The organism is Microtetraspora malaysiensis (assembly GCF_001528665.1).
Taxonomy (GTDB): domain Bacteria; phylum Actinomycetota; class Actinomycetes; order Streptosporangiales; family Streptosporangiaceae; genus Microtetraspora_A; species Microtetraspora_A malaysiensis.
On sequence record NZ_BBYJ01000017.1, the window covers coordinates 151,258 to 208,114 of the forward strand.

A 56,857-nucleotide genomic window follows, 5' to 3' on the forward strand; every position below is an offset into this window, starting at 1 on the left:
GGCCGACGCGGCCAAGGCCCGCAAGCTCGGGTACAAGGGCGTCAAGCAGCCCAACGGCTGCCAGGAGAGCCGCTACCCGTACTTCTGCGAGTACGTCCGGCATGAGCTGCTGTCCAACCCCGCCTTCGGCAGGACGCGGCGGCAGCGCGAGCTGGCCTTCAGCCAGGGCGGCCTCAAGGTCCACACGACGCTGGACCCCAAGGCGCAGAAGGCGGCCGAGGCGGCCATCAAGAAGCACGTCTTCGCCTCGGACCGCGCGCTGGCCGCCGAGGCGCTGGTGAAGCCGGGCACGGGTGAGATCAAGGCGATGGCGGCCAGTCGCCCCTTCGGTGACTCCGCCCGCAGGAACGAGATCTCCTACAACGCGGTGGCCGACAAGGAGCATGGTGGGCTGATCGGCTTCCAGCCGGGCTCGACGTACAAGACGTTCACGCTGATCACCGCGCTGAAGCAGGGCATGAAGATCGACGACGGCATCACCGCCGGCGCCGGCTACACAGCGCCCGGCTACGCCACGTTCAAGAACTGCGCGGGCGAAAACGTGGGCGATCCGTCCTGGACGGTCACCAACGACGAGGGCGCGCCCGGTTTCAAGACACTGGCCACCGGAACCTGGGGCTCGGTCAACACCTTCTTCATGGCTCTGCAGGAGCGGGTGGGCCTGTGCCCGACCGTCGAGACCGCCAAGTCGCTGGGGATCAAGCGGGCCGACGGCGCCAAGCTGCGCGAGTTCGAGACGTTCACGCTCGGCATCAACGAGAGCGACCCGGTGACCGTGGCCACCGCCTACGCCGCCATCGCCGCGCGCGGCACCTACTGCCCGCCCATGGCCATCACCAGGATCACCGGCCGTGACGGCAGGACCACCGACTACCGGCCGCGGTGCAAGCAGGCACTGGACCCACAGGTCGCCGACGCGACCGCCCATGTCCTGTCCGGGGTGTTCACCCGCGGCACCATGCGCGGCGTCGGCGGCATCGGCCGCCCGGCGGCCGGCAAGACCGGCACCACCGACGGATACGCCAGCGCCTGGTTCGCCGGGTTCACCCCCGATCTGGCCGGGGCGGTCAGCATCGGCGACCCGCGCGGCTCGCAGCGCTACAAGCTCACCGGCGTCACCATCGGTGGCCGCTACTACGGCGCGGTCCAGGGTGCCTCGCTGCCCGGCCCCATCTGGAATGACACGATGGCGTCCGCGCTGCGGGGCGTGGCGCCGGCCCGGTTCACGCCGGTGGACGCGACCCGCTTCGGCGGATGTGGCCAGGACTGCGCCCCGGCCCGCCAGGACCGGGAAGACCCGACGATGAACCAGCCCGTGGACGAGGACGTTCAGCAGCCGGACGAGGACCTGCCCGGCCAGTAACGGATCACGCTCCACGAAGGCCGGCGCTGCCGGACGGCCGTCCCGGGGTCAGGACAGCAGGCCGCGTTCCAGCGCCGTCATCACCGCCGCCGTACGGTCGGAGACGCCGAGCTTCTTGAAGGACCGCAGCAGGTACGTCTTCACCGTGGCCTCGCTGAGGAACAGCCGTTCGCCGATCTCGGCGTTGGTCAGGCCCCGGCCGACCAGGCGGAGCACCTCGCACTCACGCTCGGAGAGAGGCGACGGCCTGGTCCCCCGGGCGCGGAAGAGCTTGCCGGCGAGGGAGGGGGTGAGCACGGTCTCGCCGCGGGCGGCGCTCTGCACCGCGCCGATCAGTTCCTGCCGCGAGCTGCCCTTCAGCAGGTAGCCGGCCGCGCCCGCCTCCACCGCGCGCAGGATGTCGGCGTCGTCTTCGTACGTGGTCACGATGACGACTCTGCTGGCCGGCAGCCGTCGCCGGATGTGCTCGGTGGCCGAGACCCCGTCCATGCCGCCCATGCGCAGGTCCAGCAGGATGATGTCCGGCCGCAGGGCCTCGGCCTGGACGATCGCCTCCTCGCCGGAGCCGGCCTCGCCGACGACGGTGATGCCGTCGGCGGACTCCAGCATGGCGATGAGGCCCTCCCGGACCACCGGGTGGTCGTCGGCGAGCAGGACCGTGATCGGCTTCCCGTCAGGCACCCGCCGCCTCCGCCATCTCCACCGCCGTGGGAACGCTGACTTCGACGGCCGTGCCTTCTCCCGGGCTGCTGCTGACGGTCACCGTGCCGTTGATCTCTGCCACGCGGGCCCGCATGCCGCGCAGCCCGTACCCTTCCCGCACGACGTCCTGGGCGAATCCCGCACCGTCGTCACGGATCAGCAGGCGCACGGTGTCCTCCTCGAACGTCACCAGCACGTCCACGGTGCGCGCCCGCTTGGCGTGCTTGCGTACGTTGGCGATCGCCTCCTGGGCCGAACGTAGCAGGACGACGTTGACGGGCATGGGGAGGGGTTCCTCCTCACCCCGGATCGAGGTGCGCGCCTCCAGGCCGGTCTCGGCGACCAGGCCGTCCACCTGCCTGCGTACGGCCTGCACCAGAGAGCCCCCGCGCAGCGTGGGCGGGGTCAGGGCCGCGACGAATTCACGGGCCTCGGCGAGGGACTCCCTGGCCACCTGCCCGGCCCGCGACAGATGCCCGCTCGCCTGGTCCGGGGCGTCGCGCATCTTCGACTCCGCCGCCTGCACCAGGCTGATGATGCTGGTCAGGCTCTGGGCGAGGGTGTCGTGGATCTCCCTGGCCAGCCGCTCCCGCTCGGCGGAGACGCCGGCCTCGCGGGAGAGCCGGGCCACGCGTTCCCGGCTGCGCCGCAGCTCTTCGATGAGCTGGGCGCGTTCCCTGCTCTGCCGCGTCACCCGTTTGATCCACAGTCCGAGCAGAATCGACAGAGTCAGGCTCAGCAGCGAGATGGGCACCACGATCCAGAGGCTCGCCCGCGCTTCGTCGCCGCCGGCCCACACCATCGCCACGGGGAACAGGTTGGCCACCGTGAGCAGGGCGACCGCCGGCCGCATCGGCAGACTCATGATCAGCATGGGGGCCACGGCGAACAACGCGAAGAAGCCGATGAAGCCGAACACCGTGATGACGCAGAACAGCAGCACCAGGCCGAACGCGAAGACCAGGTTCCTCGGCCCGTGCACCCGATTGATCATCAAGTGGCGGCCGAATCCGGCGTACCACGGCACGATCAGCGTCAACGCGCCGATCGCGATGGAGCGCTGGGCCTGGGGGGCGTCGGAGGTGAGCAGCAGCACACAGGTAATGAGGTAGGAGGCGGCGAAGAAGCCGTCCCACAGACCGAACCAGCCGGTACGGGTCCCGGGTTCGTGGTGCTCGCCGGATCGCTGCCCCGCTGTCTGATGCCTCTCTTGCACCGAACAGTCGTACCACGAGCACCCGGCCTGTCCGCCGATCGGTGGACAGCCGGAGTCGCCGTTCGGACGTCTCGCGGCGGGGGCCGCGTCCCTACGGTGGAGATCGGAAAGAGAAACGTGCGAAGCGCGACCTGCCGCACGTCACCCCATCCGTACGAGGTGGAGATCCCCTTCATGAGTCAATTCCTTGCTGCCCTCATCGCGAGCGGAACCATTCTGACCATCGTCTTGGCCACCGACCTCGGACAACGCCGCATCACCACGATGCGGATGCTGCGGTCGGTGATCGCCGTGGCCGTTGTCATCGCGATCTTCGTCCGTTCCTTCCCGACGCAGGGCAACGACCTGCCGTTGCAGCTCGTCGGGATCGGCACCGGGCTGATCTTCGGGCTGATCGCCGGCGCGCTGCTGCCCGCGTATCGGCACCGGTCGGGGGAGTTGTACACCGTCGGCGGCGCCGGCTACGCGCTGGTGTGGATCGTGCTGTCCCTCGGGCGCGTCCTGTTCGCGTACGGAGCCGAGCACTGGTTCACCGAGGACCTGGTCCGCTTCTCCATCGACTACAAGATCAGCGGAGCGGACACCTACGCCAACACCTTCGTCTTCATGTCGCTGGCCATGGTCCTGGCCCGGACGGCCTCCCTCATGACCAAGATGCGCAGGCTGAAGAGCGGCGGCGCGGCGGTCGGCGAGGAGCAGCTGTCCGAGACGAACGCCAGATAAGACCCGGTAAGACCACCTGTAAGACCAGATGCGAGAGGTTAGAACGCCATGAGGCTTCGGGCGCCCCGCAATCGCGTACCCGGCCGTGCGATCGGCTGGTGGAGCGTGCAGTCCGCGCTGTTCGCGCTCCCCCTGCCCCTCACCTTCGCCATCCTGTGGGCCTCCATCCCGCCGACACGCGAGCTGTTCATGTGGTTCACCCTGATATCCCTCGTCCCCGGCCTGCTCTACATGGCCGTCATGCCGTTCTGGCGCTACCGGGTGCACCGCTGGGAGGTCACCGACGAGGCGGTCTACGCGGCCTCCGGCTGGCTCTGGCAGCAGTGGCGAGTCGTCCCGCTGTCCCGCGTACAGACCGTCGACACGCTGCGCGGCCCGCTGCAGCAGCTGTTCGGGCTCTCCGGGATCAGCGTGACCACCGCCTCCTCCTCCGCCGTCCACATCAAAGGGCTCGACCAGAAGGCCGGTGACGAACTCGTGGCGTACCTGACCCGCGCCACGCAGGCGGTGCCGGGAGACGCGGCATGACCTCCCACGACGCTCTCCCGCGTACGGCCCGCGCCGCCGTGTCCCACGGCCGGGGACGGCTGAGCGGCCGGCTCGTCCTGGTCAACCTGAGCATCCCGGCCGCCCCCGTGGCCCTGATTCTGGCCGGCCTGCTCGTCACCGGCGGGGAGACGAACCTCCAGGTCCTCATCACCCTCGGCTCGCTTCTCCTCGCCTGCCTGGTCGTCTGCGGCATCAGCCTGGCACGGTGGCTGACCACCCGATATCGGCTGACCGCCGAGCGGTTCGAGCTCCGCTCGGGCCTGTTCCTCCGCAGCCGCCGGACGATCCCGATCAACCGCATACGGGCCGTGGACCTGACCGCGAACCCGGTGCACCGGATCTTCGGCCTCACCACGCTCAGGATCGACGCCGACGGTCAGGGCGCCCCCGCCGGGCGCGGACTCAGACTGGACGGCCTCACCAAGGCGGACGCCGCCGAACTGCGCCGCCTGATCATCGAACGGCGCGACAGGGATCACGCCCGGAACGCGGCCGACGGCGACGGCCTCGTCAGCGAGCTGGACCGATCCTGGATCCGGTACGCCCCGCTCACCGTGTGGGGCGTCGGCAGCGTGCTGGCCGGGGCGGGCAGCGTCTACCGCACGCTGCACGAGATGAAGATCGACCCGCTTGAACTCGGCGTCGTGCAGGACCTGGTGAGCCGCTTCGGCTCCGTCCCGCTGTGGTACGGCGTCCTGCTGGCGACGCTCGCCGTCGCCGCGCTCGGCGTGGCCTGCTCGACCGCCACCTTCATCGAGAGCTGGAGCGGGTACGAGCTGCGCCGCACGGAAGGGGGAGTCCTGCGGATCCGCCGCGGCCTGCTGGCCACCCGCTCCGTCACCATTGAGGAGGACCGGCTGCGCGGCGTCGAACTGATCGAGCCGATCCCGCTGCGCTGGGCCAAGGGCGCCAAGCTCAACGCCGTCGCAGGGGGCCTCGGCGATCGGGAGGAGAACCGCAGGCGCCGCGCCCTGACCCCTCCGATCCCTCGCGACGAGGCCCTGCGCGTCGCCGCCGAGGTGCTGCCGGACGCCGTGTCGCCGGAGGAAAGGAACCTGCTCACCAGGGACGGCCTGGCGCCGCACCCCCGCGCCGCCCTGCGCAGAAGGATCAACCGAGCGCTGACGGCCGCGATCGCGATCGCCGCGGTGCCCGTCGGACTCGGGCTCTGGCTCGACCCCGCGCTGGTCACGATCGGCTGGATCACCGGCCTGGCGCTGGCGGCCGCCCTGACGGCGCTCGCGTACGACGCCTACCGCACCCTCGGTCACGCGGTGCGAGGCCGCTATCTCGCCATCGCCGGCGGGGCGTTCGCCCACCGCACCGTCGTTCTACGGCGGGAAGGAATCATCGGCTGGAACATCACGCGATCGCCCTTCCAGCGCCGGGCCGGCCTGCTCACCCTCGGAGCCACCGTGTCCGCGGGGGACGGCGTCTACAAGGTGCGCGACGTGTCCGTGGCGCGGGGACTGGCTCTCGCCGAGGCCGCCGTACCCGGGATGCTCGCCCCGTTCCTCGAAAGGGATCCCGCGGCGGGCCGGTGACCGTCCGGCCGGGTCGCCGTGTTCCCTCAGGTTGGGTGGTGCCCTTGCCGCGAGATGCCGCGCCATGGCGCGGGCGACGACGCGGCGCGATCATTGGGGCATGACGACCGCCACGAAGTACGCCGAGTTCGCCGCGCGCGAGGCACACGGAGTGTCGCCAACGTACGAGCGTCTGGCGCGCGCGGTCTCCCGCGACGAGCAGGTGCTCGCCCTGCTCGGCACGCTCCCGCCGATCAAGCGGCAGCCGAACCTGCTGTTCGGTGTCGTACGGTTCCTCGGCGGCCCGGTCGAGGACCCGGCCGCGTTCCACGACTACACGGTGGAGAACTGGCCGGTGATCGAGGCGGAGATGCGCACCAGGGCCACGCAGACGAACGAGGCCGGGCGGTGTGCCGTACTGCTGCCGGTGCTGGCCGCGTTGCCGCAGCCGCTCGCGCTGCTGGAGGTCGGGGCGTCCGCCGGGCTGTGCCTCTACCCCGACAGATACGCCTACCGCTACGGCGACCACATGATCGGCTCCGGCGAACCGGTCCTTGAGTGCGCGGCGACCGGAGTGGCGCCGCCGGCCTCCGTACCCGATGTGGTGTGGCGGGCCGGCCTGGATTTGAACCCGCTCGACGTGACGGACTCCGCGGACGTCGCGTGGCTCGACGCCCTCATCTGGCCGGAGCACGCGCACCGCCGCGCCCGGCTTCAGGCCGCGGCGGCCATCGCCGCGGCCGAGCCGCCGCTGCTCATGCGCGGCGACCTGGTGGACGACTTACCGGCGCTGGCCGCGCAGGCGCCGACCGGCGCGACGCTGGTGGTGTTCCACACCTCCGTGCTGTACCAGGTCCCGGCGCCACGACGGGAGGCGTTCGCCGAGGTGGTACGCGGGCTGCCCGGGCACTGGATCGCGAACGAAGCCCCGGACGTGCTGCCGTACGACGCACTGCCGAACCCGCCTGACGCGGCGCTGTACAACGTGCTCGCGCTGGACGGGACGCCGCTCGCCTGGACCCGGACGCACGGGCAGGAGATCATCTGGTTCGCGTAACCTCCGGCAAGAAGAGACAAGGCCGACCTGCGGAATCACAGTGGCAGGGCGACCCGGTGTTGCGCGTCGTCCGCGTTCGAACTCATCGTGATCGAGTACGAGGTTCACCGAACCGGGCGTTAGGACGCAAGCTGATCGGTAGCGGAACGGTTGCCGGCAAGGGTTCGGACGGCGTCAGGACCCCATGTGTACTCGACGACGGGCAGCTCGAATCCTGCGGGGAAGCGCTCCATGAACTCTCTGGTGGGATGGCCGCCGAGACGCCGGTAGAAGGTGATCGCGGCGACGTTGTCGCGCAACACCTCCAGATAGACCGTCTTGCCAGGGTGCTGCTCGGAGGCCCAGCCAAAAGTTTGGTACACGAGTTGGCGGCCGATGCCGGACTGCTTGCGCTCCGGCTGGACGTGCAGGTTGTCGAGCAGGATGCGCCCGTCGGTGCCGACGGTGAGATAGGCGAACCCCAGGAGGGCGTCGCCGTCGCCGTCGCCGTCGCTGTCGACGGCGACGAGCAAGCAGCGGGCGTGATCCGGTTCTGAGGCGACGGTGGCGAGCCGGGTGCTCCACATTTCCTTGCGCTCGTCGAGCAGGGAGCCGTTCAAGTAGCTGGCGGGCATGATCCCGGCATAGGCGGTCAGCCAACTACGAGTGTGGAGCTCTGCGATGCGCTCGGCGTCGTCTTCGGTACCGGATCTGATCTGCATGGCATAAAGGTTGGCATAGTGGCTGATAGAGCCGCTAATCGCCGGGATCACGTCCTACGCAGTCGTCGGGGCGACCGTCGGCGACAGGCGGGCGGCGCGCATGGCCGGGTAGATCCCTGTTCGAACCGTTCCGCGTTCGAACCGTTCCGCCGCGCCGGCGGCGACCGCCTGGTCACCGCCAAGGGCGTCGGGCTCGGTAGAAAGGACGGAAACGGTCGCGGCATGAACGGTCGTGCCGGATCGGACTCGCCCCGGGAAACGCGAGCGACCGGCCGGAAGCCTGCCCAGCTCATTGATGGTTGGGTGCCAGGGATTCGAATCCTGAACCTACGGATTAAAGGAAGTCGATTCAAACGAGGCCAAGGGCCCTGGCACTTACTTGAACGTATGTCGATCGGGTGCCGTTGAATCCCCATGACTACCCGCTGATCGCCGTCCGAATGGGTAATCGGCGGGTACGGTTGGCGTAGACATGTGAAAATCATCGCGTGAAGGCGAATTCACTGTTGCCCGCGGCAATTCTCGGCGCGGCCCTGTTGGTCGTGGTGGTCGCGCTCACGACAGTGACGATCGTGCTCGGCACGTCTCAGCGGCCTGCGAGTGATCAGGCGGCGCCATCCCTGACGCCCGCGCCCAGTACGGGCCTGGCGCTCTCCCCGGACGGTGCGGGACCGGCCGACGCTCAGCCCGAAGCGCGGGAGGACGCTCTGGAGGAAGAGGAGGATCTCGGTCCACGTGAGGCCGCGGGAACGGCCTGGCCTCTCAAGATCGGGCAGGCGACGCGTGACGCTCTCGTCGACGCGGCGAGCGCCTCCGGCCCGTCCGGTCAGGCAGCCCACGTGGCCACCGGCGGCACCATCTACTACGGCATTGTCTACGGCGACACCAAGGCCGCCGACGTGTCTCACGTCATCGCGCTCCTGGACGACGGGATCCACCACTGGGCTCGCCGGGGTGGCGCGAAGTGGCAGTACGAAGGCGTCTATGACGCGCGTGTGTGCGTGCCTCCAGTGCCCACTCGCCTGTACATGGCCTGGGGCCTGGTCTTCAACACCGAGTCGCCGGGCGCGCCTCCCAATACCGCCTGCCCCCGATGACACCGGCTTCATGAGTTTCGTCCGTTGGGTCGGACCAGTGAGCTCCCCTCGTCACCCTGTCTATCGCCCCGTCCAATTGCACGGTGATCGCGTCACCCGGCCAGCATGATTGCCATGTGAGCTGGACAAGCAACTGCTGGTTGGTGGCCATCCGTGACGAGATTCCGGCCGACGAGATCAGGAGATGGTGGAACGTCAAGGAGACCCCGCTGCTTGACGATCTCGTGATGCGGGCACCCCGCGTCTGGCTTGGGAAGATGAGCGACTCCGGCGAAGAAGCTCTTCCCAGCCCGGCCAGACGGGTCTACGCCCTCCTCTTTCTCAGGGGCACCCTGCCGGAATACGTCGTTCCCGTCCTCGGCGAGGAGCTGATCATTGAGATCCTGGCGGCGTTCCAACCTCAGGGCGATGACAACCCGACAGATCGCTATGGAGCGTTAGCCGAGGTCACTGCGTTTCTTGCCGAGCACCAAGGAGCTGGTGTCCTTACCGACGAGGCCTGCGTGCCTTAGCGTGCGCGGTGCGCAAGCCTTCGCCGACCTGATCACCCCGTGTGCCGTGGACCCGCCCGAAGGGGTCGCGCCGGAGGCGCGGGGTGTCAATTGCTGGTATTGGTCCTCCATTCAAGGGCAAGGATGCTGAACATGGCGGAGTCTCGCCAGCCGTCGCGCAGCTTCATGGTGTGGCGGAGGTGGCCTTCATGCGTCATTCCGAGTTTGTTCAGGATGGCTGCGGAGGCGGCGTTTCGGGGGTCGCAGGTGGCGTAGATGCGGTGCATCCCGTGTTGGTGGAAGCCGATGTGCAGCAGTTGCCGACCGATGGCGGTGCCCAGGCCATGGCCCCAGAGGCGGGGGTGGGTGACGTAATCGCCTGCCCGGCGCGTGCGTGGCCGGCGGTCAGCCCCTGATCGGCAGGGCCGCGCGGGCGACGGCCTGCCGTTCGGTTTCTTCGCGTTCGGCGGCCTCCTGCTCGGCGGCCGCGCGCCTGTCGTAGGCGGCGCGCGCCGCGGCGATGGCGTTCTGGTGCTCTTCGGTCCAGACGACCAGGGCGCGGATGGTGCTGTGCAGGGTCACGCCCATCGGCGTCAGCTCGTAGTCCACCCGCGGCGGGACGGTCGGATGCACCGTCCGGCTCACCAGCCCGTCGCGCTCCAGGTGCCGCAGCGTGCGGGTCAGCATCCGCTGGCTGACCCCGTCGATCGCGCGGCGTAGCTCGGTGAAGCGCAGGCTCCGCTTGTCGAGCAGCGCGATCACCAGGAGCGACCACTTGTCGGCGACGCGGTCGAGGATCTGCCGCACCTCGCAGTCCGCGCGCTGGTCCCACTGGAGAACGTCGTCGTCGATGCCGGTATCCCCGCAGTAACCGAGGGACTCGAAAGTGCCGTCTTCCATGGTCACCGATGGTGCCTGACGATGCTGCCAGTTACAAGAGGGAACTGGCAGGCGCTCGGGGAACCACTCCGGGACCGGTTCCCGGAGGAGATGGGGTCAGACTCCGATGTCCAATTCCGTCAGCGGATCCGGCGCCGCCGGCCACCCCGCCCGCCTGACAGGGCGCGCGTGGGGCGTACTGCTGGTGCTTTGCGGCGCGATCTTCCTGGAGGGGATCGACGTGGCGATGCTGAACGTGGCACTGCCGTCGATCCGCGCCGACCTGGGCCTGTCCACCGGGATGCTCAGCGGCGTGGTCAGCGCCTACGTGCTCGGCTACGGCGGGTTCATGCTGCTGGGCGGGCGCGCCGCCGACCTGCTGGGGCACCGGCGGATGTTCGTGCTGTGGCTGGTCGTCTTCCTGGCTTTCTCCGGGCTCGGCGGGTTCGCCACCGAAGGCTGGATGCTGTTGGCCGCGCGGTTCGTCACAGGGGTCGCGGCCGCGTTCATGGCGCCCGCCGGCTTGGCGCTGGTCACGTCCAACTTCCCCGAGGGGCCCGTGCGTACCAAGGCGCTCGGCGTGTACGCGGGGACGGCGGCGGGCGGATTCTCGCTCGGCCTGGTCGCCGGCGGCGTACTCACGTCGTTCGGCTGGCGGTGGGTGTTCTTCGCGCCGGTCATCCTGTCGGCGCTGATCCTGGCGGCGGCGCTGATCCTCGTCCGCGACACCGGTGGCGAGCGGCCCTCGGGCGGCTTCGACCTGGCGGGGGCGTTCGCCATCACAGGGGCCATGCTGCTGCTGGTGTACGGGGTGGTCCGGTTGGAGCACCCCGGCGACGGCCCCGGCGTGACCGGCGGTGTGTTCGCCGCGGGGCTGGCACTGCTGGGGTTGTTCGTCGCGGTCGAGCGGCGGTCGTCATCGCCCCTGGTACGGCTGGGCATCCTACGCAGCGCGCCGCTGGTGCGGGTGAACGTGGGGGCGCTGCTGTTCCTGCTCGCGTTCGCGGGCTTCCAGTTCCTGGCCACCCTGTACCTCCAGGAGCTGCGCGGCTGGAACACGATGCAGACCGGCCTGGCCATGCTGGTGATCGGGATCGACACGGTGCTCGCGCCCACGCTGACGCCGCGTCTGGTGAACCGCTTCGGCAACACCCGGGTGCTGTTCGGCGGCGTCGTCGTCGCGGCGGTCGGGTACGCGCTGTTCCTGCCCGTCGGGATGGACTGGACCTACGCCGCCATGCTTCCGGCGCTGCTCCTGCTCGGCCTGGCCTTCTCGCTGGCGTACGGCCCGCTGACCATGGCCGCGACCGAGGGCGTCGACGAGGACGAGCACGGCCTGGCAGGCGGCCTGCTCTACACGGCCATGCAGTTCGGCACGGCGCTTGGACTGTCGGCCGTCACCGCCGTCAGCGTCGCCGCCGGGTCGGGGCTGGACGCGCTGCGGACCGCGCTGGTCGTCCCGGTGGCGGCGGTGGTGCTCGGCGCGGTCGTCATCGCGTTCGGCCTCCGCACCCCCCGTGCGGCCTCGGGACCGGCTCAGGGCGCCCTGGCCGAGTCGGCCGCGAGCACCGTCTGAGCAGAGCCCGTTCAGGAAGGAGAGAGCGTTGGCCACGCACGTGACCTCGTTCACCGAGATCAAGAACCAGTTCGACACCTACATCGGCGACATCGTGTACGCGACCATGACCACCGTCGACAAGAAGGGACGGCCCCGCGCACGAGTACTGATCCCGGTCTGGGAGACGCTTGAGGGCGGCCCGCTCGGCTGGCTCGCCACGTACAGGACACCGGTCAAGGCCGCCCACCTGGCGGGCAACCCGCACACCACGTTCTCCTACTGGACGCCGCGGCAGAACGCGGTGAGCATCGACGCCGTCGCCACCTGGGTCGACGACCCGGAGACCAAGCGCCATGTGTGGGAGCTCTACCGGCGTACGAGCCCGAAGGGGGCCGGGTACGACCTGGGCAACTTCTGGCGCGGCGGGCCCGGCGACCCAGAGTTGCACCTCCTACGACTGGAGCCGTGGCGCGTCCAGGTGATCAGGGGCGCCGACCTGCGCAGCAGAATCTGGTACGCCGCAGGAAAACGCTGACGAACTCCCTGACAGCGGGCACGCCGGCACCGCCTCCTGTGTCGGCCACTTGGGAGCCTCCTTCGGGACCCACTTGGACGCCCGGCAGGCCAGTGGAGGGAAAACCCTCGGTCACCAAGGAGATTTACCGCTGCGCGCCGTCGTCATCGCCCTTGAAGGGTTCGGTGTTCGTGGCGTAAGAAAAACATCGGGTTCGACGGCCGAGCGGGGTGTCCCGCCCTGCCCGGACGGGCGTTCGGCCGGAACCGGCCGCGACAGGGGAAAAGGAGGGACTGATGGCGGGCAAGCGCAAGACGAATCCGGCGGGATCGTCGAACCCGCTGCGCGGCGACGTGCTGCGCGTGCTCGGAGTGCTGAAGGTGGCCACGGTCGACCAGATTCAGCGGATCGCGCTGCCCCACCTGACCTACCGGCACACCGACAAGAAGACGCCGTCCGAGCGGAAGGCAGCCCGCACCGCCTCGCATCTGGGGGCGCTCGCCGACCTGCGCAAACACGGCCTGACTGAGAACGGCGGCCGCACCAAGGATGGAGACGTCCTGCGGAACCTGGCCGCCAAGGGTCTGGAGGCCGCCTCCTACGAGCTGGTACGGCCGATAGGGGAGATGGACGGCACCGCTTGCGGCGCGGGCAGCAGCGGGGCCTCCCACCCCATGGCTGTGAACGAGACCGTCATCGCGATGCTGCGCCCGAAGCCGGACCTGGCCCTCCTTGCGGATGAGCCGGCCGACGCCCGCGCGGCCGCTCAGGCTGCCGTCGACGCGCCGGACGGGATCGGCACCATCGCCTCGTACGCCACCGGGGTCCCACTGCCGACCGCCGGGACCTGGACCACGCCGGGCCGGGGCAGTGCCCAGGCCGACATCGTGCTCACCGCACCCGAGGCCGGGGTGCCGCTGCTGTTCATCGAGGTCGACAACTGCCACGAGACCGCGCAGGAGATCGCCGCGAAGATCGACAAGTACATGCGGTTCTTCCAGCGGAAGGTCAAGGACACCGACGGCACCGAGCGGCCGATGTGGCGCACCCGCTGGCCCGCATCCGAAGGTCGGTACGGCGATGTGCCGCACCCGCCTGTGCTGCTGGTGTTCAACAGGGTCGGCGCCCGCAACCCGGACAACACCGTTCGGCAGCTGGCCGAACTCACCCGTCGGCACTGGGAGGGACAACCGAAGCGCGCCGGCTACCACCTCGACGACCGGAAGATCCCGATCGTGGCGACCGGGCTGCGGATGCTGCGCGAGCACGGCCCTGCCGGGCCGGTGTTCCTGCGCTTCGGCCGCGACCGCATGGAGCCTCTCCTGGAGGCGATCGGCAACCGGTGCAGGGAAGACGCCGACGTACGCGTCCAGGAAGCTGAACGGGACTCTCAGGAGGCGTACCGGGCCGAACCGAAGGCGGAGCGCGAGCGCGAGGAGCAGGAGGAGGTGCAGGCCGAAATGCGCCCGCTGCAGGCTCTCGGCCTCTCCGCGACGGCGGAGGCTGCCTACCTCGCGCTCGTGGAAAAGGGGCCGCAGACCTTGACCGAGCTCGGCGACCGGCCGACGCTGGCCGGGGCACCTGTCGACGGGCTCCAGTACGCGGTCACCGAGCTCAGCGACATCGGTCTGGTGTCACGCACGGACGACAGGCTGACCGCCCAGCCGCCTCGCGCGGCGCTGGAGGCCGTCGCCGAACGACGCGCGCGCGAAGCCCGGATCGCTCACGACAGCGCGGCGCTCCTGTCGCGGTTCTGGCTCGATCACACTTCGGGATCGAGTTATGTCGAGGTCGTCGACACATCCCACAACAGTGACGCGATCCAGCGACGGGTCCATGACGAGGCCGTGGCGGAGGTGCGTGCGCTGTGGATAGGGCCGGTGGGCGGGGGCGATCGTGAGCCGGAGATCGACACCGACGCGTTGAAGGCCATGGCCCGCGGGATCGCCTATCGGGTGGTGTACAGCGCCAACATCCTGCAGGACCCCAAGGCACTGGAGCTGGCGCACGAGTGCGTCGACCGCGGGGAGCAGGCGCGGGTCTTCCCCGACCTCGCGATGAATCTCGCGCTCTGTGACAACCGCTTCGCCGTGGTGTCCGTCACCGCGCCGGACCGCGCGGGACACCACAGCGTCGTCATCCAGCCGTCAGGTCTCCTGGATGCGCTGATCGGCGTCTTCGAGTCGCACTGGCGGATGGCCGTCCCGCTCCCTCCGGCCGGTGAGGCCGTCGAGAGCGGGGCGAGCCCGACGAGCGAGGCGCGGCAGCTCCTGAGCTACCTCAGTGCCGGGCTGACCGACGAGTCGATCGCCCGTGAGCTCGGGGTGAGTGAGCGGACGGTCGCCCGACGCATCGCCCGCCTGCAGGAGATGCTCGGTGCCCGAACCCGGTTCCAGCTCGGTGTCCAGGCCAGCCGCTGCGGCTGGCTCTGAACCACGGCTCTGGTCGGGCCTGTGCAATGGGCGCGCGGGACGGGCCGGTGCGTGATCCGGCCCGCCCCGCGCGGGTCTTCGGCCGCTCAGGCGATCATCGCCCTGCGGTGGGAGGGGCGGCCGTCAGACGGCGTCCGGCTTGACCAGGTCGGGGAGCTTGGCCTCGAACAGCTCGTCGAACTTGAGCGACGGCAGGATGTGCCCCTGGTTCGCCGCGTCGTCGGCCACGCTCGCCGCCCAAGTGGATGAGGCGAGCCGCTGGTTCGGCGTGCCGTGATGGCCCCGGCTGGTGAAGCTGCAGTCGCCGACCTGGTAGAACGACTTCTCGGACGTGAGGAGCCGGGCCGCGTTCAGCGACTCGCCGCGGGCGTGGGTCAGGTAGTACGTCCCGAACGCGTCGGCCATGAGCTCGGTACGGCGGGTGGCCTCCGGACCGGTCAGGTCGCTCTCGAAAAGATCCTTCTGGAACTGCACATGGTGACCGAACTCGTGGCCCACGATGGCCCGCGGCGCGACATCGCCCAGACCCACCGCGGTCATGCCCTGCAGGATGCCGTCACCCACGACGATCCGGTCGGAGATCCCGAGGGGCTCCGGATCGCCCTTCTCGCTGTAGGCGAAGGCGTTGAAGGTGAACATCGGGTTCGCGCCGCCCTGGAGAACCGGTTCCGAGTCGATCAGCCCGATGAACAGTTCGGCCAGGCCGACCGCCCATTCCCGTGGGGCCTCCTCGATGGGATTGCCGTACATCACGGAGAGGACGTGGCCGAGCCGCTCGGGGCTGGAGAGGACGTCCGCTCCGTGCATGGGTACCAGCTGGATGCCCGCGGAGTCGATGTCCCAGAAGCGCTTGAGGTTCTTCATCTCGGCGGTGAGCTTCTGGGTGTACTCGCCGTTGACGCCGAAGGTGTTCGACTTCGACTCCGCGCCGACGATCAGCGCGTCGAAGGCTGCCCAGTCGAAGCCACCGTAGAACTGGAGGTTTCCGAGAACACCCGGGTGCACGCCATCGAGGAGAGAGTCGGCGTACGTCGTGAGTTCGGTCCGCCGGCACTGGTGGTCGCCGGGGTTGATCACGCTGTTGCTGATCTCGCTCCACTGCGACTCGTTCAGGCCGTACTTCGCACGGGCTGCCTTGACGCGGGACTCCCAGTCAGCGGGCAGCATGGCCTGGATCTTGTCGACGATGGCCTTGGTCTGCGGGGCCATTCCAGAGGTGTCGATGGGCGACTGCAGCGACCGGTTGGTGACGGTCGTGTCGGCGGCGTGCGCGGGAAGCGCCACGCCGAGGGCACAGGTCGCGGCGATGGCCAGGCTCGCCGCCATGGAGAGGGTCTTCTTCACGGGGATTCCTTTCGAGGGCGCCCGGTAGGGGATCCGCGGGCGGTGCCCAGTCTGTAAGCGCGATTGCCAATTGGTGAACGGGCGTTTACGGTCTGGAACCGGCATGTCTGGAACCGGACAACTGCGCCAGGTGGAATGCGCGCGCAGCGCTTGACGGTGTTCAACGCGGGGCTCAGGCGGCGGGAGCATTCCAGCAGGCCGACGCCCTTGTCGAGGAGGTCGTGGACCTGCTGCCCGCGCTCGCCGGGGGCCGGGGCCGAGAGCGCCGTCACCTTCACGGCGACCTTGCTGCCGACCTGGCGGGCCACGCGGTTCCGCCCGGTGGAAGCCGCGACCGCGGCGGCCTGACCCCTCAGACGCGGCGGCGGCGATGGCGGAGGGACTCCCGGGGGCGGAACAACTGCGCGGACATGTCCTGACATTGCGTGAAAGCACCCATTAAGTGCTCTGCAAGGGGTTCCTGGTTACTCGTGATCTGTAACCGATCACGTCTGCGAAAGGAACTCCATGCGGAGCAGCACCGTTGTTCTCGGCCTCGCCGTGGTCATCGGCGTGGGGACCGCACTGCCGTCCGCCGCTTCCGCGACGGTGGCACCGGCCTCGGCGACCTCGGTGGCGTCGGCGTCCAGCCCCCAGCCCTGGGGGCCGTACCGATCCTCCGGCAGGAAGGCGTGGGCCGCGGGCAAGGCGTCGTTCACCGGTTCCGGCCTGCGTGTCTACGGCTATCTGTACGACGCCAGGGGCACCCGTGAATGTTCATGGCTGAAGCTGAGGGGGCTGTCGGACCGGCTGAAGTACCGGACCGTCACGTACCGCAACTGCTCGTCGTCGAGGCCGCGCGCGTTCAGCGTGAATTTCGGATACGCCCTCAAGGCGCAGGCGAAGGTGTGCCGGGGCACCTCCACCAGGATCACCGGCAAGTGCTCGCCGTGGGCTTCGGTCTGGAGGCAGGGCGGCTACTGAGCCCGCGGGCCCGGCGATTCTGTACGGTCACCCGCGCGTGGACCCGCGGGTGACGTGTCGTGCCGGGGAAGCATGCCGGGCCAGAGCGGTTGGTAGACGTTGAATGACAGATCGGGGCACACTTGTCTTCCCCCCATATGGAGGATCAGATGTTTGGGGTTGGCCCGGCTGAGGTCCTGCTTCTGTTGGTGATCTGGGTCGTTCTTGTAGCGGCGTTCTTCTTCTTCATTTACTGGTCGGTCCGGCTGGCGATCAGGCATGAGAGGCGACGGATTCCGAGTCTGCATGAGCGTGTGACAGCGGAGCGCGCGGCTCAGCGTCGTGAATGGGCGGAGCGCGAGGCTCGGCGGAATGCGGAATCGCCCGACGGACTGTAGTCGAATGGTCTCGCCGGGCAAGGTGCGGCCGGCAGATACGCTCAACGTCATGATTGTTTGGCTGAACGGGACCTTTGGTGTCGGCAAGACAACCACCGCGAAGGAATTGGCCGCGCTCATCCCGGAAGCGCGGCTTTTCGACCCCGAGCATGTCGGTTACATGCTGGGGCGTGTTCCGAACCTCCCGCGGCTCGGGGACTTCCAGCACTGGCCACCGTGGCGCCACCTGGTCGTGGAGACCGCCGCACAGCTGCTCAACTATGTCGGAGGGGTGCTCATCGCCCCGCAAACGGTCCTCGTCGAGCGCTACTGGGCCGAGATCAGCGTGGGCCTGGAGCGGGCGGGTATCCCCGTTCACCACTTCGTGCTGCACACCGACCCGGACACCTTGGCCCATCGGATCGACGCAGACACGGTGGAGAGCGGGGCTCGGCAATGGCGCCTGGATCACATCTCGGAGTACTACGATGCCGTGGCCTGGCTGAGCGGTGAGGCGGAGGTCATCGACACGACAGAGGTATCGCCGGTGCAGGTCGCTCACTTCATCGCAGACAGGATCGGTGCGAGGACCGCAGGCGTCGATTGACTCCGGAGGCTATAGGCCGCGGATGCTTTCTGGGAGAACAGGGCCACCTCGTGGCGGCACGGAAGGGCGCGTCGCCGGAGTGGGCGCGCACATTCCTCTCAGAAGTGCGGTCACGATACGCGTCAGTTGAGGTTCGACGTCGACCAGTGCATGCGTCAGCTCGGGGTGGGCCTCGTAGAGCGAACGGAGACGGGTGCCGGGCGCGGCCATCTGCCACAGCGCCCCGGCCATGCTCGTCGCCGTGGAGATCGCGTCCGTGGCCTGGCGCTCGGTGATCCCGAGCCGCGCCGGCGAGATCCTGGTCCGGGTCGTCAAGCACCCGAACCCGCCCTCCCACCTGATCCTCGGGGCCGCCGCCGTGCGGATGGCGCAGGACTACTCGCGCAGCCAGCTGAAGGAGGCGGCCGCGTGGGAGCCGGCGAGCCGGTCGGCCGACCTCGGTCAGGACTACCCCGTCGACCTCGTCGACCACACGCGGGAAGCAGGCGCACGGCAATGAGGCGGTCCACGGACAAGGTGGCGCTCGTGACCGGTGCGGGTGGTGGGTGAACGGTGGTCGGGCCGGGCGACGGGCTTGAGGGCCCTTTGCCGTGGCGGGTCAGTGGTGTTCGGGAGCGACCCATTCGACGAACTGGATGATCACGCCATTGGGGTCGGTGACCTGGAACAGGCGTTCGCCCCAGGGCTCCTGGCGCAGCGGCAGGGTGATCTGGACTCCGGCGTCGCGCAGCCGCTTTTCCTGCTCGTCCAGGCCGCTGTCGAGGGTGAAAGCCAGGATCAGGCCGTCGGCGTGCCGGTCGCGCTGCTCGGGAGGCAGCACCTCGATGCCGCGGACGAGCAGGACGACATCGACCGCGTCGGGCCGCGTCAGGGACGCGAAACCGTCGGCGGCCTGCTGGACGGTGTAGCCCAGGTGGGTGGTGAAGAACGCCTGGGAGGCGGCGACGTCGTCAACGGTCAGCGAGAGGGTGGAGGCGGTGAACTGCACGGCGGTCTCCTTGCGGGTGTTGGGGCGGGGGCTGGGGCGGGGGTCAGTAGCTGCGGCGGCGGGGGACGGTGCGGACGACCCTGGGCTGCTGCCGTGCGCGGATGCGGTGTTCGGCGAGTGCACGACGCAGCTCGATGCCACGGAGCTGCGGCTGCTCGGGCTGCTCGGGCTGCTTGGGCTGCTGCTGTCGCGTGAGCAGGTGGGCGAGGTCGGTCGTGGGGGTGGCGAGGTCGTGGGTGGGCTTGGGCATGGGCGTCCCCCTTGATTTCTTGGCGTTCCATCGTCGCAAACTTGCGACGGACGTAAACTTAGCCCAAGGCGTCCGGGGGTGTCAACATAAAGATGCTACGAGGGTAAGATTGCGTCATGGCTACCCAGACATCCGCCCCGGCCACCGGGCTGCGTGAGGCGAAGAAGCAGGAGACCCGGCAGCTCATCTCCGACCACGCGACCGGGCTGTTCATCGCCCAGGGCTTCGAGCAGACGACCATCGCCGAGATCGCCGTCGCCGCCCGAGTCGCCAAGAAGACCGTCACCAACTACTTCCCGCGCAAGGAAGACCTGGCCCTGGACCATCAGGAGGAGTTCGCCGCCTCCCTGGCCAGTGCCGTCACCGCACGACGCCCAGGGGAGTCAGCGCTGGCCGCGCTGCGCCGCACGTTCGCCGACGCCGTCGCCGCCCATGACCCGGTCGCCGGGTTCTCCGGCCGGCAGTTCGCCCGCATGGTCGCCGACAGCCCCACCCTGACCACGTGTCTGCGCGGCCTGCACGACCAACGCGAACACCACCTCGCCCAAGCACTCGCCGACGCCACCGGCACCGAACCCGACGACATCACCGTCCAGACCGCCGCCGGACTGCTGGCCACCCTGCACCGCGTGCTGTTCCAGCGCATCCAGGTGCTGACCCTCGACGGCCGCCCCAACGAACAGATCGCGCGCATCATCGCCACCGACGCCACCCAAGCCTTCGACCTGCTGGAACCCGCCCTGTCCGACTACGCCACCGCCTGATGCCGACATCTCGCCGCGCGCTGCCACCTCGCCAAGCCGTGGCGGGCGGGGCTGACGGCCGCTGATCACGCACTGGTGGGGCGCGGGCCGGCCGGCCTCGAAGCGCTCGCTCAGTACAGCGGGCGTGAACCGTCGATCGTCCTGCCCGGCTACTGGGAGGACTGTCGGCGGTGCCCTAGTTGGGAATCCGGAACGACAGCCCTTGGCCAGTGTCCTCGCCGAGGATCTCGCGCAGCGTGTTCCCGAGCATGGGCATCGACCGGTACGCCCATCTCCGCAAGCGGAACCCGAGGGGTAGCGCATATACCTGGCCGCCTGCGGGCGGCGGCATCACATCTCCGCGTGTCACGGCTTTGGGGAACCCGGTGACGCCCTTCGGGAGACAACACAGCGAAATACCTACTCACGAAGGAGAGGCGTTGAGTGCTGAGACGGTCGAGATCGACGACGGAGAACTGATCCGTCGTTCGGCGCACGACCCAGAGCAGTTCGCGGCGCTGTTCGACCGCTACGCCCAGCAGATCCATCTGTACGCGGCGCGGCGGCTGGGCGCGCAGGCCGCCGACGACATCGTGGCCGAGACATTCCTGGCGGCCTTTCGCAGGCGCGGGACGTATGACACGTCGTTCGCGCTGGCCAGGCCCTGGCTGTACGGAATCGCCACCACGTTGATCGCCAGACATCGGCGGCAGGAGGAGCGGCTGCTGCGGGCGCTGAGCCGCACCGGTGTGGACCCTCTGCCTGAGGCACTGGACGACACCGTGACGCGCCGGGTGATGGCGCAGGGCAGGGACCGTGAGCTGGCGGGGGCGCTGGCGTTGCTGCCACGCGGGCATCGAGACGTGCTGCTGCTGGTGGCGTGGGAGGACATGTCGTACGAGGAAGTGGCGCGGGCGCTGGACATCTCTGTGGGGACTGTGCGGTCACGGCTGCACCGGGCGCGGAAGAAGGCCAGGAACGTGCTAGGGGATGAGGAGCAGTAGTGAACGAACTGAAGGAGTTTCGCCGGAACACCCCGGCGATGACTGACAACGCCGCGACTGCTGCCAAGGCGCGGCTGATGACAGCGATCCACGAACCGGAGGCCGCACGCAAGTCGGCCACGTCCGGCGCGAGAAGGTTCGGCTGGCGGATCGCGGTGGCGGCGGCTCTGGCCCTGGTCGTCGGCGGGACCGTCGTGACGCTCAGGGACCAGCAGGACATGGCGACGGTGGCCAGCGTGACCGAGCTGGGCGAGCGTGCCGCCGGCGCGGCCGAGAACGACCCGACGCCCGCGCCGGGCCCCGCTCAGTGGCTCTACACCAAGGAACTGCAGCTGGACGGCGTCGAAGCCGACGTCGACCGGGACCGGCACGCCACCTGGGAACGGTGGACCAGCGTGGACGGCAAGCGGTCGGCCTGGTACCAGGGCGGCAAGCTGATGTTCCAGGGCAGCGCGGTCTTCGACCCGGCTGCGCTGGCCAATGCTCCTGTCACCCCGGCTGGGGTGATCGCCAGGATCAAGGCGGCCATCCTCGACGAAGACCGCCGGGGGCCGCAGGAACTGAACGGCCAGGTCCCGCCGCAGATCCTCTTCATGGAGATCAACCAGCTCATTTCCGAGCAGTGGCTCGCCCCCGAGGTGCGGGCCGCGCTCTTCCGCGCGCTGCCCACGATCAAGGGCATCACCATGACCGAGGACGTGCCCGTCGCCGACGGACGGCGAGGCGTGGCGTTCAGCCTCGACGATGACGGGGCACGGCAATCGCTCGTCCTGGACCCGCAGACCTTCCGGTATCTGGGCACCAACTCGACGCGGCTGCAGGACCGGACACACGAGCGGGCCGATGGCAGTAAGGAGACCTTCAAGGCGGGCACGGTGAGCCTGACCGCGCAGTTGGAAGCCGCGATCGTGAACCAGCCCGGTCAGCGCTCCTGATCGCAGCGGAATCAGAACGACGACGATGACCAGGGCGGCGGTCCAACCGACGCCCTGGTGCACGACACCCGCGATTCGAAAAAACGGCGGCATTGACGACAAGTCCAAGAGTCGCGAGTTGATCCTCCTGGCCTTCCCGATATGCCTGCCGGATCCGGTCGGAGTCGCCGTGGCAGATTGGCCGGGCGTCGCCTGTGTATCAGCCCGCCGGCCGGCGGGGGAGGCGGAGGACGGCGACGGCGCCGCCGGGGGCGTTGGCCAGGGTGAGGTCGGCGCCTATGACATGGGCCTGCCCCAGTGCGATCGTCAGCCCGAGGCCGTGACCGCGGCCGCGTTCGGCGGCACCCGTGCGGAAGCGTTTCGGGCCGTCGGCAAGGAGCTCCGGAGGGAAACCCGGTCCCCGGTCGCGGACCTCGATCACGTGGTCCCCGACCGTGATCTCCACCGGGGGCGCACCGTGGCGGTGGGCGTTGAGCACGAGGTTGGCGAGGATCCGGTCCAGGCGACGCGGGTCGGTCTCGGCCACCGGATCCCCCGAAGCCAGCACCCGCGCCTCGACCCCCACCCGGGCCGCGGACTCCTCGGCCAACTCGGCCAGCGGCACCCGTACCCGCTCGGCGACCTCGGCGCCCGCGTCCAGCCTGGAGACCTCCAGCAGGTCCTCCACCAGCGAGCGCAGCACCCGCACCCGGTCGCGTACCAGATCGGTCGTCTCGCCCTCCTCCAGCAGTTCGACCACGGCGACCAGGCCCATCAGCGGGGTACGCAGGTCATGGGCGACATCGGCGGTGAACCGCTGCTCGGCCAGCAGCCGGTGCTGCAGGCTCGCCGCCATGGAGTCCACGGCGGCGGAGATATCGGTGATCTCGTCACGCCCGCCCCAGCGCGCCAAACCGCCGCCCCGGTGCGGGGAGGCCGGGGCGGTGCGGGCGTCCAGGTCGCCGTTCGCGATCCTGCGGGCGGTGCGGGCGACCCGCCGCAGCCGCCGGTTGGCCAGCTCGGCCAGGCACACCGAGACCGGCACCACCACGGCGAGCGCGATCAGCGCGGCCCGGACCATGGCTCGGTCGAGGGCACGCAGCCGGATCAGGTCCGACCCCATCTCCATCGTGGAGGTGGCCACGAGCCCCCCGCCCACCCATTGCGCCGCCCACATCCACGGCTGATCGGGCTTCTGGTCGTCGTACCAGGTGACGGGCGACTCCACGGCCAGCCGTTCGCGCAGGGGCGCGGGCAGCTCGTCCGGTCTCTTGATCTGTTCGGTCCACGGGGCGGGCCCCTCGGGGGGAGCGTCCACGCGGTACTGCTTGGCAACCATCGCGGCCGACTCCAGCGCCCGCCCCTGACCCTGCCACATCGAGCGCTCAAGAGTCGTGCGGTGGACCAGGATCCCGACCACGGCCACGACCGCACAGCAGGCCAGCGTGATCAGTGCCGCCACTTTCCACCGCAGCGAGCCCACCATCATGACGTGCGCAACTTGTAGCCGAACCCGCGCACCGTCTCGATCCGGTCCATGCCGATCTTCTTGCGCAGCCGCTGCACGCAGAGGTCGACGACGCGGCTGTCGCCGTCCCAGCCGTAGTCCCAGACGGTGCGCAGCAGCGTGGCGCGTTCCAGCACGATGCCGGGGTGCGCGGCGAACTCCAGCAGCAGCCGCAGCTCGGTCGGGGTCAGCTCGACGCGTTGCCCGGCCCGCCGTACCTCCAGCGCGCCGGTGTCGATGCTCAGCTCGCCGAAGTCCAGCACGGCGAGCGCGACGGCCTGCCCCGCCGTGGGTTCGGCGGGCACCGGCCGGGCGAAGGCGGCCCTGCGCAGCAGTGACCGGATCCTGGCCACCAGCACCGGCAGCTCCACTGGTTTGACCACGTAGTCGTCGGCGCCGCCCTCCAGCCCTGCGACGACGTCCAGTCCGTCACCGCGGGCCGACATCATGAGGATCGGCACCTGACTGGTTTCCCGGATCCTGCGGCACAAGCTGATGCCGTCCAGGTTGGGCAGCATCACATCCAGCAGCAGGAGGTCGTGGCCGCCCTCCTGGGCCGCCTCCAGGCCGCTCAGCCCGTCAGCGGCGGTGGTCACCTGATAGCCGTAGCGTTCCAGGGCCAGGCTGACCGACGTGCGGATCACCGCGTCGTCTTCGACGAGCAGCAGGGATGTCATGAAAGTGCACCATATCTACCGAAGTGCGTTGACCGGTTCCATGCGAGCGGCACGCAGAGCCGGGTACAGGCCCGCGAGCAGTCCGACGACGGCACCGGCGGCAGGTGCCATGACGGCCAGCCGTACATCCAGGACCGGAGTCCACTGCTTGGCGGCGCAGACCGCGACGACCACGACGATCCCCACGGAAGCACCGACGACGCCGCCGGTCAGCCCGGTGAGGGTGGACTCCAGCAGGAACTGCGCGGCGACGTGGCGGCGGGCGGCGCCCAGGGCGCGGCGCAAGCCGATCTCGGCGATGCGCTCCATCACGGTCACCAGGGTGACATTGGCGATGCCGACCGCGCCGACGACCAGGGAGACCAGCCCGAGGATCAGGAAGAGGGCGTTGACGTCGTCTTCCACCGCATCGCGCGCTCTGGTGGGGCTCGCCGGCGAGATGACCTGGAGGAGGGCCTCGTTGCCGGGGCTGAGTGCGGCCGGCGCCTGCTTGGCGATCAGTTCGGCGGCGCCGAGGCCGGTGTTGACCAGGACCCGGGTCACAGTGCTCAGGCCATAGCGCTTGCCGACGGCCGGTGGCAGCATGACGGCGCTCGCCAGGCTCTTCTCCCGTTTCAGGTCGCCGAGCACGCCGATGACGGTGTACGCCTGGGTGCCGATGAAGACGGCCGGAGCCCGTTCCAGCCGGGTGATGCCCAGCATCTTGGCCGCGTGCCGGCCCAGCACGACGACCTTGTCCCCACGGGCGATGTGCCCGGCGTCGAAATAGCGGCCCTCGACCATCCTGCCTTTGACCGCGGCGGGCAGGCCGGGGCTGCTGGCGACCACCGTAAGAGTCTGGTCGGTGACCCGGGTGGGGTCCACCATGTCGTTGGAGCGGACGGTGAGGTTGGCGCTCTGGTTCGACTCGGCGAGGGCGGCGGCGGAGACCACCCCGCGCAGCCGGGTCACCCGGTCGACGTCGGCCCAATCGACCAAGGGGAACGGGTTCTCCGGGACTTCGACCGTGACGGAGGTGGCGGTCAGCTCGTCGAAGCGGCCGACGATCTGGTTGCCCGCCGTCGCGGCGACGCCCAGGGTGACCACGAGGGTGGTGATGCCCAGCACGGTACCCAGCGTGGTCAGCACCGAGCGCACCGGGCGGGCCAGCAGGCCCGCCATGGCCTCGTTCAGCAGGTCGCGCGGGTGCACATCTCCTCCTCGGCCAAGGTGCCGTCGGTGATGCGCACCCGGCGCGCGGCGCGCTCACTCACCTCGTTCTCGTGGGTGATGACCACGATGGTCATGCCCTGGGCGCGCAGGTCGTCGAACAGGTCGAGCACGGCGTCGGTGTTCTTGCTGTCGAGGTTGCCGGTGGGCTCGTCGCACAGCAGCAGCGCGGGCTCGCCCATCAGGGCGCGGGCGATGGCGGCGCGCTGCCGCTCGCCGCCGGACATCCTGCCGGGCAGGAACTCCACCCGGTGCGACAGCCGTACCCGCTCCAGAGCGCGCAGCGCGCGCTCGCGCCGCCCCTTGCGCGACCCCCCGCCGTAGACCTCGGCCAGCATCACGTTCTCCAGCACGCTGCGGTGGGGCAGCAGGTGGAAGGACTGGAAGACGAAGCCGATACGGCTGCCGCGCACCGTGGTCCGCGCGCTGTCCTTCAGCATGGTGGTCTCGATGCCGTCGAGCCGGTAGCTGCCGCTGGTCGGCCGGTCGAGCAGGCCGAGCATGTTGAGCAGGGTGGACTTGCCGGACCCTGAGGGGCCGACTATGGCGACATAGTCCGATCTCTCGACTCTCAGGTTGATGGCGGAGAGCGCTCTGACGGGGGGATCGGTGGGGAACTCCTTGGTCAGGTCGTCGAGAAGGATGACCGGCTCAGGCACTGTTGATCACCACCATGTCGCCCGGCTCGAGGTCGCCGGTCACCTCCACGGCTCCGTCGGCGGACAGGCCGGTGCGTACCTCGACCTCCTTGGTCTGGTCGGGCGCGGTCTCCACCTGCACCCGGGCCTTGCCGTCCGCGGCGGTGACGACCGCCGCGGCGGGGACCACGAGTACCTCCTGGCCGGTGGCTCCGATGGTGACGCGAACCGTGACGGGCGCGCCGGCGAGCTTCCTGAGGCCCTTCATCGAGGCGGGAGTGATCGTCACCGGTGCGGCGCCCTTCGTGTCGCGCCCGCCGAGGGAGGTCACCGTGCCGGGGACGATCGTGCCGGCCTCGGTTTCGATGCTCGCGGTCAGACCCGTCTTCAGCCGCTCGGCCTCAGCCACGTCCACCGAGCCGGAGACCACGAAGGTGGAGCTGGTCACCGTGGCGATCGACTCGTCCACCAACTCGCCCGCCTTGACGGTCGACTTGTGCAGACGGGCGGGCAGCTTGGGCAGGAAAACGATCTCTCCCGGCGGGACGGTGGTGCCGTAGGTCCGGGAGAACTCGGCCAGCAGCGCCTGTGCCGCGGCCAGGTCACTCTGGGCGTTGGCCACCCTCAGCTTGACGGGCGAGAGCTGCCGGGCCTGCCTGAGCGCCTGCTCGGCGGTGACGACGGCCTCGCGAGCCCCCCGGACGTTCTTCGTCAGCTCAGTCAGCCGCCTGGCCCGCGCGATCTCGGCCTCCTCCAGGACGCGCTCGAGCGCCGACCTGGCGGCGGCCAGATCAGCGCCGGCGTTGGCGACCTGGAGTTCGAGCAGGCGGGTGTCGGCAGGCGGCCCGGCCGTGGCACCCGCGGTGGGCCCTGCGGCGGGGCTGGGGTCGAGGCCGGGCGCGGGCGCGGGCGTCGCGGTGGCCCGGGCGAGCTCCTGCCGGGCCGCCAGCAGCTTCTCCTCGGCCGCCCGTACCGCGCTCTCGGCGGCCTCGACCTTGGCCTCGTCCTCGGTGGTGTGGTCCTGCGCCCGCGCGCTCTTCAGCGCCTGTTCGGCCTCCCTCAGATCCTGCCGGGCGTTGGCGAGCCTGACTTTCAGCGGGAGCACATCCTTGCCCTGGTCAAGGGCCTTACGCTCGGTCGCGAGCACTTCCTGCGCGGCCCGTACGGCCCGGCGCAGGTCGTCGCGCCGCTGCCGCAGTTCCAAGGTGGGTTGCTGCGCCTCATAGCCCCGCTTGGCGTAGAAGCGCGACACCGCGGCGATGGTCGCCTGATCGAACACGCCGGTCGCGGGCGCGCGGTAGCCGAGCCTGCGCAGCGCCTTCTGCAACTGCCGGACATCGGCCCCCTTGGCGCCGGAGACGATGCTGCGGTGCATCGGCACCGTGCCGGCGAAGACGAACACCGGGCGCCCGTTCACCTCCATCATCACCGCGCCCTCCGCGAGGGTGCCCCGCCGGGGAGCGCGGGTAGCGCGCTGCGCGGCTTCGCTGCCGCCCACCACCCCGGCCAGCGACACCGGATACGGCGAGCCGTACTCCAGCGTGCCGCTGACCACGACGGTGGCGACCAGCGTGCGCCGCTCGACCGCGACGGTGACCAGCGACGGTTTGGGCGGCTTGCGCGCCGCCGCCTCGTCGGCCGGGGAGCGCAGCAGGGTGCCCACTCCCCAGCCGGTCCCCGCGACCGCCAAGACCACGGCCAGGACGAGTAGCAGCTTGCCACGAGGGGTACGCATCACTGCTCTTGGAACCCGTACTTCACCCTGGCCTCGTTGGTGAGCCGCTTTTGCAGGGGGATGAAGGCGGCGTAGAAGTCCTTGCCGCACTCCAGGTCGACCAGCGCCGACGTGATCTCCTTGGCGAGGTACGGCCTGGCCGTCTTCGCCGTGACGGTGCCCGCCTTGCCGAGCTGGTCGGCCTGCTTGCCCCACACATCCATGCCGCGGACGCTCAGTGCGAGCGGCTTCGCGGAGGTAACCCGCTCGCCTTTGGACTTCAGGCACTCGGCGAAGGGCGCGGCGAGCTCAAGGAGCTTGGGGTCGCCGTCGAGCTCCTTGTCGATGTTCTCGATCTCCGTGCTCATCTGGTCCTGATAGTCGGCGACCGAGGTGACTTTCAGGCCGTTCACCTGCTGGAGGGCGGTGACCCGGCACTCGTTCAGGGTCTTGAGGTAGGCGTCCCGTTTGGCACCGGAGAGGCTGTCGATCGTCGCCCGGTTGGGGTCCGGCGCCTGCGTTTCCGGCGGCTTCGGATAGACGACGGAGGAGAAGACGCCGAAGCCGTACTTGCTGCGGGCCGCCTTCATCGCCGCGTAGTCAGCGGGGTTCGCGTCGGACTGCTTGGGCCGGCTGACCGAGGGGGTGTAGGAGAAACCCTTCTGCTTCATGCAGGTGGCGATGACGTTCTCCCGCTCGCGGGCCTTGTCCATGGAGGCATTCCCGCCGCCGGCCACGGGGGCGGCGTTCGCCCCGCACCCGGTCAGCACCGCAAGGCCGAGCAGACCGCACATCAGCACACGCATGGAGTACTCCTTCACCGTGACATGGGGGAATCGACATGGGGGAATCGCGCCGCCCCTCGTGGCGCCGTGGCCACCTTGGCGGCCGTTTTCCTCCACTCGGTGTTGGCCGGGTATCCATCCGCGCTCAGCCGTGTATCCGCCAGGTATCAACACCTATTGCTGCGATCTTCAAGAAGGAGATCAATACGCCACGAGCAGCGGGTGCCGATGGGCCAGGCCGCGGCGGCCGGGCCGGCGAACCCACCCCCCATCTGGCCGGGCACATAATCCGAAGCAAACGCAACCTTTGGAATCAAACACCCTCTGAGTTATTTTCTTGACACTTCGCATCGGGTTTAGGCTTGTCGGCGCAGCGGAGTGGATGGTCCAGCTTGTATAGGGCTTTGCCTCGGCAATATTTACGCGCACTTACTGTCGGCTATCGTGGTAAACGCGACAGTATTTGATTACATCCAGAACCGCGCCTGCGACGAGAATTTCCTGATCACCGGCCGCCGTAGGGCACTCGCATTCACAACACCCTGTTCTCCATGAAGAGAACAGCGAGGTTGTGGCTTTCAATCGCGGCCTCTCGCCGCGGTGCTTTCCGCCATGATTGGAGCGGCTTCCGCTGCCGAACCAGCGATGCGCCGGGCAAGTCCTGACGACGAAAACCCTACGAGCCGGAAGGAAAGCCCGACTGGGTTGCGGTCCCCGAAACGGTGGGCGCCGGTTGGCGTAGAGACGTTGAAGCGGCCTGTCATCTTTCCTCAACCTCCGCTACCTGACAGGAGGAGGATCATGAGGATTTTCGCGCTTCCAGAACCTGGCAGAACCCAGCGGCGGCCTGTGCTCGCGCTCGCGGTGGCCTTCTTGACACTCGGTGCCCAGCACGCCGCAGCACCCGCCGCCCATGCCGCTCCGCTCTCGACCGCGAGAGCCGTCGCGCAGCCGGCCCGGGGCAACGTGGTGATCGAGTGGAACCGGACGCTGCTCGACATCGTGCGCAGTCCGCACGCGGAGCCGAGCACCATCCACCCCACCCGTAACTTCGCCATCATGAGCGCAGCCGTCTACGACGCGGTCAACGCGATCAGCCGCGCTCATCCCCTCTACGGCCCCAGCCTCACCGCACCTCGGGACGCGTCCCGCCCCGCCGCGGCCGCGGCGGCCGCCCACGACACCCTCACCGCCCTGTACCCGGCGCACAAGGCCGACCTGGACCGCCAGTTGTCGTCCGATCTCGCCGGCATTCCCGACGGCCGCGCCAAGCAGGAGGGCGTCAAGGTCGGCACCCAGGCGGCCCGCGCCATCCTCGCCCTACGCGCGCACGACGGCGCCGACGCCACCCCGCCGCGCTACGCCACCACCGGCAAGCCCGGCGACTACCGGTCGACCCCGCCCGCCTTCAAGGCGCCGGAGTTCACCCACTGGGGCAAGGTCACCCCATTCCTCCTCCGTACCGGCCACCAGTTCCGTCCCGCAGCGCCCCCGCCGTTGCGCAGCCGTGCGTACGCGACCGCCATCAACGAGGTCAAGGCCATCGGCGCCGCCCGCAGCCTCACGCGCACGGCGGAACAGACCACGCTCGCCAAGCTCTGGGGCGGTCCCGCCCAGAACTACTGGTACGACGTCGCCCAGCAGGTCGCCCTCGCGCGCCACAGTGACATCGACCGGTCGGCGGACATGTTCGCCCTGCTCAACCTCACCCTCGCCGATGCCACCATCGGCATCTACGACGCCAAGTACAGATACCGGTTCTGGCGGCCGATCACCGCCATCCGCCTCGCCGCCGGCAACCCGCGGGTCAGGCGAGATCCGACATGGACCCCGCTGGTCACCACCCCTCCCGACCCGTCCTACCCAGGCATGCACAGCGACATCAGCACGGCCGCCGCCACGGTACTCGCCCGCTTCTACGGCGACCGCAACACCTTCACCCTCACCTCACCCGCCACCGCCGGCGGCCCCAGTCCCTACACCAAGCCCTATGCCAGCTTGAGCGCCACCGCGACCGAAGCCGGGCTCAGCCGTATCTGGGGAGGCGTGCACACCCGGCTCGACCATAAGGCCGGCAACGAACTCGGCGCCGCCATCGCCCGCTACGCGCTCGGCCAGTCGAAACTCGCCCCGGCCGTCCCGAGTTCGCCGACCGGAAAGACCCCGGCCGGGCGCGCCAGCCCCGCCGGCGCCACCTTCGCGAACGCCACCGTCGCGGTCCGAGACTCCAAGCTCGGCAAGATCCTCGTCGACGGCCAAGGCCGCACGCTGTACCTGTTCGTGGCGGACAAGGGCACCAGCTCGACCTGCTATGACGCATGCGCGCGCGCCTGGCCACCTTTGACCACCACGGGCAAGCCGCAGGCCGGTAGCGGCGTATCACCCGCCTTGCTCGGCACCACCGCCAGGACCGACCACACCACCCAGGTCACCTACAACGGCCACCCGCTGTACTACTTCGTCACCGACGTCAAGCCCGGCGACATCACCGGGCAGGGTGTCGACTCCTTCGGCGCCAAGTGGTACGTGCTCGACCCGAAGGGCAACAAGATCGAAACGGGCTGAGTGCCGGCCAGTAACGGGCTTCCGCCTCGAATCCGTAGTCGTACGGCCCAAACCCCGGCCGGGCGAGGCATGCCAACCGTCGACACCGCGACCGACACATAGCGAACCCGAAGCATTACATATAGTTGTTTTTTGGTTGGTGATGACACAGCCGGGCGGGAACTCGACATGAAGGGGCGTGAGTATCCACGACACGGGCCCGCCGGTGCGGGAGCGACAGTTCACTGAACTTTTCACGGCGACCTATCCAGCGGTTCTGCGTTTTGCCGAGCGTCGGGTCCATCCGAGCCACGCCGAGGACATCGCGGCCGAAGTGTTCGTTGTGGCCTGGCGCCGTTTCGAAGACGTCCCGACCCAGGTGGACGACGCACGCGCCTGGCTGTTCGGCGTCGCCCGCCTGACCCTGATGGCCGGCGTGCGAGGCGAGCAGAGACGACAGGCGTTGGCCGTGCGCATCTCCGAGGACCCGACGGCTCACGGCCATGTCGGAGCGCTCGACGCCGATCTGGTTGCCTGGCGAGTCGATCTGGCCCGGGCGTGGTCTCGGCTGTCCGCGGTACATCAGGAGGCGCTGGCCCTGACCGTGTGGGACGGGCTGGACGCGCCCCGGGCGGCCCAGGTTCTGGGCATCTCTGCGGTCGCCTACCGCCTGCGCCTGAGCCGTGCCCGCAAGGCCCTGCGCGCCCATGCCAAGGCATTGCCCCAGACCCCTGCCACCAGGGCAGTCACCGCCACGCCCCGAGGGAGTTCGGCATGAACAACACCAAGACCACGCTCACCGACGGCCGGCTCGACCAGACCCTTGCCAGCCTCGACCCGGCCGTGACAAGCGCCGACCTCGTCACCGGCTCTGACGCGAAGGCGCAGGATGTGCTGCGTAGGGCGCTTTCCGGGGCTGGCGACCAGATGTCCGTCCCGACGGCGACGCCCTCGCGGCCCCGACGGCGGCTGACGGCGGCACGACGAGCAGCCGCCTTCGGCGCCGTCGCAGCCACCGTCACCGTCGGATTCGTGGCCGGACCGTCCTTGTTCGGCGGCGGTCAGGCGTTGGCCTGGTCGGCGACACCGCAAGGCCTGTCCACAAGCGCAGCACGCCAGGCCGAGACGGCGTGCGTCAAGGCGATCCTCGACGACCCCAGGGCCGTCAAGGATGTGGACGAGTCGAGGATGCGTCCGGTGATCACCGAAGCACGCGGTTCCTTGGTCCTGGTCTACCTGACCGATCGCGCGCCGAGCCCGAGCGAGTTGACGTGCTACGTGCGCGACGGGTCGGTCATGGGCATGACGGGCAGCAGCGCGACTCCGCAGTCACCGCCGGCGCCGGCCGTGGCGCCGAAGTCGGCGCTCGTCGCCCTGGGAGAGGTGATGAGCACGTCCTCGGGCAGCATCCGAGGCGTCCGCGGGCGTGTCGGCGCCGATGTCGTCGGTGTCGTCTTCGACACCGTGGCCAAGGGGCCGGTGACCGCGACTGTCCGAGAGGGCCACGTAGCTCTGTGGTGGCCCGACGCCCCAACGACCGAACAGAAGGAGAACGCGGCGACCACACCGGAGATCCGCGGCGCCACCCTGACGCTGCGCGACGGGTCGACCCGGCAGGTCGGCGTTGAGGAACTCACGGGCCGTACAACTCAGGAGCTGACCCGGCCTGCCTCGGGCGGATCCGACTAACCGCGGGCATTGACCACCACTCCCAGCTCGCCACGACGAAGCGGTACACCCACCCTGAACCTACGGATCAAAGAAGTCGATTCGATCGAGGTCCGACGCTCTGACCGGAGGAAGCGGTGTCCGTGCACCCGGCGTGGACAGCACCAGCATGGAAGCAGGTGCATCGGAACGCGGGAACGGCTGAACCGCCCAGGCGGGGCCTGGGCGGTTCAGGTCTTGCCGTCAGCGCAGCCCGAACGCCTTCAGCGTCGTCTGCTCCACCCGGTTGCCGTCGGCGTCCCAGGCTTCCGCCTTGAGACTGACGGTGCCCGTGGTCTTGTCACGGGACGGGTAGGTCGCGGTCGCGGTGTACGTGCCGCCCTTCTTCTCCTTCGAGAGCTGGACCGGGTTCCACGTCTTGCCGTCGTCCGTGCTGGCCCACACCTTCAGCCCGGCGATCGCCGGCATCGCCTCCAGCGAGGGACCGTGCCCCGCCGTGACGGTGAAGCGGTGGCGCCCGGTGGCCACGGTGTTCCGCAGGTCGAGCGTGTCGTCCAGGTCGAAGCCGACGGTGACCATCGGCTCGGGACGGCACGGCTCGGTGGACACGACGGCGCAGATGTGGCCGGGCTTCACCGTGTCCTTCTCCGCGCGGAACGAGGTGAACGTCCAGACGGCGCTGATCGTCTTGCTCGTCGCCGAGAGCTGGTACGTGGCCTTCTCCGGGGGCAGCTTGTAAACGGGTACGCGCTCGATGAAGGTCATCGGCACGTCGGTCCCGTCCTGCTTGGTAAGACGGTAGGTGTAGTTGTAGATCCCGCTCAGGTCGTCGTGCTGCTGGAGCCCATCGTTCACCCTGATCGTGTGGAAGACGGGGAACAGCAGGTCGCCGCGCCTGCACAGGTCGCACGCGGTGTTCAGGCCCAAGGTCGCGGGGTAGGGTCTGGCGGGGTCGGGAACCCGGTACACCTTGTCCGGCGCCGTGTAGCCACCGGGCGTCCGCGGTCCGGCGAACAACCGCTGCTGGGTGTGGACCGGCTTGTCGTAGATGTCCAGAGCGTCGCTCACCTCGACGGTGTTGTCTGACGGGAAGGCCGCGCTCGTGTTCAGTTGCATCACGTCCGCGGACAGCGGACCGACGTAGTCGCGCCGCGTGTGTGGACCGACGGCCGACCAACTGCTGAGTTCGACGGCCTGCGACATGAAGAGGCGCTCGTCCTGCTTCCAGGCCAGGCGGTGGTCGGAGAACTTGGTGGCCGGGTCAGCGGCCGGGTGCACCACGTCGACCTGGGCGAGCTGGTTGCGCTTGTAGGTGTGGTTCAGCGACTCGGGAATCCTGCCCTCCTGGTACTCCTTCAGCGCGTAGGTGAAGGGGGTGTCCGGCGTTCCCGTCACCCGGATCGTGATCGGGCCCTTGGCCAGCCGGTCGCGTACCGCCGCGCCGTCACGGGCGGACAGGGACACGTTGGGGATCCCCAGCTCCTTGAGCTTGTCGGTGAACGGCTTCTGCGAGATCGGCAACGGCAGCGAGCAGCGCGGCATCGTCTCCGACGGCGACGTCGGGAACGCCGCCACTCCGGCCGCTCCGGCGGCCCGCAGGTTCTCCAACACCTCGACCGGCACTCCGCAGGCCGAGCCGAAGATGTTCGCCTGCAAACCGGTCTCCAAAAGCGCCAGCTTGCCCTTGAGGTCGATACTGGACAGTTCCTCTGGCGTTCCCAGGCCCACGTTCACCACCGGAAGGTCCTGGGTTCCGGTGAACGGGACCCAGCCGGGATGGCCGTTCTGGCTCTCGACCCCTTGGTACTCCCAGTGCATCCCCGAGACGGCCTCGACGTCGGGCACGTCCTTGCCGAGAACGGACATGCTCACCTCCGGCTGGCCGAGAATCGCATGCTGGGTGAAGCGGAACTTGCCCTTGGTGACGCGCTTGGTCGGGGTGGCCCAGACCCGGTCCCAGGGGCTGTGGTCGAGCATGCCCGCGTACGGCACGCCGTCCTCCGTCGTGCGCTGGTAGGACTCGACCGTCTCGTTGTTCAGCGGCCCGGCGGGAGTGGGCGTGCCGAACCGAACCTGGCTGGCCTTGCGCAGGTCGAGCGTGATCGTGGTGTCCTCGGTGACGTCCACCTCCGGATCGCTCAGCCAGCCGTAGTTCGTCCGCGAGTCGTCGTCGATCCAGCTGACCACCTCCATCACGCTGTAAGTGCTCGGAGGCACCCGGATCGTCACCACGCCGGGCTCCGCCACGGAGGCGCCGTCGGTCTCTTCGTCGGAGGCCGTCACGCTGATGACGTCGAGCGCCGTGGGGGTCAGCGGGGCGCCGTCGCGGCCGATCGTCTTGATGGTCAGCGTGACCCTCGGTCCCGCGAGGAAGAGGCCGACCGGGGTGCTGAGCCGTACGTCGCCCGCCTCGGCGGTGATGGCGCCGCCGTACGCGCCGAAGCCGAGGTCGGCCGCGTCGAGCGTGACCGTCGCGCTCGCCGTGCCGCCGGCGGGCACCGTGACGGTCTTGTCGACGCTCAGCACGCCCTCGATCGGCTTCTGCTTGTTGGACAGCGTCGGGGTCAGGGTGAGCGTGACCGGCTGGTCCGTCAGGTTCGCGTAGGTGACCTGCTTCGTGGTGGTCTTGCCGTCGCCGAAGTCCAGGTTCGCGGTGGTGGCGACGACCTGCTGGGAGGCCGCCCTGGCCACGTCGACCCGGCCGGCGCCCTCCTCGTAGACGGTCAGCCCGACCTGCTTGCTGGTGCTCATCAGCGCGGCCTTGTACTGCGCCGCCGTCCAGTCGGGGTGACGCTGGGCCAGGATCGCGACGGCGCCCGCCACGTGCGGGGTCGCCATCGAGGTGCCGTTGGCGGAGGTGTAGAAGTCGTCCACCGGCGTGCCCATCCCGGTGCCCGCGGCCCGAGCGGCGACGATGTTGTATCCCGGGGCGGCGATGTCCGGCTTGAGGGCCCCGTCCAGGCGCGGCCCGCGGCTGGAGAACCCGGCCAGCTCGTCCGTCTTCGTCGTGGCCGCCACCGTCAGCGCGGCGTCGGCGGTGCCCGGCGTGTTGACGGTCCGAGCTCCGGGCCCGTCGTTGCCCGCGGCGATCACGAACAGCGTGCCGGTGCTCGCCGTCAGCTCGTTGACAGCCTGCGACATCGGGTCGGACCCGTCGCTGCGGCCGCCGCCGATGCTCATGCTGACGACCTTGGCACCGCTGCTCGCGGCCCACTCCATGCCGTCGATGAGCCAGGACGACTCGCCCTGGCCCTCGTTGTTGAGCACCTTGCCGACCAGCAGCTTGGCGCCGGGGGCGACGCCCTTGTTCCGTCCGCCGGAGGCGCTGCCCGTGCCGGCGATCGTGGCGGCCACGTGGGTGCCGTGGCCGTGGCCGTCGGTCACGTCCTGGCCGGGGACGAACGAGTGTGTTTCCGCGAGCACGCCTGCCATGTCGGGATGCTTGGTGTCGACGCCCGTGTCGAGGACGGCGACCTTCACCCCGGTGCCGTCGAACCCGGCGGCCCAGGCCTGGGGCGCGCCGATCAGCGGCACGCTCTCGGCCAGGTTGACCTTCACCTTCCGGTCCAGCCAGAGCTTGGTGACGCCCTGCTTGAGGGTGCGCGCGGCCGTACCGCCGTCACGGACGGCGGCCCAGAAGTCGCCGGCCTTGGCCTTGTCGACCTGCAGACCTGCGCCGCTGATGCTGGTCAGGTCGGTGGCGATGGTGGCGGCGGGCAACGCGTCGGCCGCCGCCTTCACCCCGCGCTGTCCCTTCGGATACTGGACGATGACCGGAAGCTGCTTGGTCTGGGCGTCGGTGTAGCCGTTCTCGGCCAGGTACTCGACGTTGAACAGTTCCTTGTCGACGTTGCCCGCGTTCACGGCGGCCATGGCGTCGGTCGGGAAGACGTACACACCCTTGGGCGTCGCCCGGGTCAGGAAGGCGGGCCTCGACTCGCCGGGGCGGTTGGCGGCCTCGACGTCGACCTGGTGCGCGCCGCCCCTCTCCGTCAGGGTCACGGTGTCGCCGGTGATCAGCGTGATCCGGTGCGTGCCCGGCGGGAGGCGGTCCAGGTCAGGCTGCGCGGCGGGTACGGCGATGGCGGCGGGGGTGGATACGACGGACAGCGAGGCGGTGAGCGTCACCGCGGCGACCGCGACTGCGGATCCGCGCCATAACAGGCGCGACGAGCTGGGCATGGGGCTCCTCAGGGGGTAGGGGGGTGGTCAGGCCGGGGGGTCATACTTCGACCCACCCGTCATCCGGTTCTCGGGCAGCGGAGTCCTCGTCCTGCTCCTGGCCGTGCTCTTCTGGCTCGTCCGAGGGCTCTGGACCGCGCTGCGGATGGGTTTCGGACATGACACCCATCGTCCGCAGTGCGCCCTTGACCTACCTATGGGTAAAAATCCCCATCTATCCCTTGCCGTCCAGCCGCCTGGCGAGCGCGGCCCGCGAGCGCAGCCCGAGTTTGCGCAGTGCCGCGCTGAGATGCTTGTCGACCGTCTTCGTCGACAGGAAGAGATCCTTGGCGATCTCCTTGTTCGTCAACCCGGTGGCCGCCAGCATCGCGACCTCCTTCTCGCGCGGCGACAGTTCGCCGCCGTAGCCGTTCGGCCCGCCCCGGTGCCGGGCCGGTGAGGGGACGCCGGCCCGTCTGGCCAGGCGGGAGGCGCGGTCGAGGTCCCATCGCGCGCCCAGCGAGCCGTACGCCGCCAGGGCCGCGTTCAGCAGCTCGGGCCCCCGCTCGTCCCCGAGCTCGACCAGGCAGGAGGCGGCCAGCTCGCGCGCCTGGGCCGCCTCGTACGGGCAGCCGAGCAGGTCGTAGCCGTCGACCGCGGACAGGAACCCGGCCGACGCCGCCGCCCAGTCCGCCGCGTCGGCCGCCAGCAGCCCGCGGGCATGGGCCAGCGACGGCGGCGCGAGCGGCGCGTCCAGTGCGCCCAGCTCGCGGTCGAGCCGGCTGACCAGCGCGCCGGCCTCCTCCTGGCGTCCGGCCGTGACCAGCGCTTCGACCAGCGGCGGCAGCACCCGGACGGCCACCGGCCACAGCCGCTTGGTGTCCCACACCGCACAGGCCGCCGCGATCTCGGCCGGCGGCTCGCTGCCCTGCGCGGCCGCCTGCCTGAGCAGCGCGCCCATCGCGATCGGCAGCAGGTCGATCGCGCCCATCCGCAGCGCGCGTTCGATCACGTCAAGCAGCCGGGGCCAGGACTCCTCGAGGTCACCGGAGGCGAGAGTCAGGCAGGCCTTGACCGTGTCCAGCATCGCGAGTTCGCGCGGGTGCTCGACCAGCCGTTCGGACAGGAACGCGATCTCCTCCGGCAGGCCCGCCCACGCGCCGCGCGCGTAGGCGAGGACCGCGAGCGAGGCCCGGCAGTTGAACTCCATCCACCGGGTCAGGTCGCAGCCCGGCGCCCCCAGCAGCGCGGCCGACAGCAGCCGGTCGGAGATCTCGTACCGCCCCGCGTAGCACGCGTCCTCGCCGAGCGAGCAGAACGCGCCCACCTCCCGGCGGTGCACGGGGCTGCCGCCCGTCTGAGCCAGCAGCCGGTCGGCCAGCTCGGCCCAGCGGGGATCGCCCACCGCCGTCAGCACCATGGCGACCTTGCCGAGCACGAAGGCGCGCAGCGGCGCGTCGTCGATCGCGGGCAACTGCTCCAGCGCCCGTTCGAGCCAGCCGACATGCTCGGCCAGGGGCACGTCCGGTGTCGTCGGCAGGCCGAGCCCCACCATCGCCTGCGCCACCAGGTCGGGCCGCCCGTCCAGGGACTCCACCGCGTCGGTGAACGCCTGCCACTGCAGCCGGGGCTCGGCGGCCGTCCGGTCGAGGCCCAGCGCGTACAGGAAGCGCAGTTCACCGCGGAGCGGCTGGGGTGGGTCGTGCTCCAACGCCGCCGACAGCACGCCGACCTCGTCCACCATCTTCAGCGTCCGGGTGCTCGCCCAGCCGAGTTTGACCGCGAGCTCCGCCCGCCGTACCGGGGTCAGCGGGGCGTGGCGGAGCACCGCCTCCAGCAGGTGCGCCGCCTCGTCGTCGTCGCCGAGCGCGGTGGCCTGGTCGGCGGCCTTTTCGGCCGCCGCCACCCAGGCGTCGAGCTGGCCGGAGTGGCGCAGGTGGTGCGCTACCTGCCCGAGCGGCACCGGGCTGAGCCGCCCGACCGTCGCACCCGCCCGCGCGTGCAGGTCGCGCCGCCGCGACAGCGGCACGTTGCCGTAGACCGCCTGTACGGCCAGCAGATGCCGGAACCCGACCAGCCCTGACCGCTCCACGAGCAGACCTCGCTCCAGCGCCTCGTCCAGCCCGTTCGCCGCCTCGCCCTCCGGCGCCCGGCAGGTCTCCAGCAGCGCGGCGATCGGCACGTGCGCCTCCAGCACCGCGCCCGCCTCGACGACCGCGCGGGCGGCCGGCGACAGGCGGCTGACCCGCTCCAGCACCGAGTCGCGGACCCCGGCGGGAACGTCGAGCTCGTCGATGGTCTTGCGCGCCCACCCGCCGCCGCGCCGCACCAGCGTGCCGCGGGCGCGCAGGAGCGCCAGCAGCTCCTGGATGGCGAACGGCAGGCCGGAGGTTCTCTCTCGCAGGTAGAGCGCGAAGTCCTCGGACACGTGGGCGGTGCCGAGGATCGAGGCGGCGAGCTCCTGCGTCTCCGCTGTGCCGAACGGGGCCAGCACCACCTGGGTCCTGGCCACCGCAGCGGGCAGCCGGGCGGTCAGCGCCCGCGCGCCGACCCCCACCTCCTCCCCGCGGTAGGTGAGGACCACGCACAGCCCGAGCGGGGGATCCGACAGCAGGTAGCCGAGGAACTCGACGGTCTGCTCGTCGGCCCAGTGCATGTCCTCCAGTACGAGGACCACCGTGCCCAGGGCGGCGAGCAACTCGGCCAGCCCGCGGAACACCCGATGCCGCTCGCCGACGCGGTCACCCAGCGGCTCCGGCAGGGCCGGGAGCACGTGGGCGATCTCGGGTAGCAGCGGCCGCAGCGCCCCTGTCACGGGGGACAACGCGGCCGTCGCCAGCCTCTCTCCGGTGCCGCGTAAGGCTTCGAGGACCGGCCCGAGGGGGAACGGCTCGCGGATGTGCCCGCAGCCGCCGGTCAGCACCAGCGGCCCGTCCAGCAGCGAGGCCAGCTCCGTGACCAGCCGGGTCTTGCCGATTCCCGCCTCACCCTCGACGACCGCCACGGCTGGGGGTCTGCCGAGGGTGGAGAGGAGAGCGGACAGCTCCGTCGCCCTTGCGACCAGTTTCGGCGACACGATCTGTGCGGTGCTGACGGTTCTGGGTCTCACGTCACCGGCCTCGTTCGAGATCCAAACGAGGCTCAGCCTACTAGTCGGGATTTTTCGCAGAAGGGCCCGGTTTCGGCGCTGAGCTGGTCATCAGGCTCAGACCCGGATGTCCTTGATGATCTTCCTCAGCTCGGGTACGAGAGGCCGGCTGGTCGGCAGCGGCGAGCTGTCGGTCGGCCCCGTCTAGGGTGGGCGCATGGCCGAACGGCGTCCCTTGATCGCGCGCAGGCTGCGACCGGGACACTGGGTCGCCGTCGACGCGTTCGCGGCCGTTGCCCTGGCCGCCGGGTTCTCGGTGCCGGCGGTGCTGGTGCCGGAGTCCGCCGGAGTGTCGCCGTATGCGGCCGTGCCGATGATCGCGCTGGCCTGCCTGCCGCTGGCAGGGCGGCGCCGGTGGCCGGTCCTGGTCTGCGCGCTGGTCCTGGTGGCGGCGGTGTTCGCGCCGTTCGTCCGGTGGGAGGAGGCGTTCGTGCCCTTGGCGGTCGCGCTGCACGCGGTGGCGCTGCTGGAAGTACGCCGGACGGCGGTAGCGGCGCTGGTGGCCGCGCTGGCCGTGACCGCCGCCGGTGCCGCGATCGACTCGCCCTCGTGGGCCGAGGCGGCGTCGGCGTGCGGATTCGCCTGGCTGGTGCTCGGTCTGGCGTGGACGATCGGGCTTGCCGTACGGGAGCAGCGCGCGTACGCCGCGCAGGCCGTCGCACGGTCGGCGCAGGCCGCGGCCACGGCGGAACGGCTGCGCATGGCTCGTGACGTGCACGACATCGTCGCCCACAGCATGAGCCTGATTTCCATGCGGGCCGGCATCGCCAACCACGTCGCCACCACGCACCCCGAGGAGGCGGGCGAGGCCCTGTCGATCATCGAGGAGACCAGCCGGAAGGCGCAGGCGGACCTGCGCCGCCTCCTCGGTCTGCTCCGCGACGCCTCCGGGGACCAGGACGGCCCGCCGTACACGCTGGACTCGCTGCGCGAGCTGGTCGCGGCGATTCCGGCCGGCGACGTTCGGGTGGAGCTCGACGTCGAGCCCGGCCTCGCGGTGGGCGACGAGGTGGCCCTCGTCGTCTATCGCCTCGTGCAGGAGTCGCTGACCAACGTGCTCAAACACGCCGGCCCGGCCCGATGCCGGGTGGCGGTCGGCACCCGTGCGGAGCGCGAGCTGGTGGTCGAGGTCGTCGACGACGGTCGCGGGGGTGCGCCGCGTGAGGGGGGCCACGGGCTGGCCGGGCTGGAAGAGCGGGTGACCCTGTACGGCGGAGCGTTCTCGGCGGGACCGGAGCCCGGAGGCGGCTTCGCCGTTCGCGCAAGGCTGCTGTTGCCAGGCGGTTCCGGAGAGGACGAGAAGTGAACACGTTCACGGTGCTGGTCGCCGAGGACCAGCCGTTGCTGCGCGCGGGGCTGCGCAGGCTGATCGACACCGCCCCCGACCTGGAGGCCGTCGGCGAGGCCGGGACGGGGGAGCAGGCGGTGGAGCTGGCCCGCGCCCTCCGGCCCGACCTGGTGCTCATGGACGTCCGCATGCCCGGCCTCGACGGGATCAAGGCCACCGAGCTGATCCGGGCCGACCCGGTGACCGCCGAGACGCGGGTGGTGATGCTGACCACGTTCGATCTCGACGAGTACGTCTACGGGGCGTTGCGGGCCGGAGCCAGCGGATTCCTGCTGAAGGACACCCGGCCGGGCGACCTGCTGGAGGCGCTGCGCATTGTGGGGGAAGGACAGGCGCTGCTGGCCCCGTCGGTCACCACGCGGCTGATCGGGGAGTTCGCCCGGCGCGAGCCCACCGGAATCCCGGCCCGGCTGGCGGCGGGGCTGACCAAGCTGTCCGGCCGGGAGCGGGAGGTGCTCTCGCTGGTGGCTCAAGGGTTGACCAACCCGCAGATCGCCGAGCGGCTCGGCATCGGGGCGGCAACGGTCAAGACCCATATCCGCAGCCTGCTGGCCAAGCTCGCCGCGCACGACCGGGCGCAGCTCGTCATCGCCGCCTACGAGGGCGGCGTGGTCACGGCCGGTGGGCAGGGGCCGTCAGCGGCGATAGGAGACCTCGGGGAAGGCGGGTGACGGGCCCTGCAGCAACTCCTGCGGACGGCCGCGCAGGTTCTGCTCGAAGAAGGCCAGCGGGTAGGCGCGCTGGAAGGCCAGCGCCCGCTCGGCCGGGATCGTGCCGACGACCTCCTCGAGCTGCTCCTTTCCCATCCCCAGCGGCTCGGCCGACATGGGGATGAGCAGGACGTCGTCGCCGAAGGAGTTGTGCGCCGCCCCATTGAGCGTCACGTTGAGTCGCCAGCCTCGCAATCCGTTCCAGAAGGTGCGCAGCGTCGGATTGACCGCCATGCCGCCCTTCCCATCGGTGTCGACCACCATGTAGGGCCGGTCGAGTCCGGACTGCGCGACCTTGCCGAAGACGGCGCCGTCCAGGCCGAGCCCGGCCTTGATCCGCGGGTCGGCGTACATGGCGGAGGAGGTGGCCGCGCCGCCGAGCGAATGCCCGAACATTCCGATCCGCGCGAGGTCGAAGAGCGGCTTCCCGTTACGGCCGGGCAGCTTCTCCTCCAGGGAGGGCAGGCTGTCCAGGACGAAGCGCACGTCGGCCACCCGGACGTCGACCGCCTTGGCGAAGTCGGTCAGCTCGGCGCTCGTCTCCACCCGGCCGCCGGGGAACTCCACCACCGCCGCGTCATAGGGGTGATCGACGGTGACCACCGCGTACCCCTGGCTGGCCAGTTCCTCGACGACGCCGGTCCCGTACGCGCGCGAGGAGTTGGCGCCCGGCGAGTACAGGACGACCGGCAGCCTGCCCAGGCTCGCGTCGACGGGCGCGCCCTCGTGGCCGTCGGTCCGGTCCAGTAGCAGCGAGCCCGGCTCCAGGTCGTTCATCTCCAAGTACCGATCCGCCGCCGCCTTCGGCATCCAGGGGGCGACCGGGTGGGCCTGCACGTCCCGGGCCGGGTACCACAGGCTGACCATCAGCTCCCGCTTCCTGCCGGAGCCGTTCCAGGGATCCGGGCGGGACTGGTCGACCAGATGGACCGAGACGGTCCCCACCGGATGAGGGCCCGTCGGCTTTGGGACCGTCAGGCGCTGCGGTGGGGTGGAGCCGCATCCGGCCAGTGTGAGGGCCAGGGCGGTGATGATGAGTGCACGTTTCACCCTATTCACGGTGCCGGTCGGGTACGGCTGCCGCCTCTGGCGTGGGAAGGATCTCCGGCTCAACCCAGGAGGGTAGAGCTCGACGAAGATCGTTTTCAGGGATGGCGCTCACGAACGAACCGCGCCTGAGCCCAGGACCTGCCGGCGATCTGGTTCATCACCACCCGAGGGGACGTCACCCCTATCAACTGTGCGATGCGCATGACATTTTCCGGGAAGGGCTGTTGAACGTGCCCAGCTCGTCCAGGTTCCCTACCCCTGCCCTACCTTCCCCGAGACGACCGGTTCGGCGTATCTTGGCAGCTCAACCTTGCATGGCGGCGCCGCCCGTACCATCGGGCGCATGACATGTGTGCTGGTCGTCGAGGACGACCTGGTCATCAGGTCCGAGCTGGTCGAGGCGCTGGCGGCCCAAGGTTACGAGGCCGAGCCGGCCGCCGACGGCGCCGAGGCGCTGCGGGCGGCCGAGCGGCACCAGCCGGATCTCGTGCTGCTCGACCTGGGGCTGCCCGACCTGGACGGCGTGGCCCTTTGCCGGCGGCTGCGCTCAAGGGTGCCCGACACGGTGATCGTCGTGCTCACGGCCCGCACGCAGGAGTTCGAGGTCGTGGTGGCGCTCGACGCCGGCGCCGACGACTACCTGACCAAGCCGTTCCGGCTGACCGAGCTGATGGCCAGGATCCGTGCCCATCTGCGGCGGCGCGGCCCGGCGCAGGGGGAGCGCCTGATGACCGCCGGGCGGCTGCGGCTCGACCTGCCCGCCCGGCGCGCCTTCATCGGCCAGGCGGAGCTGGCGTTGCGGCCCAAGGAGTTCGACCTGCTGACGGCGCTGGTCAGCCGGGCGGGCGAGGTGGTGACGCGCGAGCAGCTCATGGACGAGGTGTGGGACGAAAACTGGTTCGGCCCCACCAAGACGCTCGACGTGCACGTGTTCGCGCTGCGCCGCAGGCTGGCCGAGCACGGCGAGGGGATGGAGCGGATCGTCACGGTGCGCGGACGCGGCTACCGCTACGAGCCCTGACGCGCGACCGTCCGGTCAGATGTCGTCGCCGGGCAGCAGCAGGCTGAACAGCGGCGGCCTGGTCCGGCTGAGCACCAGCCGGCCGCCCTCCGCCTCGGCCAGCGAGCGGGCCAGGGCGAGCCCGATGCCGTGGCTGTGGCCGCTGGACCTGACGAACGGGTCCACCCCTTCTGCCACGCCCGGCCCGCGGTCGCTCACCTCGACGGCCGTCCCGGGGCCCACGTCGGCGACGGTGACGGTGACCTCCCCCTGGCCGTGGCGCAGCGCGTTGTCGAGCAGGACACGCAGGATCTGCCGGACGGCCGCGGGCTGGGCGGTTACCGGCGGCAGCGCGGGCTCCACGGTGATGGTCAGGCGGCGGCCGTGCTCGGCCAGCGGGCCGTGCCATTCCTGGCGGAGCTCCTGCATCAGCGCGGCGACGTCGAGCTGCTCGCTCGGCACGCGGCTGTCGCGGCTGAGCCGCACGAGATCGTCGATGACCTCCTGCAGTCGCTCGCCCCTGGCCAGCGCGGCACGGACCGCGGGGGCCAGGTCGGTGCCAGGGCGCGACAGCGAAGACTCCAGGCCGAGCAGCAGGCCGGTCAGCCCGGTGCGCAGCTGGTGGGAGACGTCGGCGCTGAAGGCCCGCTCGCGAGCGAGCACGTCGCCGAGGCGGCGCGCCGTCGACTCCAGCGCCTGCCCGGCCTGGTCGGCCTCCCGCAGCCCGGAGGGGGAGGCGCGGACGCTGAAGTCGCCACCGCCGAGCGCCTGCGCGGCGGCGGTCAGCCGTTCCAGCGGGGCTGCCAGCCTGGCCGACTGCCGCACGGCCGCGCCCGCGGCCAGCGCGATCACGATCAGCGCGAGCCCGCCCATGAGCAGCCACGCCTCATGGACGCGTTCCGCGACCTCCGAGTTCGGCGTCGCCACGCGGATGACCAGCGCGGGGCCCTCGTCGGAGGGCACGGGGGCGGACACGGCCAGGAATCCGCCCTCCACTGTGTCGTGCACGCGGCCGTCCTTGCTGGAGGCGGCCAGGCTGGAGTGGCCGGGGCCGTTGCCGAACATCCGCGTGCCGAGCACGCTGTAGCCACCGACGGCCAGGTCACCCGGCAGGCCAGTCGGCAGCTTCAACGGCACTCGCGGTTCGTCGGGGACGGCGGCGGCCACCCAGGCGGCGTCGCGTTGCAGGGCGGCCACCGTCTGGTCGTGGTAGAGGAGGTTCACCGCGACCGCAAGGGGCACCAGGAACAGCGCGACGGCCAGGGCGGTCACGCTCACGATCACCACCAGCACCCGCCGCCGCAGCGGCACGCCCTGTGCTGTCACCCCTCCAGGGTGGCAGAAGCAAGGTAAACGCCCCGCTAACCCTTTGCTCAGCGGGCGCTGTCCGGCCCGTTCCTAGCGTGGCGCGTATGAATGTACGGCAGAGCGTCATCGCCCTGGCGATGGCAGGGCTGGCGGCGGGCTGCGCGGCGGGGACTGCCGCCCAGACGCAGACACAGGACCGGTCACAGGCCCAATCACCGGCACCCGCAAGCAGTGACCCCCCGGCTCCGCAGGTTACGGAGTCGAATCCGGCGGGCGACATCCCCGACGACACGGTGTTCGTGGCCTACCGGCACCACGGGCAGCCGTACGAGGTGCAGGTGCCCGAAGGGTGGGCGCGCACGGATCTGCCCACCGGGGCCGGCTTCACCGACAAGCTGAACAGCATCCGCGTCGAGACCGCGCCCGCCGCCTCGCCTCCGACCGAGGCGTCGGTCCGGAGCCAGGTGCACAGCGGCGAGATCCGCACGGTCGACACGGTGTCCCGCAAGGGCGGCACGGCGGTGCGGGTCGTCTACCGCGCCGACAGCAACCCCGACCCGGTCACCGGCAAGGTCGTTAACGACGAGATCGAGCGCTACACCTTCTACCGGGGCGGGCGCCAGGCGATCCTGACCCTGTCCGGGCCGGTCGGCGCCGACAACGTGGACCCGTGGCGCACCGTCGCCGACTCCTTCCGCTGGACGGCGCCATGATCCTGCAGGCGGAGGAGCTCTACCGGTTCTACCGGTCGGGCGATGAGGAGACCAGGGCGCTGCGCGGCGTCAGCCTTGAGGTCGCTGCGGGCGAGGTGGTGCTGGTCAGCGGCCCGTCGGGGTCGGGCAAGTCCACACTGCTGGCCTGCCTGGGCGGGCTGGACGACCCGGACGGCGGCACCGTCAGGGTGGACGGCCACCACATCAGCCACCGGCCGGAGGCCGAGCGGGCCGCGCTGCGCGCCCGGCTGGTGGGCGTGCTGTTCCAGAGCGGCAACCTGATCGAGCATCTGACGGTCGCCGCCAACGTCGATCTGGCCCAGCGGCTGGCGGGCCGGCGTGATCGGCGCCTGCGCGACGAACTGCTGGCCGGTCTGGGGCTGGCGGCCAGGGCGGGGGCGTGGCCGAGCCAGCTGTCCGGGGGCGAGTCGGCCCGCGCGGGGCTGGCCGTGGCGCTGGCCAACCGCCCGGCGCTGCTGCTGGCCGACGAGCCCACCGGCGAGCTCGACCAGCACACGGAGGGGCCGGTGCTGCGGCTGATCCGCGAGCAGGCCGGCGAGCGCACCGCCGTGGTGATCGCCTCGCACAGCCCGGCCGTGCGGCGGCTGGCCGACCGCGTGGTGGAGCTGAAGGACGGGCGGGCGGCATGACCACGCTGGTCACCTGTCAGGACCTGGCCAGGGCGTACGGCAAGGGAGCCGACGCCCTGGTCGCCGTCCACAGCGTCACCTGCGAGCTGCGGCCCGGTGAGCAGATCGCGGTCACCGGCGCGTCGGGGTCGGGCAAGACGACACTGCTGCACCTGCTGGCCGGGCTCGACCGGCCCACGGCGGGGCGCATTGCCTGGCCCGCCTTCGACGACCACCCGCGCGGCCGCGTCGGCGTGGTCTTCCAGGGGCCGAGCCTGCTGCCGCCGCTCAACGTCACCGAGAACGTGGCGCTGCCGCTGCTCATCGCGGGTGTCGCCGACGCCGAGGCCGAGGAGCGGGCGCTGATCGCGCTGGACACCATCGGGCTGGCCGACCTGGCCGGATCGCTGCCCGAAGAGCTGTCGGGCGGGCAGGCGCAGCGCGTCGCCGTCGCCCGCGTGCTGGCCGCCGAGCCCCAGTTGATCATCGCGGACGAGCCCACGGCACAGCTCGACTCCGACCTGGCCCGCCGGGTGGTGGATCTGCTCACAGGAGTGGCCGCCCGGCTGGATGCGGCCCTCGTGGTCGCCACCCACGACCCGCAGGTCGCGGCCCGGCTGCCCGAGACCTGGACCATGAGCGACGGAGCCCTCACATGTTGATCCTCACCTGGCTGCGTGGCCTGCTGGCCCGGCGGACCGCCCGGCTGGCCGCCGCCGCGGCCGGCATCGCGCTCGCCGTGGCCCTTCCCGCCGCGATGGGCGCGTTCCTCACCTCCGCCAAGGCCACCATGACGGCCCGCTCGGTGCAGCGGGTGCCGGTCGACTGGCAGGTGGAGCAGCAGCCCGGCCAGACCGTGTCCGTCCCGATGCCCGGCACGTCCAGGCAGGTCAGCTTCGCCAGGATCGACGGATTCGAGGCGCGGCAGGGCGGGCAGACGCTGACCACGGGCGCGGGCCAGGTCCTCGGCCTGCCCGCCGACTATGCCGCCACCTTCCCTGGCGAGATGCGCCTGCTGGCGGGCAACGCGAACGGGCCGCTGCTGGCCCAGCAGACCGCCGCCAACCTGCACGCCCAGCCCGGGGCGAACGTCACCGTGCGCCGGCCGGGGCTGCCGGACGCGCGGGTGACGATCACCGGCGTGGTGGAGCTGCCCGCAGCCGATTCGTTGTTCCAGCGCGTCGGCGCGCCACCTGGCGCCCAGCCGCAGGCGCCCCCGGACAACGTGCTGCTGCTGCCGGAGGCCGACTGGCACCGGCTGTTCGACGGCATCCCGCGTGACCGGGTGCGCACCCAGTTCCACGTCCGCATCGACCACCGGCTGCCGCCCGATCCGGCGGCGGCCTACACCGCGGTCGCCGGGCAGGCGCGCAACCTGGAGGAGCGGATGGCCGGCAGCGGGCTGGTCGGCGACAACCTCGGCGCGGCCCTGGACGCCGCCCGTGCCGACGCCCTGTACTCGCAGGTGCTGTTCCTGTTCCTGGGCGCGCCCGCCGTCGTGCTCGCGGCCCTGCTCGCAGGGCTGGTGACGCGGGCGGGGGCGCAGCGGCGGGCGGCCGAGCAGGCGCTGCTGCGCGCCAGGGGCGCGTCCCAGGCCGCACTGGTGCGGCTCGCGCTGGCCGAGACCGCGCTGGTGAGCGTGGCCGGCGTGCTGACCGGCCTCGGGCTGGCCGCCCTGGCCGGGCGGGCGCTGTTCGGGTCGGCGAGCGTGTCGTGGTGGGCGGCCGTGCTGGGGCTGCTGGTTGCCGGCGGCACCGTGCTGCTGCCCGCGCTGCGCGCCGGCACCGTGGCCGCGGCCCGCCGCCCCGTCGGCGGCTCGCGCCGCCTGCCCCTCTGGCTGCGCTACGGGCTGGACGTGTGGCTGCTGGCCGGATCCGCCGTGATCTTCTGGATCACCAGCCAGAACGGCTACCAGCTGGTCCTGGTCCCCGAGGGCCTGCCCCAGCTGTCGGTCGACTACTGGGCCTTCGCCGGGCCGGCGCTGTTGTGGGCGGGCGCGGGCCTGCTCATCTGGCGCCTGACCCGGACGTTGCCCATCACGTGGGCGGTTCGGCCGCTGGCCGGTGGGCTGGCGGGCACGGTGTCGGCGATGCTGACGCGCCAGCGCGCGCCGCTGGCCCGCGCGGCGACCCTGGCGGCGCTGGCCGTCGCGTTCGCCGTCTCCACGTCCGTCTTCGACACCACCTACGGCCAGCAGGCGCAGGTGGACGCCGAGCTGACCAACGGCGCCGACGTCACCGTCTCCCAGACCACCGCCACGCCGCAGCAGCTGGCGGCCGTGCCCGGCGTGGCGCGGGTGGAGCCGCTGCAGCACCGCTTCGCCTACGTCGGCTCCGACCTGCAGGACCTGTACGGCATCCGCCCGGCCACCACGCGCCTGCGGGACGCCTACGTCCTGGGCGGGACCGCCCGCGAGATCCTCGACCGGCTCTCCCGGCAGCCGGACGCGCTGCTGGTCAGCCAGGAGACCGTCAACGACTTCCAGCTCCGTCTCGGTGACCAGGTGCGGCTGCGCGGCGAGGACGGCACGACCGTGCCCTTCCACTACGCGGGCATCATCACCGAGTTCCCGACCGCGCCCCGCGACAGCTTCCTCGTGGCCAACGCCTCCTATCTGGCGCGCCACCTGCCGGCTGCCACCACGTACCTGATCACCACCGACGGGACCCCGCCGCGCCAGGTGGCCGCCGCGGTGCGCGGCAGGCTCGGGCCGACGGCGAAGGTCACCGACGTGGAGACCACCCGACAGGTGGTCGGCAGCAGCCTGACCGCCGTGGACCTGTCCGGACTGACCGCCATCGAGCTGGGTTACGCGTTGGCGCTGGCGGCGCTGGCCACGGGCCTGCTGCTGGCGCTCGGCTTCGCCGAGCGGCGCCGCACGTACGCGCTGGCCAGGGTGTTGGGGGCGACTCCGCGGCAGCTGGGCTCATTCGTGTGGGCCGAGGTGGGGCTGGTCGGCGTGGGCGCGGCCGTGCTGGGGGCGCTGTGCGGGTGGGCGCTGTCGCGGATGCTGGTCGCCGTCCTCAGCGGCGTGTTCGACCCGCCTCCGGACGCGCTGGCCGTGCCGTGGGCGTACCTGGGGGTGCTGGCGGTCCTCGGTGTCGCGGCGCTGCTGGCCGCTGGGGCGGCGACGGTACGGGCCGCGCGACGGCCGCCGTTGACGGTGCTGCGCGACCTGTGACCGTTCAGCGGCCCGCTTCCAGCTCGGACAGCAGCTCGGTCCATCGCCGGCCGATGACGTCCGGGTCGTACTGTCTCGAAGTGGTCAGCGCGGCCGTTCCCATCATGCGGCGCTCGCTCTCGTCGTCGATGAGGAGGCCGAGCGCCGCGGCCAGCGCGGCGACGTCCCGCCGGGGGACCAGTAGCCCGTCGTGGCCGTGGGTGACGATCTCGCCGGGGCCGTGCGGGCAGTCGAAGGCGACCACGGGCACGCCCTTGCTCAGCGCCTCCAGGATCGCCATCGGGAATCCTTCGCGGCGCGAGCTGAGCACGAAGATCGAGGCGTCGTCGAGCTCGGCGCCGACGTCGCGCGAGGGGCCGGGGAGCTCGACCGAGCAGGCCGGCCCGAGCTCGCCGGCCTGCTTGAGCAGCCGGGCGCGCTCGGGCCCTGAGCCGACGATGCGCAGCGTCCAGCCGGGGTGTACGGCGCTGATCCGTTCCCAGGCGTGCAGCAGCAGGTCGAAGCCCTTGACCTTGACCAGGCGGCCGATCGCGATGACGGTCTTGGCGTTCAGGGGAGAGGGGCCGCCGGTGAGGGGCGGCGTGGCGTTGGGGATGCGCAGCAGGTGTCGGGGCGCGCGGCGGCCCAGTGCTGCCCGGTAGGCGCCCAGGTCGGCCTCGGTCAGGGTGACCAGCGCGTCGAGCCTGCCGTACCTGCGGGAGATCATGTCCCGGACGGAGGGCTTGTGCGAGCCGAAGCCGACGTGCTCCTGTCCGATCGTGATCACGCCGGGCGGAGCCAGCAGGGCGGCGGCCAGGTTGAGCCCGGGGCGTGTGGTGATCAGGACGCCGGTGCGCAGCCCGCGCAGGAAACGCAGCAGGGCCAGGTCGGTGCGCAGGTCGAACTTGTCGTACGCGGCCTCGTCCGGCGGGATGAGGCGGCTGCGTAGCAGGCGTGCGAGCCGCGGACCACGGGGGCGGCGGCCCAGGCGGTCGTCCAGGAAGGTGATACGGACGCCGGGCGGCGCCGGGAAGAAGGGCTCCGGCTTGGTCCTGACGACGCTGACGATCTCCACATCGTGCTCGGCCGCCAGGGTGCCCGCGAGATTGAAGACGGTTCTGATGGTCCCGCCCATGCCGTGGGCGTGCAGCAGGAGGATCTTCACCTGGCGGGTGTCGGGCGGGGTGGCCCGGCGTGCCCTGCGGCGGTTGTCCGCGCGCAGCAGGAGCACGCCGAGTCTGCGCGCGTGGGCGGCGAGGTGGATGGCGGCCGGGGTGAGGATGATCGAGCCCAGGGTGTCGGTGGGGTAGTGCGCCCCGAGGTAGACCCTGGCGAACATCTGGCCGGCCACCAGCACGCCGCCCGTCGCCACGACGGGCCAGACGAAACGGGTCTTCCTGGCCAGCAGTGCCACGGCGACCGCGATCGACAGGGTCAGGCACACGTGACCGCTGGGAAAGCTGTCGGGGCCCAGCTCCTGCACCAGGGCGTGGACCGCCGGTGGCCGGGGACGGGCGACGATGGCCTTGACCGGCGCGCTCACGCCCCACCCGGCGGCGATCACCAGCAGCATGCCTCCGGCGGCGCGCGTCCGTCCGGAGAGGGCGACACCCACGACGAGGAGGGCGACGAGGGCCGTGCCGACGACTGGGCCGAAGCCCACGTTCAGGACCTGTGCCAGTGCGGTCAGCCAGGGGCCGCGTAGCGACTGCACCGCCTGGCTCACCCGCGTGTCCGCCGCGGTCCACGCGGGCGTGCGCGCGGCGAAGCCGACGACCACCCCCAGGCCCAGGAACGCGGCGGAGACCGGCATCGGGACTGTCGTTCTGCTGCCTGATCTCATGACCGCACGCTATGGAGGGACGTTACAGCGCCCGCTCAGCACGTGGTTAGCGCGGCGCTTACCTTTGCGCACGCGCGGCCAAGTCCGGATCCGGGGTTTCGGACCAGGATTAACCTCGCGTTATGGCTGGCCGAACCTGCCGCTATCCCACGTTTCCGCAGACTGAGGGGGTCAGCACGTCGTCAATGCATCGGAGATATTTCAATGCGTAGGTCTGTGATCATCCCCGGACTCGCCACCGTGGCCGTCCTCGTGGCGGGCGGCGGAGTCGCCGCGTACGCCTCCTCCACCGAGCAGGGTCCCGCCCCCGCCCCGTCCTCCGCCGTCCCTACCGAGCAGGCCCCCCGGACCGAGGTCGCCCCGCCCGCGGAGAACGCGGAGCCCAACGAGGGCGCCAAGGAGGATGAGCAGGGCCAGAAGGCCGAGGCCGAGGACGGCCAGGACGACAAGGGGCAGGAGGCCGGTTCGGAGGCCCGGGAAGGCAAGCGGGGCCAGGCGGGTGACCAGCACGAGCAGGAGGGCAAAGGCGACGCCGACGAGCCCGAGGACGGCTGAGCCAAGCAGGCTTCCGAACTCGCCCGATTGAACATCCCCCGCTTTCTACTATTCGCGTGAGTAGTATCTACTGTCGGCTGGTGCTGTTGAGGCGCCAGTGACCGTGTCCCTTTCCTGTCTGGAGCGTGCGCATGGTGTCCACCGCTGCCTCACCTCGGCGACGGCAGATCGCAAACAAGGTGCCCCTGGTCACAGCGACCTTCTGGGTCATCAAGATCCTCTCGACGACGGTAGGAGAGACGTTCGCGGACTACCTCACGGTCAATGTCGGGCTCGGCCCGGTGCTGACCGATGGTCTGGTGTTCGTCGTCCTGGCGGCGGCTCTCATCCTGCAGGCGTCCTCGCGCCGCTACACCCCATGGACCTACTGGCTGTCCGTCGTCTTGGTGAGCATCTCGGGAACGCAGATCACCGACTTCCTCACCGACACGCTCGGGATCAGCCTGTACGTCAGCACGACGCTGTTCGCGGTGCTTCTGGCCGTGGTCTTCACCGTCTGGTACCGGCAGGAGATGACGCTGTCGATCACCGCGATCAACACGCCTCGACGGGAGGCGTTCTACTGGGCGGCCATTCTGACCACGTTCGCGCTCGGCACCGCGGCAGGCGACCTGGCCACCGAGGCGTTGAGCCTCGGATTCCGCAACGGCGCGCTGCTGTTCGGCGGCGCCTTCCTCGTCACGCTGGTGCTGTGGCGGGTCGAGGCCTGGCAGGTGCCGGCGTTCTGGGCCGCCTACATCCTGACCCGCCCATTGGGCGCCGCGGTTGGTGACCTGCTGACCCAGGACCACTCGCTCGGTGGGTTCGGCCTGGGCGCGACCAGGACCAGCATGCTGTTCTTCGCCGTCATCGTCGTGCTGGTCGCCCGCGAGCAGGTGGCCGCGACCAGGGCCCTCCGTGCGGGCTCGCACGCCGAGGGCAAGTCGGGCAGGGCAAGCCTGGGCCGGCCCGCGGACCTGGTGTGGGCGGTCGCCGGCATCGTGGTCGCCGTCGGGGTCGGCAGTTGGATGTCGGCGGGCGCAGCGGGCCAACCCGCCGGTTCCCCGGCGGCGGCGAAGCAGGCATCGACTTCCAAGCTCGGGGACCTGTCCTCCTTCGCCGTCATCATCGACGATGTCAACGCGCTCACCGCCAAGGACGACCTGGCCGGGGCGAAGACTCGGATCAAGGATCTCGAGGTGGCCTGGGACGCCGCCGAGGCCGGTCTCAAGCCCCGCTCGCCGAGTGACTGGCACGCTCTGGACGGTGCGATCGACGGGGCGCTGACCGCGTTGCGGGCCGACTCCCCGAGCCAGGCGCGATGCGGCGCGGCGATGAGGACCCTCGAGAAGACCCTGAAACACCTGGAGGCCTGAGCCCGCACCTCGACGGCGCAAGCTACGATTGGCGCCTGTAGTAGACCCGGGGGTGGGAATGACCAAGCCGTCGCGAAGGTCAGGCAGGCGTCCCCCGGGCGTCCTGGAGCAGGAGATCCTGGACTGCCTGACCGAGGCCGGTCGACCGCTGACCCCCGGTGAGGTGCAAGCCCGGCTAGGCGGCGAGCTCGCCTACACCACCGTCATGACCACCCTCGCCCGGCTGCACAAGCGAGGGCTGGCCGAGCGCGAGCCCGCCGGCCGCGCCTACGCCTACCGGGTGGCCTCCGACGCCGAGGCGGCGCAGTCGATCGCCGTGGCCACGCAGATGAGCCGCCTGCTCGGGAAGGGCGGCGACCGTGCCGGCGTTCTCGCTCACTTCGTCGCCGACCTCGATCCCGAGGACGAGCGGCTGCTCACCGAGCTGCTGCGCGGCCTCGAAGACGGTCGCCAGGGGCGGGGGAGTACCCGCCGGACAACGGGCGAGTGAGCGGTGGCGTGGCTGGTGTGGTCGCCGCTGGTGGCCAACCTCGTGCTCGGCCTTCTCGCTTCCAGCCCTGCCCGGAACTCCCGCACGTGCAGCCGGTGGCGCCTGGACGCGGCGTACGGGTCACCTGGCGGCGGGGGACGAAGCCGCTCGCCGGTAGTCCTCCAGTAGTTGTTTGCGCCGCTTCCCTGGAAGGCGGTCGATGTAGAGGCGGCCCTCCAGGTGGTCGGTCTCGTGCTGGAGGCAGCGGGCCAGCAGGCCGGTGCCCTTGACCGTGACCGGGTTTCCGGTGGGGTCGAAACCGTGCGCTGTGGCGCGGTCGGGGCGGCCGAGCACGGCTCGCTGCCCCGGTACGGACAGGCAGCCCTCGTCGTGGGTGTCGATCCGGCGCTCTCCGACCGCGGGCATGACCAGCACCGGGTTCACCACGACGCCCTTGTGGAACTCGTCGTTCTCGTCCGGGCAGTCGTAGACGAAGACGCGCAGGCTGACACCGATCTGGTTGGCCGCCAGCCCGACCCCTTCGGCGGCGTACATGCTGGCGAACATGTCCTCCACCAGCTCGTCCAGTTCCTCGTCGTACCGGGTCACCGGCGCACATGGGCGGTGGAGCACGGGGTCCCCTACATGGCGGATCGGCCGGACGGTGCCCCGGCGGCGAACGTCCACGTTCTGCGTCGTCTCCCTGATTTCGCGGTCTGTGGGGAGCGGCACGGTGCGGTGACGCGCACCGGAGGCCCTCGGGCCTCGTTTCCGCTCAATCACCATAGATTGGTAGTTGCAAATTATACGCAATAAGGAGCCGGTGTGGCGGTCGTACTAGGGATCGAGACGTCCTGCGACGAGACGGGCGTCGGCATCGTCGTGGACGGCCGGCTGGCCGGGGACGCACTGGCCTCCAGCATGGCCGAGCACGTTCGGTATGGCGGGGTCGTGCCCGAGATCGCCGCCCGGGCCCACCTCGAAACGCTCATGCCGTGCGTGACCGAGGCGTTCGCCGTCGCGGGCATGACCCCCTCGGACGTGGACGCGGTGGCCGTCACCGCCGGCCCCGGCCTGGCCACCGCGCTGCAGATCGGAGTCGCCGCGGCCAAGGCGCTCGCACTCGCCTGGGACATTCCGTTGTACGGCGTGCACCATCTGGCCGGCCACGTGGCCGCCGACACCCTGGAACACGGCCCGCTCCCCGAGCGCTCTGTCGCGCTGATCGTCTCGGGCGGTCACACGTCCCTGCTGCGCGTGGACGACCTGGCCCGTGACCTCATCGTCCATCTCGGTGACACCCGTGACGACGCCGCGGGGGAGGCGTTCGACAAGGTGGCCAGGCTGCTCGGTCTGGCCTACCCCGGAGGACCATCCGTGAGCCGGGCCGCGCTCGGCGGCGACCCGCACGCGATCGCGTTTCCCCGGGCCATGCCGGGCAGTCACGATTTCTCCTTCTCCGGATTGAAGGCGGCGGTGGCCCGGCACGTCGAACGCGGCCCGGTCTCCGTGGCGGACGTGGCCGCCTCCTTCCAGGAGGCCGTGGTCGACGTGCTGACCGGCAAGGCGGTGGCCGCCTGCCGCGAGCAGGGGATCGACACCCTCATCATGGTCGGCGGGGTCGCCGCCAACCATCGGCTGCGCGAGTCGGCCGGCGAGCGCTGCGCCGCGGCCGGGATCACGCTGCGCGTCCCACCGCCCAGGCTGTGCACCGACAACGGCGCGATGATCGCCGCAGTAGGCGGGCTGCTGCACGCCGCCGGGGCGCCCGCCTGCCCGCTCGACCTGTCGGTCGATCCCGCAGCCCCGCTGGCGCGGGCGTCGATGGCCCCCTGAAGGAGGCACGCTCGTGCGTGCCACGAAGACCTGCTGCCGGGGCGGCGGCGTCAACGACCCCGTCAACGCGAACGGCTCAGACGACGGGCTACTTCCAGCACTCCTTGATGCATGACTATTGTTATTGCTTATTACTCGCAACTAGTGGCTACATGCGGGAGATGACGATGAGTCAGTACACCCTTCCGGACATGCCGTATGACTACGCCGCGCTGGAGCCGGCGATCACGGGCGAGATCCTGGAGCTGCACCACGCCAAGCACCACGCGGCCTACGTCAAGGGCGCCAACGACACCCTGGAACGACTGGCCGAGGCCAGGGACAAGGGCGAGTTCGGCAACCTGGTCGGACTGGAGAAGACGTTCGCGTTCAACCTGTCCGGCCACGTCCTGCACTCGATCTTCTGGCAGAACCTCTCCCCGGACGGTGGCGACCGCCCCGATGGAGAGCTCGGCGCCGCCATCGCCGAGCATTTCGGCTCCTTCGAGGCGTTCCAGAAGCAGTTGACGACCGCGACGGCAACAGTGCAGGGCTCCGGCTGGGGCGTTCTCGCCTGGGAGCCGCTGGGCCGCCGCCTGGTGGTCGAGCAGGTCTACGACCACCACGGCAACGTTGGCATGAACGCCACCCCGCTGCTGGTCTTCGACGCCTGGGAGCACGCCTACTACCTGCAGTACCGCAACGTCCGCCCGGACTACGTCGAGAAGCTCTGGACACTGATCAACTGGACGGACGTCATCGCCCGGTTCGACGCCGCACGCGCCGCCACCATCTGACGCCGCCTCCACGAGCCCCGTGGCGGCCTCGGCGGAACCCGAACTCCACCGCCGAGGCGGCCCCGGAGTGACGGTGCCCG

Annotated in this window: 52 protein-coding genes and 1 pseudogene (1 of these 53 cut by a window edge); 32 read left to right on the forward strand and 21 right to left on the reverse strand. The window is 70.6% G+C overall.

What is annotated here, in order from left to right; genetic code table 11:
* A protein-coding gene (locus tag AWQ71_RS22255) for a transglycosylase domain-containing protein (protein ID WP_245658411.1) crosses the window boundary here: on the forward strand, positions 1–1,363 show its 3' portion. 782 nt of this gene lie to the left of the window's left edge; 1,363 of the gene's 2,145 nt are visible here — the last part of the coding sequence; its start codon lies off the left edge, out of view; the stop codon is at positions 1,361–1,363.
* Positions 1,364–1,411: 48 nt separating this feature from the next.
* On the opposite strand, the gene AWQ71_RS22260 is transcribed toward AWQ71_RS22255, so the two are convergent.
* On the reverse strand, positions 1,412–2,044 hold the full coding sequence (locus tag AWQ71_RS22260; protein WP_084259155.1) for a response regulator: 633 nt from the start codon (positions 2,042–2,044) through the stop codon (positions 1,412–1,414).
* Positions 2,037–3,281, reverse strand: a complete 1,245-nt coding sequence (locus AWQ71_RS22265) for a sensor histidine kinase (protein ID WP_084259156.1) — start codon at positions 3,279–3,281, stop codon at positions 2,037–2,039. Before AWQ71_RS22265 ends, AWQ71_RS22260 begins: the two co-directional genes overlap by 8 nt.
* A 174-nt stretch (positions 3,282–3,455) precedes the next feature.
* Here AWQ71_RS22265 and AWQ71_RS22270 point away from each other — a divergent pair, with 174 nt between their 5' ends.
* The 4 genes from AWQ71_RS22270 to AWQ71_RS22285 all read left to right on the forward strand — a co-directional run bounded on the left by AWQ71_RS22270 (position 3,456) and on the right by AWQ71_RS22285 (position 7,133).
* A complete protein-coding gene (locus AWQ71_RS22270) occupies positions 3,456–4,004 on the forward strand; it encodes a hypothetical protein (RefSeq protein WP_067136809.1) in 549 nt (182 codons plus the stop codon).
* 48 nt (positions 4,005–4,052) lie between these two features.
* Positions 4,053–4,532 carry a PH domain-containing protein gene (locus tag AWQ71_RS22275; RefSeq protein WP_067136213.1) on the forward strand — a complete coding sequence of 160 codons (480 nt, stop codon included), beginning with the start codon at positions 4,053–4,055 and terminating at the stop codon, positions 4,530–4,532.
* Entirely contained in the window at positions 4,529–6,097 is a 1,569-nt protein-coding gene (locus tag AWQ71_RS22280) for a PH domain-containing protein (protein ID WP_067136215.1), read from the forward strand. The genes AWQ71_RS22275 and AWQ71_RS22280 overlap by 4 nt, the downstream gene beginning before the upstream one ends.
* Positions 6,098–6,197: 100 nt before the next feature.
* A complete protein-coding gene (locus AWQ71_RS22285; RefSeq protein WP_067136217.1) occupies positions 6,198–7,133 on the forward strand; it encodes a DUF2332 domain-containing protein in 936 nt (311 codons plus the stop codon).
* 119 nt (positions 7,134–7,252) lie between these two features.
* Here AWQ71_RS22285 and AWQ71_RS22290 read toward each other — a convergent pair whose 3' ends face one another.
* Positions 7,253–7,834, reverse strand: coding sequence for a GNAT family N-acetyltransferase (locus AWQ71_RS22290; protein WP_067136811.1), 582 nt, complete (start codon positions 7,832–7,834; stop codon positions 7,253–7,255).
* A 488-nt stretch (positions 7,835–8,322) separates the two neighbouring features.
* Between AWQ71_RS22290 and AWQ71_RS22295 the strand changes: the two genes are divergently transcribed.
* Both AWQ71_RS22295 and AWQ71_RS22300 read left to right on the forward strand, forming a co-directional pair.
* On the forward strand, positions 8,323–8,931 hold the full coding sequence (locus AWQ71_RS22295; RefSeq protein WP_157570485.1) for a hypothetical protein: 609 nt from the start codon (positions 8,323–8,325) through the stop codon (positions 8,929–8,931).
* Between the two features lie 83 nt (positions 8,932–9,014).
* The gene (locus AWQ71_RS22300) at positions 9,015–9,443 is read left to right on the forward strand and encodes a hypothetical protein (RefSeq protein ID WP_157570486.1); all 429 of its coding nucleotides are present in this window, start codon (positions 9,015–9,017) and stop codon (positions 9,441–9,443) included.
* A gap of 86 nt (positions 9,444–9,529) precedes the next feature.
* Here the strand turns inward: AWQ71_RS22300 and AWQ71_RS40395 are convergent.
* A pseudogene (locus AWQ71_RS40395) lies at positions 9,530–9,805 on the reverse strand (GNAT family N-acetyltransferase); the annotation flags it as partial.
* 22 nt (positions 9,806–9,827) lie between these two features.
* Positions 9,828–10,322, reverse strand: coding sequence for a winged helix-turn-helix transcriptional regulator (locus tag AWQ71_RS22305; protein WP_067136223.1), 495 nt, complete (start codon positions 10,320–10,322; stop codon positions 9,828–9,830).
* A gap of 106 nt (positions 10,323–10,428) precedes the next feature.
* On the opposite strand from AWQ71_RS22305, the gene AWQ71_RS22310 reads away from it, so the two are divergent.
* From AWQ71_RS22310 to AWQ71_RS43325, 3 genes are all read left to right on the forward strand, one after another.
* The gene (locus AWQ71_RS22310; RefSeq protein WP_067136225.1) at positions 10,429–11,877 is read left to right on the forward strand and encodes an MFS transporter; all 1,449 of its coding nucleotides are present in this window, start codon (positions 10,429–10,431) and stop codon (positions 11,875–11,877) included.
* Between the two features lie 28 nt (positions 11,878–11,905).
* Positions 11,906–12,394: a pyridoxamine 5'-phosphate oxidase family protein gene (locus AWQ71_RS22315; RefSeq protein WP_067136227.1), complete on the forward strand. Its 489-nt coding sequence runs from the start codon at positions 11,906–11,908 to the stop codon at positions 12,392–12,394.
* A 275-nt stretch (positions 12,395–12,669) separates the two neighbouring features.
* The gene (locus AWQ71_RS43325) at positions 12,670–14,805 is read left to right on the forward strand and encodes a replication-relaxation family protein (protein WP_067136229.1); all 2,136 of its coding nucleotides are present in this window, start codon (positions 12,670–12,672) and stop codon (positions 14,803–14,805) included.
* 123 nt (positions 14,806–14,928) lie between these two features.
* Here AWQ71_RS43325 and AWQ71_RS22325 read toward each other — a convergent pair whose 3' ends face one another.
* Complete coding sequence (locus AWQ71_RS22325; RefSeq protein WP_067136231.1) at positions 14,929–16,149, reverse strand: neutral zinc metallopeptidase; 1,221 nt, start codon at positions 16,147–16,149, stop codon at positions 14,929–14,931.
* A 135-nt stretch (positions 16,150–16,284) separates the two neighbouring features.
* On the opposite strand from AWQ71_RS22325, the gene AWQ71_RS42725 reads away from it, so the two are divergent.
* The 3 genes from AWQ71_RS42725 (at position 16,285) to AWQ71_RS22345 (ending at position 18,075) form a co-directional block, all read left to right on the forward strand.
* On the forward strand, positions 16,285–16,497 hold the full coding sequence (locus AWQ71_RS42725; protein ID WP_067136233.1) for a hypothetical protein: 213 nt from the start codon (positions 16,285–16,287) through the stop codon (positions 16,495–16,497).
* Positions 16,498–16,656: 159 nt separating this feature from the next.
* Positions 16,657–17,112, forward strand: a complete 456-nt coding sequence (locus AWQ71_RS22335) for a hypothetical protein (RefSeq protein WP_067136235.1) — start codon at positions 16,657–16,659, stop codon at positions 17,110–17,112.
* Between the two features lie 381 nt (positions 17,113–17,493).
* Positions 17,494–18,075: a P-loop nucleotide/nucleoside kinase family protein gene (locus AWQ71_RS22345; RefSeq protein ID WP_245658412.1), complete on the forward strand. Its 582-nt coding sequence runs from the start codon at positions 17,494–17,496 to the stop codon at positions 18,073–18,075.
* A 9-nt stretch (positions 18,076–18,084) separates the two neighbouring features.
* On the opposite strand, the gene AWQ71_RS44665 is transcribed toward AWQ71_RS22345, so the two are convergent.
* Entirely contained in the window at positions 18,085–18,306 is a 222-nt protein-coding gene (locus AWQ71_RS44665; protein ID WP_369407211.1) for a hypothetical protein, read from the reverse strand.
* On the opposite strand from AWQ71_RS44665, the gene AWQ71_RS43950 reads away from it, so the two are divergent.
* Positions 18,269–18,574, forward strand: coding sequence for a hypothetical protein (locus AWQ71_RS43950; protein ID WP_067136239.1), 306 nt, complete (start codon positions 18,269–18,271; stop codon positions 18,572–18,574). The genes AWQ71_RS44665 and AWQ71_RS43950 overlap by 38 nt on opposite strands.
* A 99-nt stretch (positions 18,575–18,673) precedes the next feature.
* Here AWQ71_RS43950 and AWQ71_RS22355 read toward each other — a convergent pair whose 3' ends face one another.
* Both AWQ71_RS22355 and AWQ71_RS22360 read right to left on the reverse strand, forming a co-directional pair.
* Positions 18,674–19,063 (reverse strand): VOC family protein, encoded by a 390-nt coding sequence (locus tag AWQ71_RS22355; protein WP_067136241.1) that lies wholly within the window; start codon positions 19,061–19,063, stop codon positions 18,674–18,676.
* Positions 19,064–19,106: 43 nt separating this feature from the next.
* On the reverse strand, positions 19,107–19,313 hold the full coding sequence (locus AWQ71_RS22360) for a hypothetical protein (RefSeq protein ID WP_067136243.1): 207 nt from the start codon (positions 19,311–19,313) through the stop codon (positions 19,107–19,109).
* A 116-nt stretch (positions 19,314–19,429) separates the two neighbouring features.
* Between AWQ71_RS22360 and AWQ71_RS22365 the strand changes: the two genes are divergently transcribed.
* From AWQ71_RS22365 to AWQ71_RS22375, 3 genes are all read left to right on the forward strand, one after another.
* Positions 19,430–20,077, forward strand: a complete 648-nt coding sequence (locus tag AWQ71_RS22365) for a TetR/AcrR family transcriptional regulator (RefSeq protein ID WP_067136245.1) — start codon at positions 19,430–19,432, stop codon at positions 20,075–20,077.
* 419 nt (positions 20,078–20,496) lie between these two features.
* Positions 20,497–21,060 carry an RNA polymerase sigma factor gene (locus tag AWQ71_RS22370; protein ID WP_067136247.1) on the forward strand — a complete coding sequence of 188 codons (564 nt, stop codon included), beginning with the start codon at positions 20,497–20,499 and terminating at the stop codon, positions 21,058–21,060.
* On the forward strand, positions 21,060–21,995 hold the full coding sequence (locus AWQ71_RS22375) for a CU044_5270 family protein (protein ID WP_067136248.1): 936 nt from the start codon (positions 21,060–21,062) through the stop codon (positions 21,993–21,995). Before AWQ71_RS22370 ends, AWQ71_RS22375 begins: the two co-directional genes overlap by 1 nt.
* Before the next feature lie 199 nt (positions 21,996–22,194).
* Here the strand turns inward: AWQ71_RS22375 and AWQ71_RS22380 are convergent, their stop codons facing one another.
* Genes AWQ71_RS22380 through AWQ71_RS22405 form a run of 6 tightly spaced genes read right to left on the reverse strand, consistent with a single transcriptional unit; the run spans position 22,195 to position 28,525 of the window.
* Complete coding sequence (locus tag AWQ71_RS22380) at positions 22,195–23,436, reverse strand: sensor histidine kinase (RefSeq protein WP_245658413.1); 1,242 nt, start codon at positions 23,434–23,436, stop codon at positions 22,195–22,197.
* A 23-nt stretch (positions 23,437–23,459) separates the two neighbouring features.
* Positions 23,460–24,158, reverse strand: a complete 699-nt coding sequence (gene cseB, locus AWQ71_RS22385) for a two-component system response regulator CseB (RefSeq protein WP_067136251.1) — start codon at positions 24,156–24,158, stop codon at positions 23,460–23,462.
* A gap of 15 nt (positions 24,159–24,173) precedes the next feature.
* A complete protein-coding gene (locus AWQ71_RS22390) occupies positions 24,174–25,349 on the reverse strand; it encodes an ABC transporter permease (protein ID WP_067136253.1) in 1,176 nt (391 codons plus the stop codon).
* Complete coding sequence (locus AWQ71_RS22395; protein ID WP_067136255.1) at positions 25,328–26,026, reverse strand: ABC transporter ATP-binding protein; 699 nt, start codon at positions 26,024–26,026, stop codon at positions 25,328–25,330. The genes AWQ71_RS22390 and AWQ71_RS22395 overlap by 22 nt, the downstream gene beginning before the upstream one ends.
* Positions 26,019–27,740, reverse strand: a complete 1,722-nt coding sequence (locus AWQ71_RS22400; RefSeq protein ID WP_067136257.1) for a peptidoglycan-binding protein — start codon at positions 27,738–27,740, stop codon at positions 26,019–26,021. The genes AWQ71_RS22395 and AWQ71_RS22400 overlap by 8 nt, the downstream gene beginning before the upstream one ends.
* Positions 27,740–28,525 carry a hypothetical protein gene (locus tag AWQ71_RS22405; RefSeq protein WP_067136259.1) on the reverse strand — a complete coding sequence of 262 codons (786 nt, stop codon included), beginning with the start codon at positions 28,523–28,525 and terminating at the stop codon, positions 27,740–27,742. The genes AWQ71_RS22400 and AWQ71_RS22405 overlap by 1 nt, the downstream gene beginning before the upstream one ends.
* Positions 28,526–29,377: 852 nt before the next feature.
* Here AWQ71_RS22405 and AWQ71_RS22410 point away from each other — a divergent pair.
* From AWQ71_RS22410 to AWQ71_RS22420, 3 genes are all read left to right on the forward strand, one after another.
* Positions 29,378–31,069 (forward strand): phosphatase PAP2 family protein, encoded by a 1,692-nt coding sequence (locus tag AWQ71_RS22410; protein WP_169806604.1) that lies wholly within the window; start codon positions 29,378–29,380, stop codon positions 31,067–31,069.
* Positions 31,070–31,247: 178 nt separating this feature from the next.
* The gene (locus AWQ71_RS22415) at positions 31,248–31,826 is read left to right on the forward strand and encodes an RNA polymerase sigma factor (protein WP_067136263.1); all 579 of its coding nucleotides are present in this window, start codon (positions 31,248–31,250) and stop codon (positions 31,824–31,826) included.
* Positions 31,823–32,737, forward strand: a complete 915-nt coding sequence (locus AWQ71_RS22420; RefSeq protein ID WP_067136265.1) for a hypothetical protein — start codon at positions 31,823–31,825, stop codon at positions 32,735–32,737. Before AWQ71_RS22415 ends, AWQ71_RS22420 begins: the two co-directional genes overlap by 4 nt.
* A 222-nt stretch (positions 32,738–32,959) precedes the next feature.
* Here the strand turns inward: AWQ71_RS22420 and AWQ71_RS22425 are convergent, their stop codons facing one another.
* Both AWQ71_RS22425 and AWQ71_RS22430 read right to left on the reverse strand, forming a co-directional pair.
* Entirely contained in the window at positions 32,960–36,898 is a 3,939-nt protein-coding gene (locus AWQ71_RS22425; RefSeq protein ID WP_067136267.1) for a S8 family peptidase, read from the reverse strand.
* 214 nt (positions 36,899–37,112) lie between these two features.
* Positions 37,113–39,986 (reverse strand): helix-turn-helix transcriptional regulator, encoded by a 2,874-nt coding sequence (locus tag AWQ71_RS22430; protein WP_067136269.1) that lies wholly within the window; start codon positions 39,984–39,986, stop codon positions 37,113–37,115.
* A gap of 196 nt (positions 39,987–40,182) precedes the next feature.
* Between AWQ71_RS22430 and AWQ71_RS43035 the strand changes: the two genes are divergently transcribed.
* A complete protein-coding gene (locus tag AWQ71_RS43035) occupies positions 40,183–41,331 on the forward strand; it encodes a sensor histidine kinase (protein ID WP_067136271.1) in 1,149 nt (382 codons plus the stop codon).
* Entirely contained in the window at positions 41,328–42,044 is a 717-nt protein-coding gene (locus AWQ71_RS22440) for a response regulator (RefSeq protein ID WP_067136273.1), read from the forward strand. Before AWQ71_RS43035 ends, AWQ71_RS22440 begins: the two co-directional genes overlap by 4 nt.
* Here the strand turns inward: AWQ71_RS22440 and AWQ71_RS22445 are convergent.
* Complete coding sequence (locus AWQ71_RS22445) at positions 42,009–43,133, reverse strand: alpha/beta hydrolase family protein (protein ID WP_218001909.1); 1,125 nt, start codon at positions 43,131–43,133, stop codon at positions 42,009–42,011. The two genes, AWQ71_RS22440 and AWQ71_RS22445, sit on opposite strands and share 36 nt — an antisense overlap.
* 343 nt (positions 43,134–43,476) lie before the next feature.
* Between AWQ71_RS22445 and AWQ71_RS22450 the strand changes: the two genes are divergently transcribed.
* Positions 43,477–44,154: a response regulator transcription factor gene (locus tag AWQ71_RS22450; protein WP_067136817.1), complete on the forward strand. Its 678-nt coding sequence runs from the start codon at positions 43,477–43,479 to the stop codon at positions 44,152–44,154.
* Between the two features lie 15 nt (positions 44,155–44,169).
* On the opposite strand, the gene AWQ71_RS22455 is transcribed toward AWQ71_RS22450, so the two are convergent.
* Complete coding sequence (locus AWQ71_RS22455; RefSeq protein WP_084259164.1) at positions 44,170–45,459, reverse strand: sensor histidine kinase; 1,290 nt, start codon at positions 45,457–45,459, stop codon at positions 44,170–44,172.
* Between the two features lie 86 nt (positions 45,460–45,545).
* Here AWQ71_RS22455 and AWQ71_RS22460 point away from each other — a divergent pair, with 86 nt between their 5' ends.
* From AWQ71_RS22460 to AWQ71_RS22475, 4 genes are read left to right on the forward strand one after another with little or no spacing between them, the layout of a single operon-like run.
* A complete protein-coding gene (locus tag AWQ71_RS22460; protein ID WP_067136275.1) occupies positions 45,546–46,154 on the forward strand; it encodes a hypothetical protein in 609 nt (202 codons plus the stop codon).
* Positions 46,112–46,804 carry an ABC transporter ATP-binding protein gene (locus AWQ71_RS22465; RefSeq protein ID WP_218001910.1) on the forward strand — a complete coding sequence of 231 codons (693 nt, stop codon included), beginning with the start codon at positions 46,112–46,114 and terminating at the stop codon, positions 46,802–46,804. Before AWQ71_RS22460 ends, AWQ71_RS22465 begins: the two co-directional genes overlap by 43 nt.
* A complete protein-coding gene (locus AWQ71_RS22470) occupies positions 46,801–47,445 on the forward strand; it encodes an ABC transporter ATP-binding protein (protein WP_067136280.1) in 645 nt (214 codons plus the stop codon). The genes AWQ71_RS22465 and AWQ71_RS22470 overlap by 4 nt, the downstream gene beginning before the upstream one ends.
* Positions 47,439–49,964, forward strand: coding sequence for an FtsX-like permease family protein (locus AWQ71_RS22475; RefSeq protein WP_067136282.1), 2,526 nt, complete (start codon positions 47,439–47,441; stop codon positions 49,962–49,964). Before AWQ71_RS22470 ends, AWQ71_RS22475 begins: the two co-directional genes overlap by 7 nt.
* Positions 49,965–49,968: 4 nt before the next feature.
* Here AWQ71_RS22475 and AWQ71_RS22480 read toward each other — a convergent pair whose 3' ends face one another.
* Positions 49,969–51,786, reverse strand: a complete 1,818-nt coding sequence (locus tag AWQ71_RS22480; protein ID WP_245658414.1) for a glycosyltransferase — start codon at positions 51,784–51,786, stop codon at positions 49,969–49,971.
* Positions 51,787–51,990: 204 nt separating this feature from the next.
* On the opposite strand from AWQ71_RS22480, the gene AWQ71_RS22485 reads away from it, so the two are divergent.
* From AWQ71_RS22485 to AWQ71_RS22495, 3 genes are all read left to right on the forward strand, one after another.
* Positions 51,991–52,341, forward strand: a complete 351-nt coding sequence (locus AWQ71_RS22485; protein ID WP_157570488.1) for a hypothetical protein — start codon at positions 51,991–51,993, stop codon at positions 52,339–52,341.
* A gap of 179 nt (positions 52,342–52,520) precedes the next feature.
* Complete coding sequence (locus tag AWQ71_RS22490) at positions 52,521–53,696, forward strand: COG4705 family protein (protein ID WP_218001911.1); 1,176 nt, start codon at positions 52,521–52,523, stop codon at positions 53,694–53,696.
* Between the two features lie 58 nt (positions 53,697–53,754).
* Positions 53,755–54,186, forward strand: coding sequence for a BlaI/MecI/CopY family transcriptional regulator (locus AWQ71_RS22495; RefSeq protein ID WP_067136287.1), 432 nt, complete (start codon positions 53,755–53,757; stop codon positions 54,184–54,186).
* A 120-nt stretch (positions 54,187–54,306) separates the two neighbouring features.
* On the opposite strand, the gene def is transcribed toward AWQ71_RS22495, so the two are convergent.
* A complete protein-coding gene (gene def, locus AWQ71_RS22500) occupies positions 54,307–54,852 on the reverse strand; it encodes a peptide deformylase (RefSeq protein WP_067136824.1) in 546 nt (181 codons plus the stop codon).
* Positions 54,853–54,990: 138 nt separating this feature from the next.
* Here def and tsaD point away from each other — a divergent pair, with 138 nt between their 5' ends.
* Entirely contained in the window at positions 54,991–56,001 is a 1,011-nt protein-coding gene (gene tsaD, locus AWQ71_RS22505) for a tRNA (adenosine(37)-N6)-threonylcarbamoyltransferase complex transferase subunit TsaD (RefSeq protein ID WP_067136289.1), read from the forward strand.
* A gap of 167 nt (positions 56,002–56,168) precedes the next feature.
* On the forward strand, positions 56,169–56,777 hold the full coding sequence (locus AWQ71_RS22510; protein WP_067136825.1) for a superoxide dismutase: 609 nt from the start codon (positions 56,169–56,171) through the stop codon (positions 56,775–56,777).
* Positions 56,778–56,857 lie beyond the last annotated feature (80 nt).

Coding starts and splice junctions, on each gene's coding strand:
- AWQ71_RS22450 (WP_067136817.1), top strand. CDS start 43,477: ATGACATGTGTGCTGGTCGTCGAGGACGACCTGGTCATCAGGTCCGAG.
- AWQ71_RS22425 (WP_067136267.1), bottom strand. CDS start 36,898: ATGCCCAGCTCGTCGCGCCTGTTATGGCGCGGATCCGCAGTCGCGGTC.
- AWQ71_RS43325 (WP_067136229.1), top strand. CDS start 12,670: ATGGCGGGCAAGCGCAAGACGAATCCGGCGGGATCGTCGAACCCGCTG.
- AWQ71_RS22365 (WP_067136245.1), top strand. CDS start 19,430: ATGGCTACCCAGACATCCGCCCCGGCCACCGGGCTGCGTGAGGCGAAG.
- AWQ71_RS22480 (WP_245658414.1), bottom strand. CDS start 51,786: ATGAGATCAGGCAGCAGAACGACAGTCCCGATGCCGGTCTCCGCCGCG.
- AWQ71_RS22305 (WP_067136223.1), bottom strand. CDS start 10,322: ATGGAAGACGGCACTTTCGAGTCCCTCGGTTACTGCGGGGATACCGGC.
- AWQ71_RS22470 (WP_067136280.1), top strand. CDS start 46,801: ATGACCACGCTGGTCACCTGTCAGGACCTGGCCAGGGCGTACGGCAAG.
- AWQ71_RS22335 (WP_067136235.1), top strand. CDS start 16,657: ATGCGGAGCAGCACCGTTGTTCTCGGCCTCGCCGTGGTCATCGGCGTG.
- AWQ71_RS22460 (WP_067136275.1), top strand. CDS start 45,546: ATGAATGTACGGCAGAGCGTCATCGCCCTGGCGATGGCAGGGCTGGCG.
- AWQ71_RS22405 (WP_067136259.1), bottom strand. CDS start 28,525: ATGCGTGTGCTGATGTGCGGTCTGCTCGGCCTTGCGGTGCTGACCGGG.
- AWQ71_RS42725 (WP_067136233.1), top strand. CDS start 16,285: ATGCGCGCGCAGCGCTTGACGGTGTTCAACGCGGGGCTCAGGCGGCGG.
- AWQ71_RS22290 (WP_067136811.1), bottom strand. CDS start 7,834: ATGCAGATCAGATCCGGTACCGAAGACGACGCCGAGCGCATCGCAGAG.
- AWQ71_RS22280 (WP_067136215.1), top strand. CDS start 4,529: ATGACCTCCCACGACGCTCTCCCGCGTACGGCCCGCGCCGCCGTGTCC.
- AWQ71_RS22485 (WP_157570488.1), top strand. CDS start 51,991: ATGCGTAGGTCTGTGATCATCCCCGGACTCGCCACCGTGGCCGTCCTC.
- AWQ71_RS22495 (WP_067136287.1), top strand. CDS start 53,755: ATGACCAAGCCGTCGCGAAGGTCAGGCAGGCGTCCCCCGGGCGTCCTG.
- AWQ71_RS22510 (WP_067136825.1), top strand. CDS start 56,169: ATGAGTCAGTACACCCTTCCGGACATGCCGTATGACTACGCCGCGCTG.
- AWQ71_RS22270 (WP_067136809.1), top strand. CDS start 3,456: ATGAGTCAATTCCTTGCTGCCCTCATCGCGAGCGGAACCATTCTGACC.
- AWQ71_RS22360 (WP_067136243.1), bottom strand. CDS start 19,313: ATGCCCAAGCCCACCCACGACCTCGCCACCCCCACGACCGACCTCGCC.
- AWQ71_RS44665 (WP_369407211.1), bottom strand. CDS start 18,306: ATGGCCGGGGCGCTGTGGCAGATGGCCGCGCCCGGCACCCGTCTCCGT.
- AWQ71_RS22475 (WP_067136282.1), top strand. CDS start 47,439: ATGTTGATCCTCACCTGGCTGCGTGGCCTGCTGGCCCGGCGGACCGCC.
- AWQ71_RS22275 (WP_067136213.1), top strand. CDS start 4,053: ATGAGGCTTCGGGCGCCCCGCAATCGCGTACCCGGCCGTGCGATCGGC.
- AWQ71_RS22400 (WP_067136257.1), bottom strand. CDS start 27,740: ATGCGTACCCCTCGTGGCAAGCTGCTACTCGTCCTGGCCGTGGTCTTG.
- AWQ71_RS22345 (WP_245658412.1), top strand. CDS start 17,494: ATGGTCTCGCCGGGCAAGGTGCGGCCGGCAGATACGCTCAACGTCATG.
- AWQ71_RS22420 (WP_067136265.1), top strand. CDS start 31,823: ATGAACAACACCAAGACCACGCTCACCGACGGCCGGCTCGACCAGACC.
- AWQ71_RS22285 (WP_067136217.1), top strand. CDS start 6,198: ATGACGACCGCCACGAAGTACGCCGAGTTCGCCGCGCGCGAGGCACAC.
- cseB (WP_067136251.1), bottom strand. CDS start 24,158: ATGACATCCCTGCTGCTCGTCGAAGACGACGCGGTGATCCGCACGTCG.
- AWQ71_RS43035 (WP_067136271.1), top strand. CDS start 40,183: ATGGCCGAACGGCGTCCCTTGATCGCGCGCAGGCTGCGACCGGGACAC.
- AWQ71_RS22310 (WP_067136225.1), top strand. CDS start 10,429: ATGTCCAATTCCGTCAGCGGATCCGGCGCCGCCGGCCACCCCGCCCGC.